The 40,936-nt window shown below is 34.3% G+C and carries 32 protein-coding genes and 1 tRNA gene; 10 read left to right on the forward strand and 23 right to left on the reverse strand.

Annotated features, from left to right (window positions below; all coding sequences use genetic code 11):
• On the forward strand, positions 1-213 hold a 213-nt coding region (locus QZZ51_RS05585; RefSeq protein WP_291867101.1), incomplete at its 5' end, for an energy transducer TonB.
• A 16-nt stretch (positions 214-229) separates the two neighbouring features.
• Here the strand turns inward: QZZ51_RS05585 and QZZ51_RS05590 are convergent.
• Positions 230-526: an isoamylase early set domain-containing protein gene (locus tag QZZ51_RS05590; protein ID WP_291867104.1), complete on the reverse strand. Its 297-nt coding sequence runs from the start codon at positions 524-526 to the stop codon at positions 230-232.
• A 152-nt stretch (positions 527-678) separates the two neighbouring features.
• Positions 679-1,764: an aminotransferase class V-fold PLP-dependent enzyme gene (locus tag QZZ51_RS05595; protein ID WP_291867106.1), complete on the reverse strand. Its 1,086-nt coding sequence runs from the start codon at positions 1,762-1,764 to the stop codon at positions 679-681.
• A 55-nt stretch (positions 1,765-1,819) separates the two neighbouring features.
• On the opposite strand from QZZ51_RS05595, the gene QZZ51_RS05600 reads away from it, so the two are divergent.
• Together QZZ51_RS05600 and QZZ51_RS05605 are read left to right on the forward strand one after the other, a co-directional pair.
• Positions 1,820-2,206 carry a 2TM domain-containing protein gene (locus tag QZZ51_RS05600; RefSeq protein ID WP_291867107.1) on the forward strand — a complete coding sequence of 129 codons (387 nt, stop codon included), beginning with the start codon at positions 1,820-1,822 and terminating at the stop codon, positions 2,204-2,206.
• Positions 2,206-2,697, forward strand: coding sequence for a dihydrofolate reductase (locus QZZ51_RS05605; protein ID WP_291867109.1), 492 nt, complete (start codon positions 2,206-2,208; stop codon positions 2,695-2,697). Before QZZ51_RS05600 ends, QZZ51_RS05605 begins: the two co-directional genes overlap by 1 nt.
• On the opposite strand, the gene murI is transcribed toward QZZ51_RS05605, so the two are convergent.
• Entirely contained in the window at positions 2,686-3,474 is a 789-nt protein-coding gene (gene murI, locus QZZ51_RS05610) for a glutamate racemase (protein ID WP_291867111.1), read from the reverse strand. The two genes, QZZ51_RS05605 and murI, sit on opposite strands and share 12 nt — an antisense overlap.
• A 9-nt stretch (positions 3,475-3,483) precedes the next feature.
• Complete coding sequence (pafA, locus tag QZZ51_RS05615; RefSeq protein WP_291867113.1) at positions 3,484-5,154, reverse strand: alkaline phosphatase PafA; 1,671 nt, start codon at positions 5,152-5,154, stop codon at positions 3,484-3,486.
• A gap of 116 nt (positions 5,155-5,270) precedes the next feature.
• On the opposite strand from pafA, the gene QZZ51_RS05620 reads away from it, so the two are divergent.
• Together QZZ51_RS05620 and QZZ51_RS05625 are read left to right on the forward strand one after the other, a co-directional pair.
• Positions 5,271-6,008 carry an ABC transporter permease gene (locus tag QZZ51_RS05620; RefSeq protein WP_291867115.1) on the forward strand — a complete coding sequence of 246 codons (738 nt, stop codon included), beginning with the start codon at positions 5,271-5,273 and terminating at the stop codon, positions 6,006-6,008.
• Positions 6,008-6,775, forward strand: a complete 768-nt coding sequence (locus QZZ51_RS05625; RefSeq protein WP_291867116.1) for an ATP-binding cassette domain-containing protein — start codon at positions 6,008-6,010, stop codon at positions 6,773-6,775. Before QZZ51_RS05620 ends, QZZ51_RS05625 begins: the two co-directional genes overlap by 1 nt.
• On the opposite strand, the gene QZZ51_RS05630 is transcribed toward QZZ51_RS05625, so the two are convergent.
• The 9 genes from QZZ51_RS05630 to porV form a co-directional block, all read right to left on the reverse strand.
• The gene (locus QZZ51_RS05630; RefSeq protein WP_291867117.1) at positions 6,772-8,238 is read right to left on the reverse strand and encodes a DUF389 domain-containing protein; all 1,467 of its coding nucleotides are present in this window, start codon (positions 8,236-8,238) and stop codon (positions 6,772-6,774) included. The two genes, QZZ51_RS05625 and QZZ51_RS05630, sit on opposite strands and share 4 nt — an antisense overlap.
• A 6-nt stretch (positions 8,239-8,244) precedes the next feature.
• Complete coding sequence (locus QZZ51_RS05635; protein WP_291867118.1) at positions 8,245-9,324, reverse strand: mannose-1-phosphate guanylyltransferase; 1,080 nt, start codon at positions 9,322-9,324, stop codon at positions 8,245-8,247.
• A gap of 2 nt (positions 9,325-9,326) precedes the next feature.
• Positions 9,327-9,929 (reverse strand): SprT-like domain-containing protein, encoded by a 603-nt coding sequence (locus tag QZZ51_RS05640; protein ID WP_291867119.1) that lies wholly within the window; start codon positions 9,927-9,929, stop codon positions 9,327-9,329.
• A 51-nt stretch (positions 9,930-9,980) separates the two neighbouring features.
• Positions 9,981-10,661, reverse strand: a complete 681-nt coding sequence (locus QZZ51_RS05645) for an SDR family oxidoreductase (RefSeq protein ID WP_291867120.1) — start codon at positions 10,659-10,661, stop codon at positions 9,981-9,983.
• The gene (locus QZZ51_RS05650) at positions 10,661-11,704 is read right to left on the reverse strand and encodes a M28 family peptidase (protein ID WP_291867122.1); all 1,044 of its coding nucleotides are present in this window, start codon (positions 11,702-11,704) and stop codon (positions 10,661-10,663) included. Before QZZ51_RS05650 ends, QZZ51_RS05645 begins: the two co-directional genes overlap by 1 nt.
• Positions 11,705-11,787: 83 nt before the next feature.
• The gene (locus tag QZZ51_RS05655; RefSeq protein ID WP_291867124.1) at positions 11,788-13,380 is read right to left on the reverse strand and encodes a pyruvate dehydrogenase complex dihydrolipoamide acetyltransferase; all 1,593 of its coding nucleotides are present in this window, start codon (positions 13,378-13,380) and stop codon (positions 11,788-11,790) included.
• 4 nt (positions 13,381-13,384) lie between these two features.
• Entirely contained in the window at positions 13,385-14,383 is a 999-nt protein-coding gene (gene pdhA, locus QZZ51_RS05660; protein ID WP_291867126.1) for a pyruvate dehydrogenase (acetyl-transferring) E1 component subunit alpha, read from the reverse strand.
• A 203-nt stretch (positions 14,384-14,586) separates the two neighbouring features.
• Positions 14,587-15,069: a cytidine deaminase gene (cdd, locus tag QZZ51_RS05665; RefSeq protein WP_291867128.1), complete on the reverse strand. Its 483-nt coding sequence runs from the start codon at positions 15,067-15,069 to the stop codon at positions 14,587-14,589.
• A 167-nt stretch (positions 15,070-15,236) separates the two neighbouring features.
• The gene (gene porV / locus QZZ51_RS05670) at positions 15,237-16,385 is read right to left on the reverse strand and encodes a type IX secretion system outer membrane channel protein PorV (protein WP_291867132.1); all 1,149 of its coding nucleotides are present in this window, start codon (positions 16,383-16,385) and stop codon (positions 15,237-15,239) included.
• Between the two features lie 446 nt (positions 16,386-16,831).
• Between porV and gldJ the strand changes: the two genes are divergently transcribed.
• Positions 16,832-18,499, forward strand: a complete 1,668-nt coding sequence (gene gldJ, locus QZZ51_RS05675) for a gliding motility lipoprotein GldJ (RefSeq protein WP_291867135.1) — start codon at positions 16,832-16,834, stop codon at positions 18,497-18,499.
• Between the two features lie 64 nt (positions 18,500-18,563).
• The gene (murF, locus tag QZZ51_RS05680; RefSeq protein WP_291867138.1) at positions 18,564-19,841 is read left to right on the forward strand and encodes a UDP-N-acetylmuramoyl-tripeptide--D-alanyl-D-alanine ligase; all 1,278 of its coding nucleotides are present in this window, start codon (positions 18,564-18,566) and stop codon (positions 19,839-19,841) included.
• Between the two features lie 7 nt (positions 19,842-19,848).
• Here murF and QZZ51_RS05685 read toward each other — a convergent pair whose 3' ends face one another.
• The 10 genes from QZZ51_RS05685 to QZZ51_RS05730 all read right to left on the reverse strand — a co-directional run bounded on the left by QZZ51_RS05685 (position 19,849) and on the right by QZZ51_RS05730 (position 32,788).
• The gene (locus QZZ51_RS05685; RefSeq protein ID WP_291867141.1) at positions 19,849-21,558 is read right to left on the reverse strand and encodes an efflux RND transporter periplasmic adaptor subunit; all 1,710 of its coding nucleotides are present in this window, start codon (positions 21,556-21,558) and stop codon (positions 19,849-19,851) included.
• A 24-nt stretch (positions 21,559-21,582) separates the two neighbouring features.
• Positions 21,583-25,254: an efflux RND transporter permease subunit gene (locus QZZ51_RS05690; protein ID WP_291867144.1), complete on the reverse strand. Its 3,672-nt coding sequence runs from the start codon at positions 25,252-25,254 to the stop codon at positions 21,583-21,585.
• Between the two features lie 178 nt (positions 25,255-25,432).
• Positions 25,433-26,374: an EamA family transporter gene (locus tag QZZ51_RS05695; protein ID WP_291867147.1), complete on the reverse strand. Its 942-nt coding sequence runs from the start codon at positions 26,372-26,374 to the stop codon at positions 25,433-25,435.
• Between the two features lie 123 nt (positions 26,375-26,497).
• A tRNA-Val gene (locus QZZ51_RS05700) sits at positions 26,498-26,572 on the reverse strand.
• Between the two features lie 62 nt (positions 26,573-26,634).
• A complete protein-coding gene (locus QZZ51_RS05705) occupies positions 26,635-27,846 on the reverse strand; it encodes a folylpolyglutamate synthase/dihydrofolate synthase family protein (protein ID WP_291867150.1) in 1,212 nt (403 codons plus the stop codon).
• Entirely contained in the window at positions 27,843-28,736 is an 894-nt protein-coding gene (locus QZZ51_RS05710; RefSeq protein WP_291867153.1) for an energy transducer TonB, read from the reverse strand. Before QZZ51_RS05710 ends, QZZ51_RS05705 begins: the two co-directional genes overlap by 4 nt.
• On the reverse strand, positions 28,736-29,122 hold the full coding sequence (locus QZZ51_RS05715; RefSeq protein ID WP_291867155.1) for a biopolymer transporter ExbD: 387 nt from the start codon (positions 29,120-29,122) through the stop codon (positions 28,736-28,738). The genes QZZ51_RS05710 and QZZ51_RS05715 overlap by 1 nt, the downstream gene beginning before the upstream one ends.
• A gap of 9 nt (positions 29,123-29,131) precedes the next feature.
• The gene (locus tag QZZ51_RS05720) at positions 29,132-29,824 is read right to left on the reverse strand and encodes a MotA/TolQ/ExbB proton channel family protein (protein WP_291867158.1); all 693 of its coding nucleotides are present in this window, start codon (positions 29,822-29,824) and stop codon (positions 29,132-29,134) included.
• A 50-nt stretch (positions 29,825-29,874) separates the two neighbouring features.
• Positions 29,875-31,212 carry a sodium:proton antiporter NhaD gene (gene nhaD, locus QZZ51_RS05725; RefSeq protein ID WP_291867161.1) on the reverse strand — a complete coding sequence of 446 codons (1,338 nt, stop codon included), beginning with the start codon at positions 31,210-31,212 and terminating at the stop codon, positions 29,875-29,877.
• 343 nt (positions 31,213-31,555) lie between these two features.
• Positions 31,556-32,788: a Glu/Leu/Phe/Val dehydrogenase dimerization domain-containing protein gene (locus tag QZZ51_RS05730; RefSeq protein WP_291867164.1), complete on the reverse strand. Its 1,233-nt coding sequence runs from the start codon at positions 32,786-32,788 to the stop codon at positions 31,556-31,558.
• Positions 32,789-33,041: 253 nt separating this feature from the next.
• Between QZZ51_RS05730 and QZZ51_RS05735 the strand changes: the two genes are divergently transcribed.
• The 3 genes from QZZ51_RS05735 (at position 33,042) to QZZ51_RS05745 (ending at position 40,500) form a co-directional block, all read left to right on the forward strand.
• Positions 33,042-34,184 (forward strand): acyl-CoA dehydrogenase family protein, encoded by a 1,143-nt coding sequence (locus QZZ51_RS05735; protein WP_291867167.1) that lies wholly within the window; start codon positions 33,042-33,044, stop codon positions 34,182-34,184.
• Positions 34,185-34,511: 327 nt separating this feature from the next.
• Positions 34,512-39,029, forward strand: coding sequence for a glutamate synthase large subunit (gene gltB, locus QZZ51_RS05740; protein ID WP_291867169.1), 4,518 nt, complete (start codon positions 34,512-34,514; stop codon positions 39,027-39,029).
• Positions 39,030-39,033: 4 nt separating this feature from the next.
• Positions 39,034-40,500 carry a glutamate synthase subunit beta gene (locus QZZ51_RS05745; RefSeq protein ID WP_291867172.1) on the forward strand — a complete coding sequence of 489 codons (1,467 nt, stop codon included), beginning with the start codon at positions 39,034-39,036 and terminating at the stop codon, positions 40,498-40,500.
• The last annotated feature ends 436 nt before the right edge of the window (positions 40,501-40,936 follow it).

A 40,936-nucleotide genomic window follows, 5' to 3' on the forward strand; every position in this document is an offset into this window, starting at 1 on the left:
CTAAAGATGGAATATCAAGGAAAAATTTCTACCATGTTTAAGATAAACGAAGATGGTAGTATCGGTAACATAAAAACCAAAGGGCGTTACAAAATATTAGAAGAGGAAGCTATTAGAATTATAAAACTCCTTCCTAAATTACAACCAGGCTTAATTAATGGAGAACCAAAAAAAATACCTTTTTCTATACCAATTATATTTACATTGCACTGAGACACCACTATTAATCTTAAAGCTCTAATACTGCATTCTCCGAACCAGCGTACTCATTCCATTGATATCTATCCGCTTCAATTTCATTTACATAAGCACCATCTATAAGATACTTAAATTCAAAAGTTGATTCTTTAGGCAAATTAAGAGCCCCCTTAAACGTACCATTCTTTAATTTTTTTAAAGCAGCTCCTTTTGGTTTCCAATTATTAAAGTCGCCCACAACTTCAACCTTTTTAGCTTCACTTGCTGGAACCGTAAAAGTTACCTTACAAATTGGTTTCGTTTTTAAATACTGTTTTGCAATAGCCATAATATACTTAAGTTAAAATACAATGCAAAACTAATACAATAACACCCTCACTAACAATGACTAATATCATTATTAGCGATTTGATAATATATTAGTAACATTTAAGATCTAGCTCGAAAAAAGAACAGCTTATTTTCTTATAACAATAATCTCTATTTGGCAGATTTTATAATTTTAACTATATCACGTATATCCTTTTCTGTATTATAAAAATGAAAACCCAGACGAATTCCATCTCCTCTTTGCGAACAAACAACATCATTATCTGTTAAATGCTGAAACAGTTTATCATTCCCTTTTATGCAAAATATAGAGCTGTGTATATTTCTTTTCGCCACCAAATCTTCTAGAAGACCTAATTTTACGAACTCCTCTTTTGCAATAACCGATAAGTCATGTATTTTCTTTTCGATTTTATCCATTCCAATTTTCATCATAAATTCTATAGAAAAGTTTAAACTTCCAAAAACCAAACAGGATAAATGCCCAGGCTCAAACTTTCTTGCAAAAGGGATATTATTTTTCTGCTCTTCATCTGCTCCTGCAGCATAAAAACCAATCACAGGAATATTAAATTTAGTTTTTACCGATTCTTTAAAAAGCATAAAACCATTCCCGTAACCAGAAAATAACCATTTATAAGCGCTTGCCCCAAGAACATCAATACCAGATTCCTCAAAATTAAAATCTGTGGTTCCACAAAACTGAGTTCCGTCTGCTATTATTAATAAATTAGGATTATTGGCTTTTAATCTCTTTAGAAAATCTAAATCTATTTTAACGCCATTAATCCATTGCACAATACTCAGCGCAAGAACCTGCACCTTTTCCTTCGCTACAGTTTCTTCAATATCCTTCTCTAACTGTTCAGAAATAGGAATTTTTATCACGTTAAATTCGCGAGTATCAAAAGGCCAACTTACAGATGGATAATCATTTTCTAGCAACAACACTTTGGTCTCTTTTTCTAAATGATTTAACAGCATATTAATTCCAAGAGAAAAATTAGGAACCAAAGCCACATCCCTCCCTTTACAATGAAACATAGCAGCAACAGAATCTCTAGTATTCTGTATAATTTTCAAACTTTCTGTTCTCATGGAACTTCCGCCAAGCAAAAAATCTAAATCATGTTCCTGACGCCAATCTAATAAATCATCAGAAAACAAACCTAGAGCAGCTGTGTTAGCATAAATATATTGTCTTAAAACTGGAAATTTACTTCTTAGCTTATCCATAGGTATCTTGTTATTTACGAATTACTGTATCTTTGGTGTAAATATAAGTATTGCCATGTTTTCCAAGAATAAAAAAACATCCTCTTTAGATATAGAACAACATGAGTTATTAGAAAACGCACAAACACGTATTAAACAAAAGAAACGCTTATATACGCATTTTGTAATTTTCTTAATAGGTAGTGTATTTTTAATTCTAGTCAACAAAATTCTTAAATATGGGGAGGAATACGATTGGTTTCTCTGGTGTATTACTTTTTGGGCTTTTTTATTTGCTATTCATATCTTCAATGTGCTATTTACTCAAAAATTCATGGGTAAAGATTGGGAACGCCAACAAAGAGAAAAATTAGTTTCTAAACAGAAAAAGCGTATTCTAGAAATTCAAAAAGAAATAGAAACTGAATTTCCATTACATAACATTAATAAAAAAAAAGAGTAGTGCATAATATAACTATGATAGCTGCAGCTGCAGAGAATAACGCTTTAGGCAAAGACAATGATTTGTTATGGCATTTACCAGATGATTTTAAGAGGTTTAAAAAGCTTACAACAGGACATAAGATTATTATGGGTAGAAAAACTTTCGAAAGTTTCCCTAGACCATTACCCAATAGAGTACATATAATTATCACAAGGGACACTAATTATACTGTAAATTATCCGGATTGCATTATTGTACACTCTCTGGAGAATGCTTTAGAATTAACCCAAGATGAAGATTGCTTTATTATTGGAGGAGGCGAAATTTACAAACAAGGAGAAAAGTTTGCTACGAAAATAGAATTGACTAGAGTACATACCTCCCTAGAAGCAGATACATTCTTCCCAGAAATTAAGGATAGTATTTGGAAATTAAATACGGAAGAATACCACTCTAAAGACGAAAAGCACAAATATGCATTCACCTATTTAACGTATTCAAAAATTTAAATACTCTACCGAGGTAGAGATGGCATTATTTTGCACCATATTTTCTAACACTTTTTTTTCTGCGTTTGTAAAAAAATGATGCTTCCCAAGAACATTTAGTGTATTTAAAACCCTATGCTCCTCTAAAATGGCTTTCGTTTGTTTAGCTACTGCTTCTCCAGAATCTATAATCTGAATCCCTGGTGGCAATATTTCTTTTAAAACTGGAATTAAATAAGGGTAATGCGTACATCCTAAAACTAAATAATCCATTCCTTCTTCTAGCATAGGATTAAGAAAACTTAATAGCAGCTTTATAATTTTATCTCCTTTTACTTCTCCTTTTTCTATTAAAGGAACTAAGCCCCTACCTACTCTTTCAATTATTTTAATACCATTAGCATGGTTTTCAGCAGTACTATGAAACAAACTACTCGACAATGTTCCCTTTGTTGCTAAAACTCCCACAATTTTAGATTTAGATTGTAATGCAGCTGGCTTAATTGCTGGTTCAATTCCTATAAATGGTACATTATAGCTTTCTCTTAGATAATCTATAGCATTTGTCGTAGCTGTATTACAAGCTACGACAATGAGTTTACAATTTTGTTTTAATAAATATTCTGTGTTTTTTATGCTTAGTTTTAGAATTTCTGCTTTAGACTTTTCGCCATATGGTGCATTGCTACTATCTGCCAAGTAAATAATACTCTCATTAGGAAGTAGTGCTTGTATTTCTCTCCATATAGAAGTCCCTCCGATTCCGGAATCAAAAATACCAATGGGCCTATTATCCATAATCCAAAATTACTCTAAAACAGAAACAATTGGCTTTCCTGTAGTTCCGCTAGGAAAAGCTATTCCTAACAATGCAGAAATAGTAGGTGCTATATCTGGTATTTCTGTTCTTGCAAATGTATGCCCGTTCTTAATGCCCTTTCCATAAAACAATAATGGTACATGTGTATCATATATTTGAGGGGAACCATGTGTGGAACCCGTTTTAGGGTAGCTAATTGTTCCAGGAGCTAAAACCAATAACACGTCTCCAGACCGCTTTTGGTTATATCCTTTTTGCAAGATATAAGGAATACCACTAGTATATTGATTTTTCCACATTTGATTACCTGTATACACTCTATCTATCCCAGAATAACTTAGAACTTCTTTTGCTATTACTTCCTGCACCTCGCTAACCTCTAATTCTAAGTTTTTTATAATCTTATGATCTAAGAAAAATTGAAGGTTAGAAAAATTCTTTACAATATCTGTTGTTCCGTAAGTATACTTTAAAAACTCCTCAAACTTAGGAAGCATTACTTTATAATCTATATAACCTGCTGGTATTTTAATATCCTTTAAATACGCAGGAACATGTATTGCGGCATGATCTGCTGTTAAAAACAAAGCATACTCTCCTTTACCTACCTTCTGATCTAATGCTGTTAATAAGCGCTCTAAATCTTTATCTAATCGTATATAAGTGTCTTGTATTTCTTTAGAATTAACCCCAAATTTATGCCCTACATAATCTGTACTAGAAAAACTAACTGCCAAAAAATCGGTGTTACTATCTTTTCCTAAATCTTCACCTCTTAATGCCGCTATAGCAAAATCAGCTGTTATACTATTTCCATATGGTGTAGCTTTCAAAATATCATACTCATTATTTGCACTCCACAAAGCAGGTAAGTCATGTGGGAATACAGGAGAAGATTCTCCCTCGAAGAGTCCTTCATAAACGGTATTATCTAACCCACTTTCTAAATAGGTATTTATATCTTTAAAAGAACTCCACGATTTTTTATATGTATCTACTTTTCTGCTAGAATTAAAATCCGTAACCCATTTAGGTAAAGAATTCATATAAAAAGAACTCGTTATCCAGTTTCCTTCATTAGCTCCATAAAACCAATAAGCCCCATTTGCAGTATGTCCGCCTGGTAATACTGCTCCTCTATCCTTTAATGCAATTGCTATTGTTTTACCTTTCTTTTGCGTATGCATTCTTAGTTGATCCGTAATGGTTGTAACCCCCATTCTATGTGGGGACATTTGCCCAGCGTTTGTCAATGTTCCAACAGAAACATACGTAGAATCGGCTGCACAATACACTTCTTTCTCTTCAACTTTATCATACCAATTATTCCCAATAATTCCATGCGTTGCAGGAGTAGTACCGGTATATACAGACGTATGTCCTGGCCCAGTACTGGTAGGCGCGTAATTAAAATGATTATTTCTACAGCTATACCCATCTTTTAGTAACTTTTTAAAACCACCTTCTCCATAATGGTTATAAAAACGCGTTAGATAATCGTATCTCATTTGATCTACAATTATTCCGACCACCAATTTTGGCTTCGCTAATTCCTCTTTAGCACTTTCTGTCTTTTTTTTCCTTTGCCCATAATTAAAGCTTGGAAAACTAAAAAACAAAGAGAGTAATACTAATACTGTAATATTCTTGGTATGCATACGATTATAAATTATTAGGAAGTAAAAGTAAATAAAATACCTCTTAAATAAATTAAATGGAAGTTAAATGACAAGCATTATTGTTATTTTTACGTAAAGAAAGATATATTTAATTTATGAATTATATAGCATCAGTCGGTAGTTATGCTTTAATGATAAAGGAGGTCTTTAAAAAGCCCACCAAATGGAGCATAATGAAGTCCTTGATTCTCAAAGAAATTGATGAGCTTATTTATGGCTCTCTTGGAATATTAATATTTATTTCCTTTTTTATTGGCGGTGTAGTTGCTATACAAACGGCATTAAATATTACAAGTGAGTTAATACCAAAAAACTTGGTAGGCTTTGCTACTAGACAGTCTATTATTTTAGAATTTGCCCCCACATTTTGCTCCATTATAATGGCAGGTAAGGTTGGTTCTTATATAACTTCTAGCATTGGAACTATGCGAGTTACGGAACAAATAGACGCTTTAGAAGTAATGGGTGTTAATGCCCTGAATTATTTAGTTTTTCCTAAAATTGTAGCCTTAATGCTTTACCCCTTTATTATAGCAATAGCAATGTATGTTGGTATTTTCGGAGGATGGTTTGCTGGTGTTTTCGGTGGTTTTAGTACTAGTGCAGATTTTATAGAAGGAGTACAACTAGATTTTATTCCTTTTCATATAACCTATTCTTTTTTAAAAACAATTGTATTTGCATTTGTTTTAGCTACAATTCCATCTTTTCATGGGTTTTATATGAAAGGTGGAGCATTAGAAGTAGGTAAAGCTAGCACAACCTCTTTTGTTTGGACAAGCGTGGTCATTATTATAATAAATTATATACTAACACAACTTCTTTTAGGCTAATGATAGACGTAAACAATATTCATAAATCTTTTGGTGAAGCTCATGTTCTTAAAGGAGTTACTACACATTTTGAAAAAGGAAAAACAAACTTAATTATAGGGCAAAGTGGTTCTGGTAAAACCGTTTTTCTTAAATGCTTATTAGGGCTTTTTATTCCTGAAGAAGGTACTATCTCATACGACGGCAAAATATATTCAGACTTAACACCAAAAGAACAACGCAACTTAAGACAAGAAATGGGTATGGTCTTTCAAGGAAGTGCTTTATTCGATTCTATGACTGTTGCGGGTAATGTAATGTTCCCCTTGGAAATGTTTACCAAACAAGGGAAATCTGAAATGGAAGATCGGGTAGATACGGTCTTAAAAAGAGTGAACCTCATTGATGCACATCATAAATACCCTTCTGAAATTTCTGGCGGTATGCAAAAAAGAGTTGCCATTGCTAGGGCTATAGTTATGAACCCAAAATATTTGTTTTGCGATGAACCCAACTCTGGCTTAGACCCAAAAACAGCAATTATCATTGACAACCTAATACAAGAGATTACACAAGAGTTTGACATTACCACAGTTATTAATACGCATGACATGAATTCTGTTATGGAAATAGGAGAAAAAATTATATTCCTAAAAAATGGCTTAAAAGAGTGGGAAGGTTCTAAAAATGAAATATTTAAAACCGAAAACAAAGCCGTAACCGACTTCGTTTATTCTTCGGACTTATTTAAAAAAGTACGTCAAATGTATTTGGAAGAACGAAACTAATCCTGAATAATCTCCTTTAATTGTATCGTACTATCTTGTAACCTCAATTTTAACCAAGAGTGTAATTTCTTTGTATCTGCTTCCGTCTGGAATCGTTTTGCATCTCTTTTCCATTGTATTTCAAAAACCGGAACTGTATCTAGTTTCGCAAAATTCGTTTGTATTTTTGGCGAAAAACTTAAAGACTCCAAATCTTCATAATTAGTTTTTGCTTCTAAACTAATGGTATTAAAAGGAATCGCAAACTTACCTAGCTTACTTAATTCTTCTTCTAATAACTTAATTCGAGCATCTTTATCTACTAATTCTGTTTTTTGAGATTCATATAATTGATCAACATATTTTAATTGATCTACTTGCTCATTTTTAGCTCCTTGAATAACATGTAACTTTGCCCCCTTTAATCTTGAAAAATTTTCATCTTCATTTTTCTGCTTGTTCCAAGTAGCAATAACATTATCTGGTATAGTTTCATTGCCCATAAAAACTAACTCAATAAATGGCTCTTCTCCAGCATTAAATTCAATGTCTGTAAAATCTTCCATAAATCTACCCGAGCCAGCAAATTGATATGGAGCTACTTTTTCCATAATAAAACTCTGCGCTTGTTTTTTAAATAAAGATTCTTGTAACGCATCCCAAAAAGTCATCCCTGCGGGTATCATCACCAATATTGCCACTAATGAAGCTATCCTTCCTATACGCCTTCTTTTTTGAGAATTTGCATAACGCACCATCGGAAAACGCAAAAGTTTTAACACCAAAAACGTTGCTAAAGCAATAAAAATAGTATTTATACTAAACAAATACATGGCTCCACCAGCGTATTCATAGTTGTTTATTGCCAAACCAAAACCAACAGTACAAAGTGGTGGCATTAATGCCGTTGCAATAGCAACACCAAAAATTACAGATGCCATGGTTCCTTTTTTTGCCCTAGCAATAACTAATGCCAAACCTCCAAAAAAGGCAATAAGAACATCTCTAATATCTGGGGCTGTACGAGCTAAAAGCTCTGAAGATTCATCCCTAAGGGGAAATATAACAAAGAACAGATAAGCAGTTAATATGCTTAAAACTACCATTACGGAAAAGTTTTTTAAAGACCTCCGTAAAGTATCTACATCATTAATTGCCAGCGACATACCTATACCCAAGATAGGCCCCATCAATGGGGAAATTAACATGGCTCCAATTACAACTGCTGTAGAGTTTGCATTTAATCCAATAGACGCAATGAAAATAGAACAAATTAAAATCCAAGAAGTATGCCCCTTAAAAGGTATATCGGCAATAATTGCTTCTTTGGTAGCATCCAAATCTGTATTCTGACGGATATCTAATAATTCTTTCAGAAACTGTTTAACACTTCCAAGAAGTCCTTGAAAATCCTTTTTCACCTCTTCACTGTTAACCTCTTCAACAGTATTATTAGAGTTCTCTTGATTTAAATTCTCACTCATAATTAATTAAGCGTACTCATCGCCAAAAGTATCTTTAACTTTAGTTAGTACTTTTTTAATGTCTTGTTCCTTTGATTTTGGATAAATTAATAAAACCTCTTCTTTATCGACTATAATATAATCATTTAATCCATCGACAACAACAACTTTTCCTTTTGGAGAACGAATCATGTTTCCTTGCGCATCTTCCGTAATAACTTTACTATTTACAATAGCGTTGTTTTGGGCATCTTTATCTAACTTATCATATAAAGAACCCCATGTACCTAAATCATTCCAATCGAAAGTAGCTGGCAGAACATAAATAGATTTAGATTGTTCTAAAATAGCATAATCAATAGAAATGTTCTCTGCTTTAGGATAGTTTTCATCAATAAAATCTTGTTCAGAACTAGTATTATAAACAGGTAAGCCTTTCTCAAACAATGCATATTGACTAGGCTGAAAGTTCTTAAAAGCATTTACAATAGTAGAAACACTCCACATAAATATACCAGCGTTCCAAAGGAAATTTCCCTGCGCTAAAAACTCCTTTGCTGTTTCATAATCTGGTTTTTCTCGAAACTGATTTACTTCTTTAATTTCCGTAGTACTCTCTTTGTTATACTCTATATAGCCAAACCCTGTATTTGGAAAGCTTGGTTTAATCCCAAGAGTGCACAATACATCTTCCTTTTCACATTTCTTAAAACAAGCAGTTACATCTTTCGCAAATGCATCCTCATCTTCTATCCAATGATCACTAGGCGCAACAATCATAACACCATTGGGATTCATTTTTTGAATTTTTAAAGAAGCATATAAAATACAAGGAGCAGTATTACGCATTGCAGGCTCTAATACCACTTGTTCTTGGGTTACCATAGGTAACTGCTCCAAAACCAAATCGTTATATCTTTCATTAGTAAGAATAAGTATGTTCTCTGTAGGCACAAACTTATTTAAACGCTGAAACGTTTTTTGAATTAACGTAGTTCCTGTTCCTAGCATATCATGAAATTGCTTAGGATATTCCGATGTACTAATTGGCCAAAATCTTGACCCAACTCCTCCAGCCATTAAAACGGCATAATAATTCTTATTCATTACTAATCTTTTATTAATTCTACTTCTGCATTGGGTTGAAACAGATACATTCTACCTGTAGCGAGTTCAATACATTCGATTCTTTTAACTCTTTTATTTCCTTTTTTGTATAATTTTCCATTATGTATTCTAAAAATGCTACCAATGGGTATTTCAAAAACGTAGGAATTTTCTGATTGTTGTGTGTCGTGCTTCTTTAGTGCAATAGCTAAATTAGCATCTGTACTACTACTGGCCTTAGGGTTTTTAAAATGCCTTGCTAATAGAGGAAGTAAATTAGAAGGGAAAATCTCTGGTCTTATAAATGGCAACATTAAATATTGAAATGTTTGTTTCCATTCCGTTCCGTGTGGTTTTATTATTCTTCCATACTTTTCAAAAGCTACTAAATGCGCTATTTCATGAACAAGGGTTATTAAAAAACGATATTTATTTAAACTAACATTTACCGTAATCTGATGTTGTCCATTTGCCAACCTTCTATAATCTCCATGCCTAGTAACTCTCTCATTTACAATTTTTAAATGTACTCCATTTACCTTAATAAGCTCTAAGCACATACCCACAGCTCTTTCCGGTAAATATTTTATTAAAGTACGCTCCATTTAATTAAAATAGTATAACTGTATTATAAAGAAAAGATTAATCATTGAAAGTTAAGGGGTACTATTAGATACCTGAAGCATTTTACCATTATAGAATTTATGCCCATTTATCGCAAACTCCTTAATGTAAGTTGCCATTTCTAAAGCCGTTGTTGGTGCTTCGTAACCAGGAAAAGCCTCTTCTAACATTTCCGTCTGTACGGCACCTAAAGCTAGCACATTAAAAGATGGCCCTGCTTCTTTAAACTCTTCTGCCCACAATTCTGTTAAAGTAATTACAGCCCCTTTACTAGAACTATACGCAGATAAACCTGGGAATTTTGCGCTTCCTTGAACGCCGCCCATAGAACTAATTGTAACCACATGCCCTTCCTTAGGCATAAACGGCAAAACAGTTTTTGTAATTTCTGCAACTCCAAAAACATTAATCTTATATACTTCTTGAAACTCTTCTGTTGAACTTTCTAAAAAAGGCTTATTTAATAAAGCTCCTGCATTATTTATTAATACATCAACAGTTTTCCAAGTTTCCTTTAAAAAAACATCAAGGGTTTCAATATCCTTTTTATTACTTATATCAAAAGGAAATGCGTGTATTAACTTATGACCTAAATCCTCTATCGGTTTCCTATTTCTAGACAAGGCAAGTACATTATGCCCTTCTTCTGCAAAAAGCTTAGCCAGCTCAAAACCTATTCCGCGGCTAGTTCCTGTAATAATAACGTTTGCCATTAGTAATGTATCTCTTTTGTTTTAGAATTTACTATTCCTTCTATCATTGGGATGGACTGATTAACAACGTTTGCCATATGATTAAAATCCATTAGCTCATTCTCATCTCCTACTTTATGATAATGGTTGAAATTGGTGAAATCGAAAGTGCAAAATGTTTGAGAAGGCACATTAAAAACTTCATGAAAAGGGAAATTATCGGATCTCTTAAATAGATTGTATTCTTTAGCCTTAGGCAAAAAACCAATTAAATTTTCTCCTCCATAACCATTACCAACACTTGCAAGATTAGATAATTCATAACCAGTAGCATACATTAAATAATCCTTACCTACCAAAGGCACCCCTACCATTTCGTAATTTAACATAGCATAGAGGCTTATATTTTTTGTTTTAAGAACGTTTGCTAAATGTATAGACCCCAATAAACCCTTCTCCTCTGCTGTAAATAGGGCAAATATAATACTACGTTTATTGATTTTTTCTTTCCCAAAATAGCGTGCCAATTCTAAAACAACACTAGTCCCCGAAGCATTGTCGTTTGCCCCATTAGCAATAGTATCTTCTCCTCCAGACAACAAACCTATATGGTCGTAATGCGCTCCTATAATAATACATTCCTTTTTTAAATCGGGATCGCTACCTTCTACAAAACCAACTATATTGTATGCTGGCTTATCAAAATTAGAAATGGTATCTCTATAGCTTTCAAAGTATGGTGACACACCCGCGTTTATTAGTTTTGCCTCAATAAATTTTGCCGCTTTTTCTATTCCTTCAGTCCCTGAATCTCTCCCTTGAAGTTCGTCGGATGCCAAAAATGCCATTATTTCTGAAATATTCTCAGAGGAAGAAAATATATTTTTTTCTACCTCAACCCTATTTATTACCGATGTATTATCGACAACATTTTCCTCTCCTACAATTTTACCTTTTACCCCTTCAGGGTTGTTAGACACCTTGGAAGCATCCGTTTCTTTAAGCTGTGCTGAACCACAACCCACAAGGAACACTACAATTACAATTTGAATAATTTTTCGCATAAGATTACTTTAAGTTATAAAGATAAAAAAAGCATCCAGATAAATCTGGATGCTTTATATACTAATCAACATTTGCTATAATATTATGCTAACATTGTTACAGGATTTTCTAAGAAAGACCTTAAAGTCATTAAAAATTGTGCTCCAACAGCTCCGTCTACCGTTCTATGGTCACAAGCTAATGTTACCTTCATAGTATTCCCCACTACAATTTCTCCATTCTTAACTACTGGTTTTTGAACAATAGCTCCGACAGATAATATAGCTGAATTTGGTTGATTGATTATAGAGGTAAATTCTGTAATACCAAACATACCTAGGTTAGAAACTGTAAACGTACTGCCTTCCATTTCAGCAGGAGTAAGCTTTTTATTTCTAGCTTTTCCTGCTAACTCTTTTACAGTAGCACCAATTTGAGACAAACTCATTTGGTCTGTAAACTTCAATACAGGAACAACCAATCCTTCAGCAACTGCAACTGCAACACCTACACTTATATGTTTGTTATATCTAGTAGTATCTCCGTTCCATGAAGTATTTACTTGTGGATGTTTTTGTAATGCCATTGCACAAGCTTTTACAACTAAATCATTGAAAGATACTTTTGTATCTGGCAACCCATTTATTTGTGCTCTAGAAGCTTTAGCATTATCCATATCTACTTCTATTGTTAAATAGAAATGTGGTGCTGTGGTTTTAGAGTTAACTAATACCTTAGCAATGGTTTTACGCATAGAAGAATTCTTAACTTCTTCTGAACTTTCTTCTCCTACTGGTAAAACAACAGGGGCTACACTTGCTACTGCAACAGTAGCAGCGGCAACAGGAGTCGCAGAACTAGATTGCGAAGGCGTATAATCTTCTACATCTTTCTTTACAATTCTACCTTGATCTCCAGATCCTTTTATATCCCTTAAATTAACACCTTTATCCTTGGCTATTTTTTTAGCTAGCGGTGATGCAAAAATTCTTTCTCCATCAGAAACAGCAGTACTTTCGCTTGTAGAATCTGCTTTAGTCTCTACTGTCTTTTCTACCACAGCTGCCTCTTTTGGTGCCGCAACAGGAGCTCCTTTTAAAAGTCCATCCACGTTAGTACCTGCTGGGCCAATAATAGCCAACAAAGTATCTACAGGTGCACCTTCTCCTTCTGCAATACCAATATGCAATAAAGTCCCTTCATTAAAAGACTCAAATTCCATAGTTGCTTTATCTGTTTCTATTTCCGCAAGGATATCGCCTTCCTCGACTTTATCACCAACACTCTTTAACCAAGTTGCCACCGTGCCTTCTTCCATAGTGTCACTTAATCTAGGCATGTTGATTATAACTACACCATTCGGAACTTCGGTAGCTGTAGGAGCCGAAACAACTTCTACTACTACTTCTGCAACAGCTGGCGCCGCAGAACCATTTAATAGACCTGAAATATCTTCCCCTTCATCACCAATTATTGCTAACAAAGTATCTACTGGCGCACCATCTCCTTCTGCAATACCAATATGAAGTAATGTCCCTTCGTTAAAAGATTCAAACTCCATTGTAGCTTTATCTGTTTCTATTTCTGCTAGGATATCGCCTTCTTCAACTTTATCACCAACATTCTTAAGCCATTTAGCTACTGTACCTTCCTCCATTGTATCACTGAGGCGAGGCATATTAATTACTATTGCCATTTACTTATATTTTATGTTCTACAAATGGAAAATCTTCTTGTTCGTAAACCATATCATATAATTGGTTTACTGGAGGGTAATCGGATTCTTCTGCAAATTTTTCACATTCAGAAACTAAAGCCTTAACATCCTTAGCCACTTGTGCTATTTCTTCTTCCGTTGCATAATTATTTTCCTTAATTACATCTAACACTTGTGTTATAGGATCAATTTTCTTGTATTCTTCAACTTCTGCTTTTGTTCTATAATGCTGCGCATCTGACATAGAGTGTCCTCTATATCTATATGTTTTCATTTCTAAAAAAGTTGGTCCACCACCACTTCTTGCTCTATCAATAGCTTTACTCATTTCTTGTGCTACTGTAACAGGGTTCATCCCATCTACAGGCCCACAAGGCATTTCGTATCCTAAGCCTAATTTCCATATTTCTTCTGTATGTGCAGTACGAGCTACAGATGTACCCATTGCATAACCGTTGTTCTCACAAACAAAAACTACAGGCAATTGCCATAACATTGCTAAGTTAAAAGCTTCATGAAGTGCTCCCTGTCTTACAGCACCATCACCCATATAACACAAAGTAACTGCATTATTTCCGTGATACTTATCTCCAAATGCCATTCCTGCTCCTAAAGGAATTTGACCTCCAACAATTCCATGTCCGCCATGAAATCTATGCTCCTTAGAAAAAATATGCATTGAACCACCCATTCCTTGAGACGTTCCTGTAACTTTTCCATAAAGTTCCGCCATCACACGTTTAGGATCTACACCCATACCTATTGGTTGCACATGATTCCTATACGCAGTAATCATTCTATCTTTTGTTAAGTCCATTGCATGTAATGCTCCAGCCAAAACTGCCTCTTGTCCATTGTACAAATGAAGAAACCCTCTTACTTTTTGTTGTATATAAACTGCAGCAAGTTTATCCTCAAACTTTCTCCAGAACAACATGTCTTTATACCAATTTAGATACGTTTCTTTTGTGATTTTTTCCATTAATCAGGTATTTTATTAGGATTCTATATTATTAACTAAACAAAACACATTCCATCTAGTTTAGGAAGAGCAAAAATACACATATTAATGAACGGATAAAAAAAAAATAAGCAAAACGTACCAGTAAAAATTAACCTTTAAAATAGCTTTTGTTAAAAAACATTTTAGTGCCTATAAAAAAGAAAGGTAATCAACCTGTTTTTCTACAAATAATTACTCGTAAAGGCAAGTGGTAAAATATCTGCTATTGCATTGCATTGCAATACCTTTCCTTTTTCTCCCATTAAAAATAAGGCAATAGGACTATCCTGCTTAACCTCATATTCAGAAATAGCCTGCCTACAGTTTCCACAGGGCGCTGCAGCTCTCTCTACAACATAATTTACGGAAGCTGCTGTTATAGCTATTTTTTTTATTTTAACGCCCGGATAATTAGCTCCTGCATAAAAAACAGCCACCCTTTCCGCACACAAACCCGAAGGGTATGCCGCATTCTCTTGGTTACTACCAGTTACAACTTTTCCGTTTTCTAATAAAACAGCCGCCCCTACATTAAAACCAGAATAAGGAGCATATGCTTTTTCTCTTGCTGCAATAGCCAATTGCATTAATTCTTTATCCTCTTTCAATAACTCTTCTAAAGAATCATAAACCGAGATATCAAAACTTATATTTTGTTTTATCATAATAGCAACTTAGTAAATCTTTTTTCTAAAATTAGAACATCTTTAGGTATTCCAAATAAAAATTCTACCTAAAATAGTTTCACAGCAACAAACTCCGCCCAATATTTATATAAAAAAAGCCTGCATTACTGCAGGCCTATCTTATAATTCAAAATTTATTGTTATTACTATTCGTTAAAAAATTCTTCTCCTAAATTGAATGTCAAAGAAAAACGTAATGTATTCTCTAGAGGGTTTCTAACTTGTGACGTTGAAAATAAATAGGACAAATCTATTTGGGCGGAGTTAAATTTGAACCCAGCTCCTAAAGTAAAGAACTTCCTAGAGCCCTTTTCTTCGCTTTCATTAAAATACCCAGTTCTAATCATGAAAGAATCTTGGTATACATATTCTGCTCCTAATGCCCATGTAAATTCTTTAAGCTCTTCACTAAAACCATCTGGTGCATCGCCAAAAGATTTAAAAACCCCTTCAAAAGCTCCTATATTTTGATACTCATTGTTATCCGCGCTATCCAAAACACCATCATTATTAAAATCTTGTGGTGTAGGTACTAACAATTTACTAAACTCCGTTGTTAAACCAATACTATTATCTTGATCTAAAATAAAATCGAAACCAAGTCCAAATTTTAAATTAGTCGGCAAAAAATTCTCTTGCCCACCTTCGTCATACTGAATTTTACCTCCTAAATTAGATAAATTAAATCCTGCTCTCCAACGACCATCGAAACTATTATAAGCTAGCTCTCTAGAACGATAAAAACCCGCAATATCTACTCCAAATGACGTAGCTGCTTGAGAGTCTTCTGTATTATTTGCTTGCGGAATTTTTAAATTAGACCTAATAAACCTACCTCCCACAGCCATAGAAAATGTTTCACTTAATTTTAAGGAATAAGAACCATCTAAAGACAGCTCATTAGGCTTAGCTAAAGAACCTGGGTCATTTGCAAATTGCCTTAACTCTATTTCCCCTAAGGTAAAATACCGCAAACTAAGAGCAAAAGCACTCCTGTCATCTATCTTATTAAAATAACTTGCATTCAACAATGCTATATCCGTGATTATACTTTCTAAATACGGTGTATAACTTACTCCTATACCCATTTTTCTTTCTGCAAAAGCAAATTTAGCAGGATTCCATTGTTGCGAAAAAGCATCAGTAGAAGTAGCAACTCCCATGTCACCCATACCTGCAGCTCTTGCATCTGCTGCGATTGTTAAAAAGGGAACTGCTGTTGTAATAACACGATCCTCCTGAGCGCTTAACTTAAAAGCAAAAACTACTAAAAAAAGTAATGATAATCTCTTCATTTTTCAAAAGTTGATTTTATGGGTCTAAAAAATAACATACACATCTTTAATGTAGCTACACAACAGGTAAACGACCATTTTTACAATATCTTGTGTATATCAACATTATTATTTCTCAAGTAACTTAGTAAGAAAATACATCTATCTGTTAATTTTAAAATAAGACACCTAAATTAAGGATAAAAGAACATATACAATAATATATCGTCTAGAGGCTAAAAGAATCGTTGTTAGTCATACTATAAAAGTATTTCAGCCGTTATAAATTTTAGAACCAATATTTTGGCTGCAAATTTAAATATGATTTAAAAAAATATTTTTAATCTGTAAAATATTATGTGCAAATCATCGTTTTATAAGCCGAAAGTAAGCCTAAAATTAATCTAAATACAAATTCCAACACTACCATATATAAGTAGTAAACAATTTGAACTCAAGTCCTAATTATGAAAAAACAGTTTATTAAAGTTGTACTCTCATGCGCTGTAATAGCAGGAGGTTTTTCAGTTACCAGCTGTAAAAAAACTTCATCTTCTAAAAATGTATCGAGAGCTACAGGCTGGAAAATAAATGCAAAAGAAGGTGGTTTCCAATTCAATTCAGATTTTAAAGAGCAAGAAACCGCTCCTGGTTTAGTCTTTATTGAAGGAGGTACTTTTACGAAAGGTAAAGTACAAGATGATGTTATGCATGATTGGAACAACACTCCTACCTCACAGCATGTTCAGTCCTTTTATATGGATGAAACAGAGGTTACCAATGTAATGTATTTAGAATACTTAGATTACTTAAAAAGTGTGTATCCTCCTGAAAACCCTAAATATACAAATATTTATAAAGGAGCATTACCAGATACTTTGGTTTGGAGAAATCGCTTAGGTTTCAATGAAACAATGACAAATAACTACTTGCGTCACCCTGCATATGCAGAGTACCCAGTGGTAGGTGTTAACTGGATCCAAGCAACACAATTTGCTGAATGGAGAACCGATAGAGTGAATGAGGTTATGCTTGAAAGAGAAGGTTATTTAGCTAAAGACGCTAAATACAAAGCCTTATCTGGCGAAGATGCCGGAACCTTTAACACAGAAGCTTATTTAAACAGACCAGAATCTGTTTATAATGGACAAATAGATTCGTTACAAGGTAAAATGAAAAAAGACAGCGTAAATAACTTTGCGAATAGAAGTAGCGGAGTTATTATGCCAGAATATAGACTGCCTACAGAAACAGAATGGGAATATGCTGCTCAAGCACAATCTGGCTCTAGAGAATACAATAATTATAGGGGTAGAAAAAAATACCCTTGGGATGGTGATTATACTAGAAACGGACAACGTGTAGGTCGTGGAGATCAACTAGCCAACTTTAAACAAGGAAAAGGAGATTACGGCGGAATTGCAGGATGGTCTGATGATGGTGCAGATATTACAGCACAAGTGATGTCTTACAAACCAAATGATTTAGGTTTATACGACATGGCTGGTAACGTTGCCGAATGGGTTTCTGATGTATACAGGCCTATAGTAGATGATGAAGTAAGTGACTTTAACTATTATAGAGGTAACATTTACATGAAAAGCGCCATTGGTGAGAACGGAAAAGTAAACATACTAAGAGATTCTATAGTTTACGATACATTACCAAACGGAAAAATAATAGCTTTAAATTTACCTGGTGAAATTAAAATGGTTCCTGTTGATGAAGAAGAAACATATTTAAGAACCAACTTCTCTTCTAGTGACAACAGAGGCTACAGAGACGGTGATGCTAGCTCTTCTAGATTCTATGACAGATTCAGTGATGAAGAAGATGAAGCTGATCAGAAAAAAATGTATGATGCTCCTAAGCATAGTGTAAAGAAAGATTCTTTAGGCAAATTAATACGAGAGTATGACAAATCTAACAACAGAACATCTTTAATCAATAACGAGGTAAGAGTTTTCAAAGGCGGTTCTTGGAGAGATAGAGCATATTGGTTAGATCCTGCACAAAGAAGATATATGCCACAATATATGGCTACAGATTATATCGGTTTTAGATGTGCTATGTCTAGAGTAGGTTCTAAATCTAAAACTAAAAACAAAACAATTAGAGGAAAGAAAGCAAAATAATTTTTCCTTAAAAAACGATTAAAAAAGCCCTTTATAAAAAGGGCTTTTTTTATATCTTCGAATTATGACAATAGAAGAATTACACTCGCTTTTTTTACGCTTCCCTATTATTAGCACGGACACAAGAAAAATAGACTCTAACAGCATATTTTTTGCTCTCAAAGGAGAAAATTTCAATGGCAATACTTATGCCAAAGAAGCCCTATCCAAAGGAGCCTGCCTTTCTATTGTTGACGAAGAGTTACATTCTCCAAATGAAAATATTATTCTTGTAAAAAATGTTTTAATCACTTTACAAAAGTTAGCAAATTTTCATAGAAAATATTGTAAAGCCAAAATAATAAGCATTACTGGTAGTAATGGCAAGACAACCACCAAAGAACTTATTAACGCGGTAATATCTAAACAATACAAAACTATTGCCACCAAAGGCAACCTCAACAACCACATTGGTGTTCCGCTAACCCTTCTTTCTATAAAAGAGGACACCGAAATAGCAGTGGTTGAAATGGGCGCAAACCATAAAGAAGAAATTGCTTTTTTATGCTCTATTGCCGAACCTGATTATGGCTATATAACTAATTTTGGAAAAGCACACTTAGAGGGTTTTGGAAGCTTAGAAGGTGTAATTCAAGGAAAAAGTGAATTATATGAGTATCTCACTGCTAACAAAAAACATCTTTTCTTAAACGCAGACGACCCGATACAAAAAAGCAAATTAGACAATTACATTCAAAAATTTGGATTTAGCCAAGAACAAAAAGAATATTACAATATAGAACTTTTAAGCGCCAACCCTTTTGTATCTATTAAAGTAGAAGATACTATAATAGAATCACAACTCATTGGAAAATATAATTTTACCAATTGCTGTGCAGCTATAGTTATGGGTAAATATTTTTCTATTCCTCTCTCCTTAATAAAAGAGGCTATAGAGAGTTACATTCCCGAAAATAACCGCTCACAAATAATAGAAAAACAAGGAAATAAAATTATTCTGGACGCATACAATGCCAACCCAACTAGCATGAAAGCTGCTTTAGAGAGTTTTAGCAGCCTTAAAGAAGACACTAAAATTCTATTTCTAGGCGATATGTTTGAACTTGGAAACACCGCTAATGAAGAACACCAAAGTATTGCCGATTTAGCCAAAAAATTGCAATTTAATTCTGTCTTCTTAATTGGCGAGAATTTTTATAAAACAGAAACAACTTTAAATAAGTTTAACTCTTTTAACTCCCTTAAAGCTTATTTAAAAGAGTATAGCTTACCCAATAATTCGTCTTTATTAATTAAAGGCTCTAGAGGTATGGCATTAGAAAGAATTTTAGATATTTTATAATATAGAATTACTGAATGGTTTTTGTTACACTTCCGCAGTGTAACATTTCATCCCCATAATAGGGATTAAAAACCTCATCATCGAAACTGAGCCAAGTACCTCCTTTATTATTATCTGCCATAGGACAATATTGTACATAAATAGGCTGATCTAAATTGCTTAAGCTACTAGTTATAGCAACAATACTTTTGGATAGAGGCTTAAATTGATTTCGCTGTTTCTTTATATCCTTAGACATAGCAATTTTTGCAGTAGTTGCTTTAAGAATATCTATATGTTTTTTTACTTCCTCATCTAAAACAGACCCATCTATAGTATTAAGCAACTCCTTTAACTCCCCAGCTTTTAACATCGACTTATGAGAATCCGTAGCCACTAAAAAGTCTTTTAGCTGCATGTATGTATGTATTATCTTAGGTAGTTCTGATTTTAAATTATCATTAAAAATTAGCTTACCATTCCCTTCCTGCATCTCGCTCATAGTATTATCTCCATCTTTCTCATTCGTCATCATAGACCTTTTTCCTAGTAACTGAGCGGCAGCATCTACTGTAAAAGTACCATTAGTAACGACCTCATCTCCTGAAGACAATCCATCTAAAATAACATAAGAATCCCCTATCACTTTCCCTAACATTACTTCGGTCATTTCAAAAACAGGGTTTTTTGGATTTGGCTTTACATAAACCAAAGACCTTTTACCTGTCCACATAACCGCAGATTTGGGAACCGTTAACACCTTGTTATTTACCAGCCCTTGTATTTCTCCTTGCAAGAACATACCAGGCTTAAAGCGTTGTTTTTTATTATTTAAAGTAACTCTCACCGCAACAGTTCTACTATTTGAATTTAAAACGGGTTCTATAAATGATATCTTAGATTTTAATACTTCCCCTTTGAAAGCGTTTGAAGTAATTGTTATGTCCTGACCAACTTTTAATGTAGGAAGTTGATTCTCATAAGCATCAAAAATTGCCCAAACTGTATATAAATTGGAAACCTTATACAAAGCTTCTCCTTGTTTATACCAATTACCTTCTGCTGCCATAATCTCCGTAACCGTACCCGACACATCTGCATAAACGGGAAAACTCATCATAGGCTTACCAGACTTAATTATTGCATCTACTTGTTCATCTGTCATTTTCCACAAACCAAGTGTGTTTCTTGCTGCCGCATATAATTTCTTATGTGTATCCTTATAAGACACAGAAGTGAGCAATTTGTCTTGCGCCGCATACAATTCTGGGGAATAAATAGAACCAAGTAATTGTCCTTTTTTAACATACTGTCCCACAAAATTTACATTGAGCTTCTCTATTCTACCATCGAAAATGCTAGTCTGCACACCATTCGTTTTTTCATTAGACGTTATTTTTCCTGATAAAACAAGTGTGTTATTTTTTAAACTCCCAAGCCCTACAACGGTAGTCTCTATATTTGCCAGAGCCATGGCGTTTTTAGTCATTTTAAATTGCTGTGTACCAATTTCAGAATCGCCTATATTAGCCGGAGTTAAATCCATACCACACAAAGGACAATCTCCTGGTTCTTCGGTATTTATTTGCGGATGCATAGAGCAGGTCCAACTATGTACCTGCTCTTCACTAGACAAGTGTTGTTGGTTTTTTTTGTTAGCATTAGAACCAAAAAAAAGATACCCCAAAGCAAGGCCTGCTAATAAAACAATAAGATAAGTTCCATACTTTTTTAACATAGTTTTTTCTTTAAAAACATCTTTCTATTTTAATTTGCTTTCTTTTCGCCAACTAAACAAAACTGGCACAATAAATAACGAAATTAAAGCCACTAACATACCCCCAAAACTAGGTATTGCCATAGGAATCATAATATCACTCCCTCTTCCACTCGCTGTTAATATTGGTAATAATGCCAGGATAGTTGTCCCTGTAGTCATTAAGCAAGGTCTAATTCTTTTTCTACCTGCCTCGAGCACGGAGTTTCTTATATCTGAAATACTTTCTGGACTATTTTTCTTAAACACTTGTTTTAAATAAGTTGCCATTACCACTCCATCATCTGTAGCAACACCAAACAAAGCTATAAACCCTACCCAAACGGCAACACTAAGATGTATTGTACCCATGTGAAATAAATCCCTCAGATTTACTCCACCAATACCAAAATTTAAAAACCAAGATTGCCCATATAGCCAAATTAATATAAACCCACCAGCGAAGGCAACAGCAACCCCTGTAAATACCATTAAAGATATAGATACCGAGCGAAACTGTAAATACAAAATTAAGAAGATAACTAATAGTACTATTGGAACAATAAAGGAAAGCGTTTTCTCTGCATGTACCTGATTTTCATATGTACCAGCAAAACTATAACTAAGTCCTTCTTCAATTTGCAAGTTTCCGTCTTCTATTTTACCCTGTATTACTTCTTTTACTTTCTCTACAACATCAACTTCCGCATAACCTTCCTCTTTATCAAAAAGCACATAGCCTACTAAAAAGCTATCTTCACTCTTAATAACTTGTGGCCCCTTCTCGTAACGAATTGTAACAACTTCGGAAAGAGGTATATATCTACCATTACGCAATGGTAGATATATTTTTTCTAAATCTTCTGGGGTCCCCCTTAATTCTCTAGGATACCTTACACGAACACCATAACGCTCTCTACCTTCTACCGTTTGTGTTAAAACTTTTCCACCGACTGCTATTTCTAATAGTTCTTGCACTTCGGAAACCGAAACACCATAACGTGCAATTTTTCCTCTATCTATATCTAACAAAAGATATGGCTTACCTACAATTCTATCTGCAAATACAGCCTCTCTTTTAACTCCTTCAACTCCTTTTATTATTTGCTCTAATGACACTCCTAAAGCTTCAATAGCTTTTAAATTAGTCCCTTTTATTTTTACCCCCATTGGAGCACGCATACCCGTCTGTAACATTACCAAACGCGTTTCTATAGGCTGTAGTTTAGGTGCTGTTGTAACTCCCGGAAGTTTAGTTGCATCTACAATAGCATCCCATATATCGTTCTTATTTTTAATAGATGGTCTCCAGTTTCTATAAAATTCACCCGACCCATCTACAATTAAATCCTCCCTATTATATCCAGTTCCGGCATCTACATAAATTCCCTCATTAGTTTCAAAAAAACCATCTTCATTAACCTTAAAAGATAATGGACTCCCACTTTCATCTAAAATAAATTCTGGTTTATACAGTATAACATTCTCATACATGGATAATGGAGCTGGATCTAAGGCTGAATTTACTCTTCCTGCTTTACCAACAACTGTTGCTACTTCAGGGATATTGGCCACAGCCATATCTAACTGCTTTAAAACCCTTTTATTCTCTGCTACTCCTGAATGCGGCATAGATGTTGGCATCAGTAAAAAAGAACCTTCATCTAAAGAAGGCATAAACTCCTTACCTGTATTAACCATTATTAGTGCTCCAAAAGTCAACAAAACCAAAGGAATACTTAAAAATTTAACTTTATTCTCTAATGCCCAGAACAATATTTGTTCGTAATATTTTTTAAAAATTAACAAAATTCCTAAAACCAAAGCGCAGATTATTGTAACAAAAATAAAATTACTAAAGATGGAATTCCCATAACTCAGCGGTCTCCAATAATATCCCAACAATCCCAAAATAGCGATGCTACTCGAAATTAATTGGTAGTTATTAAATTGCTTCTCGGTTATTTTAGAAATTCTTTTTAAAACTCCTAAAATTGCATATCCAATTAATAAAATTCCTATAAAATAACCGTAGAATATTGCAATTACACCTATTACTGCCAACGCAATATTCCCAATAATTTTTATACTTTCTATTTTTTTATACTTTCTAAACAATTGGGCTGCAAAAGGGGGTATTACAAATAAAGCAACAATCATGGACGCGGTTAACGCCACTGTTTTTGTAAAAGCTAACGGCGCAAATAATTTTCCTTCCGCACCAGTTAAAGTAAAAACTGGAATAAAACTTACAATAGTAGTTAACCCTGCTGTAATAATTGCTCCCGAAACTTCTATCGTTGCATTATACACCACATTGTCTACAGACTCCTCTTCTTTTATTAATTTTAAATGACGGACAATATTCTCTGACAATATTATCCCCATATCTACCATTGTCCCTATTGCTATTGCTATTCCAGAAAGTGCCACAATATTAGCATCGACTTTAAAAATCTTCATTGCAATAAATACCATGAGTACGGCTATAGGCATTAAACCCGAAATTAACACAGAGATGCGAAGATTAAAAAGCATGACTATAACAACCAAAATGGTAATTAATATCTCAAAGGTTAAGGCATCTTTTAAAGTGTTTATAGTTTCTTTTATAAGTACCGTACGGTCATAAAACGGTACTATGGTGAGTTGGGAAGTTCTTCCATCTTTTAAAACTTTAGATGGCAACCCAGAAGCTAGCTCTTTTATTTTTTGAGTAACTCCGTTAATTACATCTACTGGGTTTTCTCCATGTCTTGCCACTACAACTCCACCAACAACCTCTGCGCCTTCTTTATCTAAAATTCCACGTCGTTCGGATGGCCCTAAAGTAACATTCGCAATATCTTTTATTTTTATTGGAATATAGTTCTCATTGCGAACTTGAGCATTTTCAATATCTTCTTTACTTTTTATATACCCTAATCCACGTACAAAATATTCCGCCTGATTTATCTCTAAGGTTTTTGCTCCAACATCGCGATTACTCTCCTTAACCGCTTGCACAACGTCTTTAATAGTAACATTATACTGTCGCATTAATTCAGGATTAATATCTACTTGATATTCCTGCGTATATCCGCCAATGGAGGCTACTTCCGCAACTCCTTTTGCTCCTGATAATGCATTTTTAATATAAAAATCTTGAATAGAACGTGTTTCTTGTAAATCCCACCCTCCAGTAACCTTACCTTTATCATCTCTCCCTTCTAAAGTGTACCAAAAAATCTGTCCTAAAGCAGTTGCATCAGGACCCAAAGTAGGACTTACTCCTTGCGGCAATAAATTAGACGGCAATGCACTTACTTTCTCTAACAAACGACTCCTAGCCCAATAAAAATCAATATCATCTTCAAAAATGACATAGATACTAGAAAAACCAAACATAGAAGAACTTCTCACTGATTTTACTCCAGGAACTCCCAATAAATTAGAGGTTAGCGGATATGTAATTTGGTCTTCCACATCCTGCGGAGATTGCCCTTCCCACTCTGTATAAACTATTTGTTGGTTCTCCCCTATATTAGGTATTGCGTCTACTGAAACTGGGTTGCTAGGCAAAATACCTAGCCCCAAATTAAACGGCGCATGTATAATTCCCCAGATAAAAAATAAAAACAAGAGTATAAGTCCTACTAACTTGTTTTCAATTAAAAATTTAATGCTTTTATTGAGCATGGTGTTTTGTTATACTGAGTTTTAAAAAATAGTTAAAAACTCCTACTCTAAATAACGATTAATCCAAGAAATGATTGTAACCAAAGTATAACTATTTACTTCATAAATTACTAAAATAACACGATATTCAAAATTAACCTATTATGAAGATAATTCTACAGTTCCGCACCACATTTCATCACTCCTCATCCTTAGTACTTAATCTTCCTGAAAATCTAGAAAACAGCACAAACTTTTTATTTGTATTTATAAAAAAAACACCTGTTAATAAAATCCCAGCAGCTATGATGGATTGTGTTGTTATTTCTTCCTTTAAAAAGTACCATCCAACAAATAATGCTATAATAGGATTAACATAGGTTGATGTTGCCACCTTCTCAGGAGAGACTACTTTTAATAAATAGTTAAATGCAGTAAATGCAACTATACTACCAAAAACAATTAATAACAACATTGCCAACTGCACTCTAAAGCTCCAATCTATAGGAGACACCCAAGATTCCCCAAACAAAACACTAACAAAAAACAACATTATTCCTCCAGTAAGCATTTGATACCCTGTATTAACGAAATAGTTCTTAGGTAAATCTACTCTCCCTACAAATAAGCTCCCATATGACCAGCTTAACATTGCGATAAAAATTAGAAACATTCCAAAAAATGCATTTTCCTTAGTCATTATTTGTTTTTGACTCACCAGAACATAGATACCGATAATCCCAAGAATAACCCCAATTATAGACATAGGTTTTATTTTTTTACCTTGTAATACACGCATTAAAATCAACACGACTAAAGGTTGCGCTGCGACTACTAATGCTGCGAAACCACTATCTACATATTTCAAAGCCCAGACTACCACTCCGTTACCTAGTGTTAAGAACAGAAAACCAGCGATTACAGTATTTTTAAATCGTCTTACAGATATAGAGATATCTATCTTTAATAATTTGCATAAAATGAAAATTAATACACTAGCGGTAACAAAACGAATAGAAGCCAACATAAAAGAAGGCAATTCCTCCACTGCTATTTTATTCAATAAATAGGTAGAACCCCATATTACATATATAGAAAAAAAGGCAAATCCTATTAGAACAACGTTTGGCGCTTTACCCATAATATTTAACTTAATTAATTAACACAATAGTAAGCATAAAATTTTCAAAAAACCTAATACCGATTTTGATGAAAAAGGAGAAAATAAAAAAGCTTCCAATTTCTTGGAAGCTTTTAATTACTGTGGGCCCTGAAGGATTCGAACCTTCGACCCCCTGCTTGTAAGGCAGGTGCTCTGAACCAACTGAGCTAAGAGCCCTTGTTAAGGGTGTGCAAATATATAATAGTTTTTGGTTTACCCAAAAGAAAAAAAGAAAATTTTTAAACTATTTCTGCGACCACAAAATTACTGCCTCCAACAAAAATAAAATCGGATTCCTTTGCATTTTCTTTCGCTGCAATTAAAGCTTCTGAAACTGAGTTAAATACATTTCCGTTTAACCCAAAATCACTTGCTTTTTTCTTTAAATTCTGTGCATCTAATCCTCTAAAAATATTTGGCTTACAAAAATAATATTTTGCCGTTCTAGGGAAAAAAGGCAAAACAGATTCTAAATTTTTATCTTTTACAAAACCTAAAACAATATGTAAATCTGTAAAAGATTGCTTTTTTATCTGATTAAGCACCAAAGACAACCCTTCTTTATTATGCGCCGTATCGCAAACAACGATAGGGTTACGATCCAAAACTTGCCATCTCCCTAAAAGACCAGTGTTGTTCACCACATTTTTTAAGCCTGCCCTTATATCCGCTTCTGAAACTTTAAAATTTTCCAAAGTTTTTATCAAGGCAACTACTCCTTTAATATTCTTTATTTGATATTCTCCCAGTAAAGCGGTTTTATAGTCTTTTGTTATAACTGTACTAGCATAACATAATTTTGCATTTTTATTCGCTGCAACCTTATTAAATATATCCGCAACCACTTCTTGGTGCTCACTTATAACAACAGGAACATTTTTCTTTATAATCCCTGCTTTCTCGACAGCGATTCTAAGTAAAGTATCTCCTAATAAATCGGTATGATCTAAACCAATATTAGTTATCAAAGTAGCTTCTGGTATAATAATATTTGTAGAATCTAATCTACCTCCCAGACCCACCTCAATTATAGCAATATCCACTTTTTCATTGGCAAAATAACCAAATGCCATTCCCACAGTCATTTCAAAAAAAGATAGGCCATTGGCCTCAAAAAAAGCTTTATTCTCTTTTACAAAATCAACCACAAATGACTCGGATACTGGTACTCCATTAATCCGAATGCGCTCTCTAAAATCCTTTAGATGTGGTGATGTATACAAACCAACCTTATATCCTGCTTCTTGCAGAATAGACGCAAGCATGTGACTGCTAGAACCTTTTCCATTAGTTCCACCTACGTGTATACTTTTAAATTTCTTATGTGGGTTCTGTAAATGTAGCACTAGCTTTTTTATATTATCTAGCTTTCCATTAAAGGCCGATTTTCCTTTTTGTTGATACATTGGAAGTTGTCCAAACATCCAATCTAAAGTCTCTGGGTAGGTCACTCTCCTAATTTAAAATTGACAACAACAAAACCTACTTGCTGACTTGGAGCATTAGAATCTAAGTTCCATTTATGCTTAAAAGCCGTTCTTTTAGCAGGTTCTAATAGACATGGATTATTGTTTGTTGTTCCTTGTACTCCAGGCATAGCACTTATTACTTTTCCGTTTCTATCTACAATTATCTTTACTACTACTCGACCAGCTTCATTACACTCTTGTGCAACTTTCCCTTTATTCACCAAAGATCTTCCATTTAACCCATAACCACCAGTACCGCTACCAGAACCAGGACCATAATAGCTAGTAGCATAAGGATTTCCTTCTGATTCCCCTTTATCCCCTGCTCTATTATCGTCTCCCTCACTACCAGATGCTGTTCCGTCTGATTTATTTAAACCGCCCATCATAGCATCTAACTTTGCTTTTTTTGCTGCCTTTTCTTTTTTTATTTTTTCTTGAGCATCGTGTTTCTCCTTAGCCACGCGTGCAGCCTCAGCTTTTGCTTTTTTAGCCGCATTATCTGCCTTTTTTTTCGCTTCTTGCTGTTGTTTTATTTTAATAGATTCTTCACTCTCTTGTGTAAGTACTTTTTCAGCAGGAGCCTCTTTTACAACCTCTTGCTCTGAAACTTGTTCTTGTATTTGTTCTTCAACCTCTTCTTGCATAGTCTCTTCAGGAGGAGTATCTAAAGGTTCTGACTTAATCTTTTCTTTAGGTTGCACTTTACCGCTTCCAAAACTTGTAGTACCAAAATTTACAGAAATACCATTTTCTTCTGGAGGATCCATATAGGTAAGTCCAATATAAAACAATACAAGGAGTAGCACACTCAATAAAAGCGTGGTAATAGTGAAAGAGTTTTTCTTGTGTTTAGTGTCTAAAAATGCCATTAATTTGGTCGCACTGCCAAAATAACCTTATAACTATTCCTATTGGCAATATCCATAACGTTTACTGCTTCTTTAATAGCAACACTTTCTTCTGCTCTAAGAATAATAGTGGGTTTCTCTTGTCCTTCTAGTGCCTTTTTTAATTCAATTTCAATATATTCTCCGTTAATTCTCTCGTCATTAACGTAGTACTGTAAATTCTTATCTATACTAACAGATACATTTTGTGTATTAGTAGATTTTCCTTTCGCCTTAGGCAATAACAAATCTAACGCATTTGGAGAGTTTGCTGTAAGCATAAAAAATATCAATAACAAAAAAACTATATCTGTCATTGAAGACATACTAAAGTCTGGACTTACTTTATTTCTTCCTTTTAGTTTCATATAACAATTCTATAGAGGTTCATTTAATAAATCTAAGAACTCTACAGCATTAGCTTCCATTTTATGAACCACCTTATCCGTTCTATTGACTAAATGATTATATCCTATATATGCTATAATACCTACGATTAAACCTGCTACTGTTGTTGTCATTGCCGTGTATATTCCAGAAGCCAAGGATCCCATTTCTGCTTGCCCCCCGCTACTTGCCATTTCATGGAATGCCAAAATCATACCAATTACGGTTCCAAGGAAACCAATCATTGGTGCTGCTCCTGCCACAGTTGCCAAAATACTGACATTTTTTTCTAACTTATATACCTCTAAAGTCCCCGCATTTTCAATAGCTGTATTTATATCATCCAAAGGTTTCCCTATTCTAGATACACCTTTCTCTGTTAACCTGGCTACAGGCGAATCTGTCTGCGCACATAATAACTTAGCAGCTTCTAACTTTCCATTCGTTACATAGTCCCGAATTTGATTCATGAAATTTTTATCAATTTTAGAAGCCGCATTTACTGCTAGTAATCGCTCAAAATAAATATATAAAGCAACAGCTAGCATAATAAATAGTACAGAAATGATAATTACACTACCTGTTCCACCATTAAAAATTAGGTCTATTACAGACAATGTTTTTTCTTCGGAGATTACCTCTCCGGTAGCAGCATCTTGTGCCAAATCTTGAAACAGTAACATATAATTTCTCTTATTGAATTTGCCTTTATAACGGTATTTTAGCTTTTAAATTATCCGTGGAATACAAAATCGCGTAATAAAATAAATACGACAGCTCCAGAAAGAAAACCAATGAGTGCCAACCAAGCTATTTTCTTAAAATACCAGAAGAAATCTATTTTTTCCATTCCCATAGCAACAACGCCAGCGGCAGAACCAATAATTAGCATACTACCACCTGTTCCGGCAGAATAAGCAATAAAATGCCATAATGGATTATCCATTCCTTCTGAGAACATCCCCATACTTGCAGCAACTAAAGGCACATTATCAATAACTGCAGAACCAACACCAAATAACATTACTACGATATCTGTATTAGGAATTGCAGAATTTAGACTCTCAGCGTAGTGAAATAGCATCCCTAAAGACTCCAAAGCCGCCACCGCAAGTAATATTCCTAAGAAAAATAATATACTTGGTAGCTCTATTTTAGATAAAGAATGATGCACTGGGCTATGATGACCCGCTGTATCATCGCCTTCTCCTTCTACATTAGATATACTAAATTTAGAATTACTATATATTTCTGCAAATGTTGCTACTACAGCAAGAGAAAGCATCATCCCTACATAAGGAGGTAAATGCGTAATTGTTTTAAAGAAAGGGACAAAAACTATTGCTCCCAATCCTAAATACAACATTGTAGAACCAAACTTAGATTTAGGCTCCTCCAAACTACCTAGCTCACTATCTATATTCCCTTGAAAAGCTTTAAATCTACTCGCTACTATAACAGGAACGACCATACAAACTATAGACGGCAACAATACATGTTTTACTAACTGAAGCGCAGATACCTTATCCGCTATCCACAACATAGTAGTAGTAACATCCCCAATAGGAGACCAAGCCCCTCCTGCATTTGCTGTTATTATTATCATACCAGCAAACCAAAGTCTTGTATCTCTATCCTTTATCACTTTTTGAAGAATAGTTATTAAAACAATAGTAGCAGTTAAATTATCAATTATAGCCGATAAAACAAATGCCAGAATAGAAAATAGCCATAACAACTTACGTTTACTTCTTGTTCGTATATACCCTTTAATAGTAGCAAAACCATCAAAATAATCTATAATCTCTACTATTGTCATTGCCCCTAGCAAGAACACCAAGATTTCCGCAGTCTTCCCTAAATGATGGAGTAAAATTTCATCAATATGAGTAGGCTCTAATTCTCTCAGTTCTGCATTTACCTCGAAAACAGGCATATGCGTAAGTGCAATAATAGCCCACAATATAGCCATCATAGCCAATGCAGGTATTAATTTGTCAATTTTAAGATTATGTTCTAAGGTAATGGCTAAATATCCCGCCAAAAAAACAATAATAATAATGGTTTCCATTCTGGGTAGGTTTAAATTAAATTAGTTGTTTCAGTGTAATTTCTAAATCCTAAATAATTGTTTATACTAAACTTTGAAGAATTTTTGCTAAAGATATTCAAAATTGGCTTTTTATCCACACAAGAAGCTGTAGAAATATGAATAAAATAAATTTGCAAACTTTTTACTTCAAACCACACAAAATCATAACAAAATTAATAAAACTAGAAAAGAAGATAATCTGCAACAAATAAAAACACTTTACTTAAGCCTTATATATTACACTATTGAAAATACCCAATATAAAAAAGAGACGCTCATTAAATGAACGCCTCTTTTTATTTAATTTACTCAAGACCTAATTTTAGACCAATTGCTTCAGTGCAATTTCAAAACCAGTTTTACTAATATTAAGTTTAGAAGGATTCTGTTTGTATATGTTTAATATAGCTTCCTTAATAGTATTGGAGGTATCTGAAAAAATCAACTCATCATCTATCCCTACTCTTTTTTCCATAAAATAAGCAAAAACTCTTGCCATTCCGCAGTTAGAAATAAAATCGGGTATCAAACTTACTTTCCCATCGGTATATTCCATTATAGAGCCAAAGAATATCTCTTTATCGGCAAAAGGCACATTAGCGCCACAAGATATAACCTCTAAGCCAGTATCTATCATTTTTGATATTTGCTCTTTGGTAATTAATCTAGATGCGGCACATGGAACAAAAATTTCCGTAGCCAATGTCCAAATACGTTCATTAATTTCAGCAAAGGGAACAAAATCTTCCCTTGAAGCCACTAAAGTATTCCCCTTTTTATTCAAAAAGAGGGCTTTAATCTCATCAAAAGAAAAACCATCTTCCTTAATAACACCACCATCGCGATCTATAATACCGACTATTCTAGCCCCCATTAGAGCTAAATAATAAGCTGCGGCACTACCTACATTTCCAAATCCCTGAATAACCGCTCTTTTCCCCTTTACATTACCTCCATAAATAGTGTAATAATGTTTCACAGCCTCCGCAACGCCATAACCAGTAATCATATCTGCAACTGTATATTTTCTAGAGACCTCAGGAGAATATTTGGTATTTTCTATTGCCTTTATAACCCCCAATCTAAGCTGACCAATTCTATTTATCTTATCTGCTTCTGTAGGTTTAAAATGACCATTAAAAACTCCTTCTTGCGGATGCCATACTCCTGCATCCTCCGTAATAGGAATTACTTCATGAATTTCATCTACGTTTAAATCTCCTCCAGTACCATAATAACTTTTTAACAGTGGAGCAACCGCTCTATACCAACGCTCTAAAACTCCTTTTTTTCTTGGATCACTAGGGTCAAAATTAATTCCAGACTTAGCGCCGCCAATTGCAGGCCCCGATACTGTAAACTTCACTTCCATGGTTTTCGCCAAGGACAAAACTTCGTTTACATCTAAACCTTTTCGCATTCTTGTTCCTCCACCAGCAGCACCACCTCTTAAAGAGTTAATTACGGTCCATCCTTCGGCCTCAGTTTCCGGGTCTTTCCAATTAAAAACTATTTCTGGTTGTTTATTCTCGTATATATGCAGTAATTCTTTCATAAGAATTGATTGTAATAAATTAATATATGCTATTTGTTTTCTAAGTAATCTCCGAAAAAAATAAAATGTGTTTCCCCAAAAATGGGGTTACTGCTGTGTCATATTAATTTATTAAATATCAATTCTAGTAATACATAGGAGAGCAAATATATACTATAGCCTCTGTTTATACAAAATTTTATTCTAGTCAATTATACGAATATCGCATTATAAACTTATATTAGCACCTATATTTTATCATAATTTCAATTATATGGACTTTACCTTAACAGAAGAGCAAAAGCTAATACAGCATGCCGCAAGAGATTTTGCGCAAAACGAATTACTTCCTGAAGTAATAGAAAGAGATGACGCCCAAAGTTTCCCCACAAAGCAAGTTAAAAAAATGGGAGAACTTGGTTTTCTAGGAATGATGGTAAATCCAAAATTTGGAGGCAGTGGTTTAGACACCATTTCTTATGCAATTGTAATGGAGGAATTATCTAAAGTAGACGCCTCTTCTTCTGTTGTAGTTTCTGTAAACAACTCTCTAGTTTGTTATGGTATTGAAGCATACGGAACCGAAGAACAAAAAGAAAAATACCTTACCAAATTAGCAACTGGAGAAATAATTGGAGCCTTCTGTTTATCTGAACCAGAAGCTGGCAGCGATGCCACTTCTCAAAAAACAACAGCAATAGACAAAGGAGATCATTACATTATAAACGGCACCAAAAATTGGATTACCAATGGTAGCACCGCAAGCGTATATATTGTTATTGCCCAAACAGACAAAGACAAAGGCCATAAAGGCATAAATGCAATAATAGTAGAAAAAGGAACAGAAGGTTTTGAGATTGGCCCAAAAGAAAATAAACTAGGAATTCGTGGTAGCGACACCCATTCTTTAATGTTCAACGATGTAAAAGTTCCCAAACAGAATAGAATTGGTGAAGACGGATTTGGCTTTAAATTCGCAATGAAAACTTTATCCGGCGGCAGAATAGGTATTGCCTCACAGGCTTTAGGTATTGCTGCAGGAGCTTATGAACTAGCTAAAAAATACGCTAAACAACGTAAGGCATTTGGAACAGAAATTTCTAATCACCAAGCAATAGCTTTTAAACTCGCAGATATGCATACTCAAATAGAAGCAGCGAGACATTTAGTATATAAAGCAGCTTGGGATAAAGACAACGGACACAACTATGACCTATCTGGCGCAATGGCAAAACTATATGCATCACAAGTAGCTATGGACACTGCTGTTGAGGCTGTACAAATACATGGTGGAAACGGGTTTGTAAAAGATTACCATGTAGAACGATTAATGAGAGATGCTAAAATTACTCAGATTTATGAAGGCACTTCTGAAATACAAAAAATAGTTATATCAAGAAGTATATTAAAAGATTAATCCAATTATTTTTTACACACAACACCTCTACCCTTTGCTTTTTAGGGTAGATTTTGTTTTATTTTAACTTTATTTCTGTTACCTCCTTAATACTACTAGGGTTATTTGTTACAAAATACTTAATCCTAAACATTACCCCCAAAAAACCTATCACAACCACCTTCAAAGCGTTACTTTTATCATTATGATAATTTTAACCTTACAAATATCTCTATTTACATATTTTTTAAGGTTTTATTATAATCATTGTATTTTTTTTTATCAATAAGTAATTATTGCTGCGAAAAATTTAAATAAATTGATATTTTTGAAGAAATACCATAATCTATGACGTTGAAAAAACAAGGGCTTTACCTACCAGAATTTGAGCACGAAAACTGTGGAGCGGGTTTTATTTGCAACCTTAAAGGAGAGAAAGACAACCAAATAATTCATGATGCTTTAGAGATATTAGTTAAACTAGCACATCGCGGCGGCGTTAGTTCTGATGGAAAAACAGGAGATGGAGCAGGATTATTAATTGATATTCCTCACGATTATTTCAAAAGAATTTGTGATTTTAATATTCCAGAACAGAGAAAGTACGCAGTAGGCATGGTGTTTTTACCAAAAAACAAAAACCAATACACATACTTTAAAGACATTTTCGAAAAAAAAATAAAAGCCCAAGGGCTTTCTATTTTAGGCTGGAGAGAGGTTCCTGTAGATTCTACACAATTAGGAGAAATAGCATTAGCGTCTGAACCTAATATTGAACAAATTTTTATTGGTCAAACAGAAAAAATAACAGAAACTGACTTTAAAGCTAAGTTATATGCCGCTCGTAAAATTACCGAGCATACTATTAGAAAATCGAAAATGTCGCAGGCCGACTATTTTTACTTATCAAGTTTATCTAACACAACCTTAATATACAAGGGTATTATAATGCCCGAAGATATTGGGCCTTACTATAAAGATTTACAAGAAAAAGATTTAGTAACTCGTTTAGCTTTGGTACACCAACGTTTTTCAACGAACACTATGCCTTCTTGGGAATTAGCACAGCCGTTCCGTTTTATGTGCCAAAATGGTGAAATTAATACCTTGCGTGGTAACGTAAGTAGAATGCGTGTTAGGGAAGAAATAATGAGTAGCCCTGTATTTGGCCCTCAAATAGACAAATTATTTCCAATTATACTACCTGGAAAATCAGATTCTGCTTCTATGGATATGGTAGTTGAACTATTAACGCATACCGGAAGATCATTACCAGAGGTAATGATGATGATGATTCCCGAAGCATGGGAAAAGCATAAAACAATGTCTGCGGAAAGAAAAGCTTTCTACGAGTATAATGCTTGTATTATGGAAGCTTGGGATGGACCAGCATCTGTACCTTTCACAGATGGCGATTATATAGGTGCTCTTTTAGATCGTAATGGATTAAGACCTTCTAGATATACAGTTACTAAAAGTGGTAAACTAATAATGTCTTCCGAAATTGGTGTTGTAGAAGTTGCTCCTGAAGATATAGAAAGTCATGGCCGTTTAGAACCAGGGAAAATGTTCTTGGTAGACATGAATGAAGGACGTATAATTAACGATGAAGAAATTAAAGACAAAATTGTATTAGAAAGACCATATAAAAAATGGTTAGAAAAAACAAGATTGCACTTAAAAGACCTGCCCTACACAAGTGCCACTTGCCCTATTGAAACTATTGATGTAAAAACAAGACAACGCTTGTTTAACTATACTATTGAGGACATTCAAGAAGTTATTACACCAATGGCACAAGTTGGCAAAGAAGCCTTGGGTTCTATGGGAATAGATACACCTTTAGCAGTTTTATCAGATAGGCCTCAATTAATTTCAAATTACTTTAAACAATTATTTGCACAGGTCACAAACCCTCCTTTAGATGGTATTCGGGAAGAAATTGTAACAGACATAAGCCTTTCTTTAGGTAAGGACAGAAATATATTCAGTATTACTGAAAGACAATGTAGAAAATTAAAAATTCAAAATCCGGTAATTTCCAATGCCGATTTAGAAAAAATTAGAAACATTTCGGTTGAAAGTTTTAAAACTGAAACTATTGAAATCCTTTATCAAAAAGACAAAGGTCTTAACGGACTCGAAGATGCTCTTGAAGATATTATTGTTCAAATAGAAAAAGCTTTACTTAGAAAAACAAACATTATCATTCTGTCGGATAGAGGTGTAAATAAAGAATTAGCCCCTATTCCTGCTTTATTAGCTTGTTCGTATGTAAACCATCAAATGAACCGTTTACGTAAGCGTTCTTATTTCGATATTATTATCGAATCTGCAGAACCTCGTGAACCACATCATTTCGCAACATTATTTGGTTATGGAGCATCTGCAATTAACCCATATATGGTTAATGAGATTATCAGAATGCAAGTTAAAGAAGGCTACATTACTGGCATGGACGAGCAAAAAGCTGTGGACAACTTCAACAAAGCTATTGGTAAGGGTATTTTAAAAGTAATGAACAAAATAGGAATCTCTACATTACACTCCTACAGAGGTTCTCAAATATTCGAGATTGTTGGTTTTAATTCTCAATTCGTAGAAAAGTATTTTCCATACACAGCTTCTAGAATTGAAGGTATTGGTTTATATGAAATTGAAAAAGAAATTAGCCAGCGTTACAAATATGCATATCCAAATACAGATATAGCTAATCGATTAGGTTTAAATATTGGCGGCGATTACAGATGGAGACGTAATGGGGAAAGGCATATGTTTAACCCAACTACAGTTGCTAAACTACAACAGGCAGTTCGATTAAATGATCAAGATAGTTATAACGTTTATGCAAAAGCAGTAAATGAACAATCCGAAAACCTAATGACTATTCGTGGTTTATTTGAGTTCGACAATCTAGACCCTATCCCATTAGATGAAGTAGAACCATGGACCGAAATTGTAAAACGCTTTAAAACGGGTGCCATGTCTTACGGATCTATTTCTAGAGAAGCGCATGAAAATTTAGCAATTGCTATGAACCGAATTGGAGGCAAATCTAATTCTGGTGAAGGAGGTGAAGACAGAAAACGTTTTATTCCAGATGCAAATGGAGATAGCCGTAACTCTGCTATAAAACAAGTCGCATCCGGTCGTTTTGGTGTTACTTCTCATTATTTAGCCAACGCCAAAGAGATTCAAATAAAAATGGCTCAGGGTGCTAAACCAGGAGAAGGTGGACAATTACCAGGTGAAAAGGTACTACCTTGGATTGCAGAAGCAAGAAACTCTACTCCTTTTGTAGGCTTAATTTCTCCACCACCGCACCATGACATTTATTCTATTGAAGATTTAGCACAATTAATCTACGATTTAAAAAACGCAAATCGCGAAGCAAGAATAAATGTAAAATTAGTTTCTGAAGTTGGTGTAGGCACCATTGCCGCAGGGGTTTCAAAAGCCAAAGCAGATGTTGTTTTAATAGCTGGTTATGACGGTGGAACAGGAGCCTCTCCTTTAACATCTTTAAAACATGCAGGACTTCCTTGGGAACTTGGATTAGCAGAAGCGCAACAAACATTAGTATTAAACAATTTACGTTCTCGTATTGTTGTGGAATGTGATGGCCAATTAAAAACTGGTCGTGATGTTGCAATTGCAACTTTACTAGGTGCCGAAGAATTCGGATTCGCCACAGCTCCTTTAGTAGCTTCTGGTTGTATTATGATGCGCAAATGTCATTTAAATACTTGTCCGGTTGGTATTGCTACCCAAGACAAATATTTACGTAAAAACTTTAAAGGCACGCCAGAGCATGTAATTAATTTCTTTTACTATGTAGCAAATGAATTAAGAAGTATAATGGCACAATTAGGATTCCGTACTATGGATGAAATGATTGGTCAAACACATAAAATTAATGCCAATAAAGCTATAACACATTACAAAGCCAAAGGGTTAGATTTATCTTCTATATTATACAGACCAGAATCTTACAGAGAGATGTCTGTTAAAAATTCTGAGAAACAAGATCATTGTTTAGAAAATGTTCTAGATTTTACCATTTTAAAAGATGCAAAAACTGCTATAGAAGATAAGAAGAAAATTACACTAAATTATCCTATAGGAAATATTGATAGAACGGTTGGAGCAATTATAAGTAATGAAATTTCTAAAAAACATGGGCATCTTGGTTTACCAGAAAACACATTAAACCTAAATTTCACTGGATCGGCTGGTCAAAGTTTTGGAGCTTTTGGAGCAAATGGAATTACGTTTAACTTAGAAGGTAATACTAATGATTATTTAGGAAAAGGATTATCTGGAGCTAAACTGATTATCAAGAAACCTACAAAAGCAAATTTCATTGCGGAAAACAATATTATCGTAGGTAATGTATGTTTATTTGGTGCAGTAGAAGGTGAAGCATACATCAATGGTATTGCTGGAGAAAGATTTGCCGTGCGTAACTCAGGAGCTACAACAGTTGTAGAAGGAGTCGGTGATCACTGTTGTGAATACATGACAGGAGGAAAAGTGATTGTATTAGGAAATACTGGCAGAAACTTTGCCGCAGGTATGAGTGGAGGTATTGCTTATGTATATGATCCAGAAAATAAATTCGTAAATGGTTTATGTAATACCGAAACAATCGATTTTGAGGATATTTTAGCTGAAGACGCTATCGATTTAAAAGGATGGATTGAGAAACATGTTTTACACACAGATAGTACACTTGGAAAAAGGTTATTAGCCAATTGGGGTAATAGCTTGAAACACTTTGTTCGAGTAATGCCCACTGAATACAAGAAAGCATTAAAGCGTTTGGCAAAAGGAGAAGTAATGGTTGAAGAATTAACAACAGCATAGGACAATGGGAAAAGTAACAGGTTTTAAAGAGTTCGAAAGAAAAGATGAAACATACACGCCTGTAAAAGATCGTGTAGAAAATTATAATGAATTTACAGTTCCTTTGAGTGATAAAAACATCACTGAACAAGGCTCTCGTTGTATGGATTGCGGAATACCATTTTGTCATAGCGGTTGTCCTCTTGGTAATTTAATACCAGATTTCAACCACATGGTTCACCAAGGAGAATGGCAAAAAGCTTCTTGGATACTACACTCTACTAACAATTTCCCTGAATTTACAGGTCGCCTATGCCCTGCTCCATGCGAACAAGCATGTGTTTTAGGAATTATAGAAGATCCAGTATCTATTGAAAACATTGAAAAAAACATTGTAGAACGTGCTTTTAAAGAAGGATGGATTAAACCACAGCCTCCAAAAACAAGAACAGGAAAAAGAATTGCTGTTGTTGGTTCCGGCCCTGCTGGTTTAGCTACAGCGCAACAATTAAATAGAGCAGGCCATACCGTTACTGTTTTTGAAAGAGATGATGCTATTGGTGGATTATTACGCTATGGAATTCCAAACTTTAAAATGGAAAAAGGAATCATCGATAGGCGTGTCGCTATTTTAGAAGCCGAAGGTATTTCCTTTAAGGTAAACGTAAATGTTGGTGTCAACTATGACATAGAAGAATTAAAATATTTTGATGCAGTTGTTCTATGTGGTGGCTCTACAGAAAGAAGAAGCCTACCAACTCTAGGAATAGAAGCAGATAGTGTTGTACAAGCAATGGATTTCTTAACACAACAAACAAAAGTAGTTTTTGGTCAAGAAATTAAAGATCAAGTAATGGCTACTGATAAAAATGTTATTGTTATTGGTGGTGGAGATACAGGCTCCGATTGTATTGGAACTTCAAACCGTCACGGAGCAAAATCGGTGGTCAATTTTGAAATTATGCCGAAACCTCCAGGACACCGTTCTCCAACAACCCCTTGGCCTTTTTGGCCTTTACAACTAAAAACGTCTTCTTCTCATAAAGAAGGCGTGGAACGTAATTGGCTAATAAATACAAAAGAGTTTATAACCGATAAAGACGGGAAACTTACCGCTCTTAAAACCGTTAACGTAGAATGGGAAATGGTTCCCGGACAGCGTCCAAAATTAATTGAAATAGAAGGAACGGAAAAAACTTGGCCATGCGATTTAGCGCTATTAGCCCTTGGATTTACAGGACCTGAAAGTACACTTGCAAATAAATTAGGCATAGAAAGAGATGGTCGTTCTAACTACAAGGCTGTTTATGGTAAATACCAAACCAATGTTCCTAATATATTTACCGCTGGTGATATGCGTAGAGGGCAATCACTAATTGTATGGGCAATCTCAGAAGGCAGAGAGGCTGCTCGTCAGGTGGACATATACTTAATGGGTAAATCAGACTTACCATCTAAAAACATAAAAGGAGATTTAGTAGGACTTCATTAGATTAAACATTCTATCAAAAAGACAAAGTCGCATTTTACAATGCGACTTTTTTGTTACCCCATATTTCCTAAGACCAACCTATTAGAGGCTTTATAAGATTTCCCCTGTATTCCTTAGATCATTTATCTAGCAATCTATCGCCCAAAAAAACTACATCTAAACGACCGATTTTACGACTTATTTCTATAACAAAACACCCCTATTTCCAGTCTATCCAGACATTTCAAGCAAGAATCCCTTCTTCCTACTTCCTACTTTTAAACCACTAGTCAGACTTAAACTCTAACTTTTTGGGTTGATTCAATCATTTACTTTTAAATATTTTCTCCGATAACGCTGGGTCAAGCGTAAAACTTGGGGACAAAGTTTAAAATTATAACTTTGAACTAAATTATATACTTTAAAATTTGAACTCAAACTTAGCTAAATATTTACT

This window comes from Maribacter sp., assembly GCF_016744255.1.
In the GTDB taxonomy this organism is placed as follows: Bacteria; Bacteroidota; Bacteroidia; order Flavobacteriales; family Flavobacteriaceae; genus Maribacter_B.

Coding starts and splice junctions, on each gene's coding strand:
- QZZ51_RS05590 (WP_291867104.1), bottom strand. CDS start 526: ATGGCTATTGCAAAACAGTATTTAAAAACGAAACCAATTTGTAAGGTA.
- QZZ51_RS05595 (WP_291867106.1), bottom strand. CDS start 1,764: ATGGATAAGCTAAGAAGTAAATTTCCAGTTTTAAGACAATATATTTAT.
- QZZ51_RS05600 (WP_291867107.1), top strand. CDS start 1,820: ATGTTTTCCAAGAATAAAAAAACATCCTCTTTAGATATAGAACAACAT.
- murI (WP_291867111.1), bottom strand. CDS start 3,474: ATGGATAATAGGCCCATTGGTATTTTTGATTCCGGAATCGGAGGGACT.
- pafA (WP_291867113.1), bottom strand. CDS start 5,154: ATGCATACCAAGAATATTACAGTATTAGTATTACTCTCTTTGTTTTTT.
- QZZ51_RS05620 (WP_291867115.1), top strand. CDS start 5,271: ATGAATTATATAGCATCAGTCGGTAGTTATGCTTTAATGATAAAGGAG.
- QZZ51_RS05625 (WP_291867116.1), top strand. CDS start 6,008: ATGATAGACGTAAACAATATTCATAAATCTTTTGGTGAAGCTCATGTT.
- QZZ51_RS05630 (WP_291867117.1), bottom strand. CDS start 8,238: ATGAGTGAGAATTTAAATCAAGAGAACTCTAATAATACTGTTGAAGAG.
- QZZ51_RS05635 (WP_291867118.1), bottom strand. CDS start 9,324: ATGAATAAGAATTATTATGCCGTTTTAATGGCTGGAGGAGTTGGGTCA.
- QZZ51_RS05640 (WP_291867119.1), bottom strand. CDS start 9,929: ATGGAGCGTACTTTAATAAAATATTTACCGGAAAGAGCTGTGGGTATG.
- QZZ51_RS05645 (WP_291867120.1), bottom strand. CDS start 10,661: ATGGCAAACGTTATTATTACAGGAACTAGCCGCGGAATAGGTTTTGAG.
- QZZ51_RS05650 (WP_291867122.1), bottom strand. CDS start 11,704: ATGCGAAAAATTATTCAAATTGTAATTGTAGTGTTCCTTGTGGGTTGT.
- QZZ51_RS05655 (WP_291867124.1), bottom strand. CDS start 13,380: ATGGCAATAGTAATTAATATGCCTCGCCTCAGTGATACAATGGAGGAA.
- pdhA (WP_291867126.1), bottom strand. CDS start 14,383: ATGGAAAAAATCACAAAAGAAACGTATCTAAATTGGTATAAAGACATG.
- cdd (WP_291867128.1), bottom strand. CDS start 15,069: ATGATAAAACAAAATATAAGTTTTGATATCTCGGTTTATGATTCTTTA.
- porV (WP_291867132.1), bottom strand. CDS start 16,385: ATGAAGAGATTATCATTACTTTTTTTAGTAGTTTTTGCTTTTAAGTTA.
- gldJ (WP_291867135.1), top strand. CDS start 16,832: ATGAAAAAACAGTTTATTAAAGTTGTACTCTCATGCGCTGTAATAGCA.
- murF (WP_291867138.1), top strand. CDS start 18,564: ATGACAATAGAAGAATTACACTCGCTTTTTTTACGCTTCCCTATTATT.
- QZZ51_RS05685 (WP_291867141.1), bottom strand. CDS start 21,558: ATGTTAAAAAAGTATGGAACTTATCTTATTGTTTTATTAGCAGGCCTT.
- QZZ51_RS05690 (WP_291867144.1), bottom strand. CDS start 25,254: ATGCTCAATAAAAGCATTAAATTTTTAATTGAAAACAAGTTAGTAGGA.
- QZZ51_RS05695 (WP_291867147.1), bottom strand. CDS start 26,374: ATGGGTAAAGCGCCAAACGTTGTTCTAATAGGATTTGCCTTTTTTTCT.
- QZZ51_RS05710 (WP_291867153.1), bottom strand. CDS start 28,736: ATGGCATTTTTAGACACTAAACACAAGAAAAACTCTTTCACTATTACC.
- QZZ51_RS05715 (WP_291867155.1), bottom strand. CDS start 29,122: ATGAAACTAAAAGGAAGAAATAAAGTAAGTCCAGACTTTAGTATGTCT.
- QZZ51_RS05720 (WP_291867158.1), bottom strand. CDS start 29,824: ATGTTACTGTTTCAAGATTTGGCACAAGATGCTGCTACCGGAGAGGTA.
- nhaD (WP_291867161.1), bottom strand. CDS start 31,212: ATGGAAACCATTATTATTATTGTTTTTTTGGCGGGATATTTAGCCATT.
- QZZ51_RS05730 (WP_291867164.1), bottom strand. CDS start 32,788: ATGAAAGAATTACTGCATATATACGAGAATAAACAACCAGAAATAGTT.
- QZZ51_RS05735 (WP_291867167.1), top strand. CDS start 33,042: ATGGACTTTACCTTAACAGAAGAGCAAAAGCTAATACAGCATGCCGCA.
- gltB (WP_291867169.1), top strand. CDS start 34,512: ATGACGTTGAAAAAACAAGGGCTTTACCTACCAGAATTTGAGCACGAA.
- QZZ51_RS05745 (WP_291867172.1), top strand. CDS start 39,034: ATGGGAAAAGTAACAGGTTTTAAAGAGTTCGAAAGAAAAGATGAAACA.